This is a genomic window from Solimonas aquatica (genome assembly GCF_900111015.1).
Lineage (GTDB): Bacteria > Pseudomonadota > Gammaproteobacteria > Nevskiales > Nevskiaceae > Solimonas > Solimonas aquatica.
This window is the reverse complement of the sequence record NZ_FOFS01000003.1, coordinates 168,808-223,770: the sequence shown is the minus strand read 5'-3', so window position 1 is coordinate 223,770 and position 54,963 is coordinate 168,808. Positions and strand designations below refer to the sequence as shown.

57 protein-coding genes (2 of these 57 cut by a window edge) are annotated in these 54,963 nt (G+C 67.4%); 19 read left to right on the top strand and 38 right to left on the bottom strand.

Going from position 1 to position 54,963, the window contains the following annotated elements; all coding sequences use genetic code 11:
• The 11 genes from BMY12_RS05185 to BMY12_RS20790 all read right to left on the bottom strand — a co-directional run.
• Nucleotides 1-637, bottom strand: partial view of an alpha/beta fold hydrolase gene (locus BMY12_RS05185; RefSeq protein WP_093282962.1) — the 5' portion only. The gene continues 116 nt to the left of window position 1, outside the view; the window shows 637 of its 753 coding nt (coding positions 1-637); the start codon lies at nt 635-637; its stop codon lies beyond the left edge, outside the window.
• The gene (locus BMY12_RS05180; RefSeq protein WP_093282959.1) at nt 631-1,812 is read right to left on the bottom strand and encodes a glycosyltransferase; all 1,182 of its coding nucleotides are present in this window, start codon (nt 1,810-1,812) and stop codon (nt 631-633) included. The genes BMY12_RS05185 and BMY12_RS05180 overlap by 7 nt, the downstream gene beginning before the upstream one ends.
• Nucleotides 1,813-1,831: 19 nt before the next feature.
• Nucleotides 1,832-2,107, bottom strand: a complete 276-nt coding sequence (locus BMY12_RS05175) for an acyl carrier protein (RefSeq protein ID WP_143068848.1) — start codon at nt 2,105-2,107, stop codon at nt 1,832-1,834.
• A 17-nt stretch (nt 2,108-2,124) separates the two neighbouring features.
• Complete coding sequence (locus BMY12_RS05170; RefSeq protein ID WP_093282954.1) at nt 2,125-6,474, bottom strand: type I polyketide synthase; 4,350 nt, start codon at nt 6,472-6,474, stop codon at nt 2,125-2,127.
• A 6-nt stretch (nt 6,475-6,480) separates the two neighbouring features.
• Nucleotides 6,481-13,860: a type I polyketide synthase gene (locus BMY12_RS05165; protein ID WP_218140089.1), complete on the bottom strand. Its 7,380-nt coding sequence runs from the start codon at nt 13,858-13,860 to the stop codon at nt 6,481-6,483.
• A gap of 69 nt (nt 13,861-13,929) precedes the next feature.
• Nucleotides 13,930-14,943, bottom strand: a complete 1,014-nt coding sequence (locus BMY12_RS05160; RefSeq protein WP_093282952.1) for an ABC transporter permease — start codon at nt 14,941-14,943, stop codon at nt 13,930-13,932.
• A complete protein-coding gene (locus BMY12_RS05155; RefSeq protein ID WP_093282950.1) occupies nt 14,940-15,818 on the bottom strand; it encodes an ABC transporter ATP-binding protein in 879 nt (292 codons plus the stop codon). Before BMY12_RS05155 ends, BMY12_RS05160 begins: the two co-directional genes overlap by 4 nt.
• Nucleotides 15,815-16,099 carry a hypothetical protein gene (locus tag BMY12_RS05150; RefSeq protein ID WP_143068847.1) on the bottom strand — a complete coding sequence of 95 codons (285 nt, stop codon included), beginning with the start codon at nt 16,097-16,099 and terminating at the stop codon, nt 15,815-15,817. Before BMY12_RS05150 ends, BMY12_RS05155 begins: the two co-directional genes overlap by 4 nt.
• A 454-nt stretch (nt 16,100-16,553) precedes the next feature.
• Nucleotides 16,554-17,426 (bottom strand): succinate--CoA ligase subunit alpha, encoded by an 873-nt coding sequence (gene sucD, locus BMY12_RS05145; protein ID WP_093282946.1) that lies wholly within the window; start codon nt 17,424-17,426, stop codon nt 16,554-16,556.
• A gap of 16 nt (nt 17,427-17,442) precedes the next feature.
• On the bottom strand, nt 17,443-18,609 hold the full coding sequence (sucC, locus tag BMY12_RS05140) for an ADP-forming succinate--CoA ligase subunit beta (RefSeq protein ID WP_093282943.1): 1,167 nt from the start codon (nt 18,607-18,609) through the stop codon (nt 17,443-17,445).
• Between the two features lie 32 nt (nt 18,610-18,641).
• Complete coding sequence (locus BMY12_RS20790) at nt 18,642-18,770, bottom strand: hypothetical protein (protein ID WP_281242402.1); 129 nt, start codon at nt 18,768-18,770, stop codon at nt 18,642-18,644.
• Between BMY12_RS20790 and BMY12_RS20225 the strand changes: the two genes are divergently transcribed.
• The 9 genes from BMY12_RS20225 to BMY12_RS05100 all read left to right on the top strand — a co-directional run bounded on the left by BMY12_RS20225 (nt 18,769) and on the right by BMY12_RS05100 (nt 25,149).
• Nucleotides 18,769-18,975, top strand: a complete 207-nt coding sequence (locus tag BMY12_RS20225; RefSeq protein ID WP_177188849.1) for a hypothetical protein — start codon at nt 18,769-18,771, stop codon at nt 18,973-18,975. The genes BMY12_RS20790 and BMY12_RS20225 overlap by 2 nt on opposite strands.
• Nucleotides 18,976-19,118: 143 nt before the next feature.
• Complete coding sequence (locus BMY12_RS20220; RefSeq protein ID WP_177188848.1) at nt 19,119-19,727, top strand: GAF domain-containing protein; 609 nt, start codon at nt 19,119-19,121, stop codon at nt 19,725-19,727.
• Nucleotides 19,727-20,557, top strand: coding sequence for a sensor histidine kinase (locus tag BMY12_RS05130; RefSeq protein WP_093282939.1), 831 nt, complete (start codon nt 19,727-19,729; stop codon nt 20,555-20,557). The genes BMY12_RS20220 and BMY12_RS05130 overlap by 1 nt, the downstream gene beginning before the upstream one ends.
• The gene (locus BMY12_RS05125) at nt 20,554-21,198 is read left to right on the top strand and encodes a response regulator (protein ID WP_093282937.1); all 645 of its coding nucleotides are present in this window, start codon (nt 20,554-20,556) and stop codon (nt 21,196-21,198) included. The genes BMY12_RS05130 and BMY12_RS05125 overlap by 4 nt, the downstream gene beginning before the upstream one ends.
• Before the next feature lie 194 nt (nt 21,199-21,392).
• Complete coding sequence (gene petA, locus BMY12_RS05120) at nt 21,393-21,989, top strand: ubiquinol-cytochrome c reductase iron-sulfur subunit (protein WP_093282934.1); 597 nt, start codon at nt 21,393-21,395, stop codon at nt 21,987-21,989.
• Nucleotides 21,989-23,251 (top strand): cytochrome b, encoded by a 1,263-nt coding sequence (locus BMY12_RS05115; RefSeq protein ID WP_093282932.1) that lies wholly within the window; start codon nt 21,989-21,991, stop codon nt 23,249-23,251. The genes petA and BMY12_RS05115 overlap by 1 nt, the downstream gene beginning before the upstream one ends.
• Nucleotides 23,238-23,996 (top strand): cytochrome c1, encoded by a 759-nt coding sequence (locus BMY12_RS05110; protein WP_245732354.1) that lies wholly within the window; start codon nt 23,238-23,240, stop codon nt 23,994-23,996. The genes BMY12_RS05115 and BMY12_RS05110 overlap by 14 nt, the downstream gene beginning before the upstream one ends.
• A gap of 87 nt (nt 23,997-24,083) precedes the next feature.
• Nucleotides 24,084-24,719: a glutathione S-transferase N-terminal domain-containing protein gene (locus BMY12_RS05105; RefSeq protein WP_093282929.1), complete on the top strand. Its 636-nt coding sequence runs from the start codon at nt 24,084-24,086 to the stop codon at nt 24,717-24,719.
• A gap of 19 nt (nt 24,720-24,738) precedes the next feature.
• A complete protein-coding gene (locus BMY12_RS05100; RefSeq protein ID WP_093282927.1) occupies nt 24,739-25,149 on the top strand; it encodes a ClpXP protease specificity-enhancing factor in 411 nt (136 codons plus the stop codon).
• Between the two features lie 53 nt (nt 25,150-25,202).
• On the opposite strand, the gene BMY12_RS05095 is transcribed toward BMY12_RS05100, so the two are convergent.
• The 5 genes from BMY12_RS05095 to BMY12_RS05075 form a co-directional block, all read right to left on the bottom strand.
• Nucleotides 25,203-25,682 carry a hypothetical protein gene (locus BMY12_RS05095; protein ID WP_093282924.1) on the bottom strand — a complete coding sequence of 160 codons (480 nt, stop codon included), beginning with the start codon at nt 25,680-25,682 and terminating at the stop codon, nt 25,203-25,205.
• A 107-nt stretch (nt 25,683-25,789) separates the two neighbouring features.
• Nucleotides 25,790-27,172: an FAD-binding oxidoreductase gene (locus tag BMY12_RS05090; RefSeq protein WP_093282921.1), complete on the bottom strand. Its 1,383-nt coding sequence runs from the start codon at nt 27,170-27,172 to the stop codon at nt 25,790-25,792.
• The gene (locus tag BMY12_RS05085) at nt 27,169-27,750 is read right to left on the bottom strand and encodes a phosphoheptose isomerase (RefSeq protein ID WP_177188860.1); all 582 of its coding nucleotides are present in this window, start codon (nt 27,748-27,750) and stop codon (nt 27,169-27,171) included. Before BMY12_RS05085 ends, BMY12_RS05090 begins: the two co-directional genes overlap by 4 nt.
• Nucleotides 27,751-27,816: 66 nt before the next feature.
• Nucleotides 27,817-28,155, bottom strand: coding sequence for a YraN family protein (locus BMY12_RS05080; RefSeq protein WP_093282916.1), 339 nt, complete (start codon nt 28,153-28,155; stop codon nt 27,817-27,819).
• A 6-nt stretch (nt 28,156-28,161) separates the two neighbouring features.
• On the bottom strand, nt 28,162-29,430 hold the full coding sequence (locus BMY12_RS05075; RefSeq protein ID WP_177188847.1) for a penicillin-binding protein activator: 1,269 nt from the start codon (nt 29,428-29,430) through the stop codon (nt 28,162-28,164).
• Between the two features lie 15 nt (nt 29,431-29,445).
• On the opposite strand from BMY12_RS05075, the gene rsmI reads away from it, so the two are divergent.
• Nucleotides 29,446-30,327, top strand: coding sequence for a 16S rRNA (cytidine(1402)-2'-O)-methyltransferase (gene rsmI / locus BMY12_RS05070; protein WP_093282911.1), 882 nt, complete (start codon nt 29,446-29,448; stop codon nt 30,325-30,327).
• 45 nt (nt 30,328-30,372) lie between these two features.
• Nucleotides 30,373-31,353: a hypothetical protein gene (locus BMY12_RS05065; RefSeq protein ID WP_093282908.1), complete on the top strand. Its 981-nt coding sequence runs from the start codon at nt 30,373-30,375 to the stop codon at nt 31,351-31,353.
• 1 nt (nt 31,354) lies between these two features.
• Here the strand turns inward: BMY12_RS05065 and BMY12_RS05060 are convergent, their stop codons facing one another.
• The 8 genes from BMY12_RS05060 to def form a co-directional block, all read right to left on the bottom strand.
• Complete coding sequence (locus BMY12_RS05060; RefSeq protein ID WP_093282905.1) at nt 31,355-32,614, bottom strand: DUF2157 domain-containing protein; 1,260 nt, start codon at nt 32,612-32,614, stop codon at nt 31,355-31,357.
• A 23-nt stretch (nt 32,615-32,637) separates the two neighbouring features.
• Entirely contained in the window at nt 32,638-33,882 is a 1,245-nt protein-coding gene (locus BMY12_RS05055) for an MFS transporter (protein WP_093282903.1), read from the bottom strand.
• 8 nt (nt 33,883-33,890) lie between these two features.
• Entirely contained in the window at nt 33,891-34,361 is a 471-nt protein-coding gene (gene rlmH / locus BMY12_RS05050; protein WP_093282900.1) for a 23S rRNA (pseudouridine(1915)-N(3))-methyltransferase RlmH, read from the bottom strand.
• 15 nt (nt 34,362-34,376) lie between these two features.
• Nucleotides 34,377-34,883, bottom strand: coding sequence for a ribosome silencing factor (gene rsfS, locus BMY12_RS20645; protein ID WP_093282897.1), 507 nt, complete (start codon nt 34,881-34,883; stop codon nt 34,377-34,379).
• Nucleotides 34,867-35,532: a nicotinate-nucleotide adenylyltransferase gene (gene nadD, locus BMY12_RS05040; protein WP_093282895.1), complete on the bottom strand. Its 666-nt coding sequence runs from the start codon at nt 35,530-35,532 to the stop codon at nt 34,867-34,869. Before nadD ends, rsfS begins: the two co-directional genes overlap by 17 nt.
• A gap of 102 nt (nt 35,533-35,634) precedes the next feature.
• Nucleotides 35,635-36,927 (bottom strand): glutamate-5-semialdehyde dehydrogenase, encoded by a 1,293-nt coding sequence (locus BMY12_RS05035; protein WP_093282892.1) that lies wholly within the window; start codon nt 36,925-36,927, stop codon nt 35,635-35,637.
• Between the two features lie 7 nt (nt 36,928-36,934).
• Complete coding sequence (holA, locus tag BMY12_RS05030; protein WP_093282890.1) at nt 36,935-37,975, bottom strand: DNA polymerase III subunit delta; 1,041 nt, start codon at nt 37,973-37,975, stop codon at nt 36,935-36,937.
• Between the two features lie 10 nt (nt 37,976-37,985).
• Complete coding sequence (def, locus tag BMY12_RS05025; RefSeq protein ID WP_093282887.1) at nt 37,986-38,525, bottom strand: peptide deformylase; 540 nt, start codon at nt 38,523-38,525, stop codon at nt 37,986-37,988.
• A 43-nt stretch (nt 38,526-38,568) separates the two neighbouring features.
• Between def and coq7 the strand changes: the two genes are divergently transcribed.
• Nucleotides 38,569-39,207, top strand: coding sequence for a 2-polyprenyl-3-methyl-6-methoxy-1,4-benzoquinone monooxygenase (gene coq7, locus BMY12_RS05020; RefSeq protein ID WP_093282885.1), 639 nt, complete (start codon nt 38,569-38,571; stop codon nt 39,205-39,207).
• 204 nt (nt 39,208-39,411) lie between these two features.
• On the opposite strand, the gene speD is transcribed toward coq7, so the two are convergent.
• Nucleotides 39,412-40,227: an adenosylmethionine decarboxylase gene (gene speD, locus BMY12_RS05015; protein WP_093282883.1), complete on the bottom strand. Its 816-nt coding sequence runs from the start codon at nt 40,225-40,227 to the stop codon at nt 39,412-39,414.
• 128 nt (nt 40,228-40,355) lie between these two features.
• Nucleotides 40,356-40,778, bottom strand: coding sequence for an OsmC family protein (locus tag BMY12_RS05010; RefSeq protein WP_093283226.1), 423 nt, complete (start codon nt 40,776-40,778; stop codon nt 40,356-40,358).
• Nucleotides 40,779-40,869: 91 nt separating this feature from the next.
• Here BMY12_RS05010 and BMY12_RS05005 point away from each other — a divergent pair, with 91 nt between their 5' ends.
• Complete coding sequence (locus BMY12_RS05005) at nt 40,870-41,499, top strand: cyclic nucleotide-binding domain-containing protein (RefSeq protein ID WP_093282881.1); 630 nt, start codon at nt 40,870-40,872, stop codon at nt 41,497-41,499.
• A gap of 7 nt (nt 41,500-41,506) precedes the next feature.
• Here BMY12_RS05005 and trpC read toward each other — a convergent pair whose 3' ends face one another.
• From trpC to BMY12_RS04990, 3 genes are read right to left on the bottom strand one after another with little or no spacing between them, the layout of a single operon-like run.
• Nucleotides 41,507-42,310, bottom strand: a complete 804-nt coding sequence (gene trpC / locus BMY12_RS05000; protein ID WP_093282878.1) for an indole-3-glycerol phosphate synthase TrpC — start codon at nt 42,308-42,310, stop codon at nt 41,507-41,509.
• Nucleotides 42,307-43,344, bottom strand: coding sequence for an anthranilate phosphoribosyltransferase (gene trpD / locus BMY12_RS04995; protein WP_093282876.1), 1,038 nt, complete (start codon nt 43,342-43,344; stop codon nt 42,307-42,309). The genes trpC and trpD overlap by 4 nt, the downstream gene beginning before the upstream one ends.
• Nucleotides 43,344-43,925 (bottom strand): anthranilate synthase component II, encoded by a 582-nt coding sequence (locus BMY12_RS04990; protein ID WP_093282873.1) that lies wholly within the window; start codon nt 43,923-43,925, stop codon nt 43,344-43,346. Before BMY12_RS04990 ends, trpD begins: the two co-directional genes overlap by 1 nt.
• Before the next feature lie 343 nt (nt 43,926-44,268).
• Here BMY12_RS04990 and BMY12_RS04985 point away from each other — a divergent pair, with 343 nt between their 5' ends.
• A complete protein-coding gene (locus BMY12_RS04985) occupies nt 44,269-44,415 on the top strand; it encodes a DUF3149 domain-containing protein (RefSeq protein ID WP_093282871.1) in 147 nt (48 codons plus the stop codon).
• Here BMY12_RS04985 and BMY12_RS04980 read toward each other — a convergent pair whose 3' ends face one another.
• The 3 genes from BMY12_RS04980 to rpe all read right to left on the bottom strand — a co-directional run bounded on the left by BMY12_RS04980 (nt 44,416) and on the right by rpe (nt 47,693).
• Nucleotides 44,416-45,429 (bottom strand): CobW family GTP-binding protein, encoded by a 1,014-nt coding sequence (locus BMY12_RS04980; RefSeq protein WP_093282868.1) that lies wholly within the window; start codon nt 45,427-45,429, stop codon nt 44,416-44,418.
• Nucleotides 45,430-45,440: 11 nt separating this feature from the next.
• Nucleotides 45,441-46,883, bottom strand: coding sequence for an anthranilate synthase component I (trpE, locus tag BMY12_RS04975; RefSeq protein WP_093282866.1), 1,443 nt, complete (start codon nt 46,881-46,883; stop codon nt 45,441-45,443).
• 108 nt (nt 46,884-46,991) lie between these two features.
• Nucleotides 46,992-47,693: a ribulose-phosphate 3-epimerase gene (rpe, locus tag BMY12_RS04970; protein WP_093282863.1), complete on the bottom strand. Its 702-nt coding sequence runs from the start codon at nt 47,691-47,693 to the stop codon at nt 46,992-46,994.
• 123 nt (nt 47,694-47,816) lie between these two features.
• On the opposite strand from rpe, the gene BMY12_RS04965 reads away from it, so the two are divergent.
• The 4 genes from BMY12_RS04965 (at nt 47,817) to BMY12_RS04950 (ending at nt 50,146) form a co-directional block, all read left to right on the top strand.
• Nucleotides 47,817-48,701 carry a phosphoribosylaminoimidazolesuccinocarboxamide synthase gene (locus BMY12_RS04965; protein WP_093282861.1) on the top strand — a complete coding sequence of 295 codons (885 nt, stop codon included), beginning with the start codon at nt 47,817-47,819 and terminating at the stop codon, nt 48,699-48,701.
• 12 nt (nt 48,702-48,713) lie between these two features.
• Nucleotides 48,714-49,316 carry a MarC family protein gene (locus BMY12_RS04960; RefSeq protein WP_093282858.1) on the top strand — a complete coding sequence of 201 codons (603 nt, stop codon included), beginning with the start codon at nt 48,714-48,716 and terminating at the stop codon, nt 49,314-49,316.
• A 74-nt stretch (nt 49,317-49,390) separates the two neighbouring features.
• Nucleotides 49,391-49,786 carry an MAPEG family protein gene (locus BMY12_RS04955; RefSeq protein ID WP_245732349.1) on the top strand — a complete coding sequence of 132 codons (396 nt, stop codon included), beginning with the start codon at nt 49,391-49,393 and terminating at the stop codon, nt 49,784-49,786.
• An 18-nt stretch (nt 49,787-49,804) separates the two neighbouring features.
• Nucleotides 49,805-50,146: a hypothetical protein gene (locus BMY12_RS04950; RefSeq protein WP_093282853.1), complete on the top strand. Its 342-nt coding sequence runs from the start codon at nt 49,805-49,807 to the stop codon at nt 50,144-50,146.
• Between the two features lie 7 nt (nt 50,147-50,153).
• Here the strand turns inward: BMY12_RS04950 and BMY12_RS04945 are convergent, their stop codons facing one another.
• Both BMY12_RS04945 and BMY12_RS04940 read right to left on the bottom strand, forming a co-directional pair.
• Nucleotides 50,154-50,396, bottom strand: coding sequence for a hypothetical protein (locus tag BMY12_RS04945; protein WP_143068846.1), 243 nt, complete (start codon nt 50,394-50,396; stop codon nt 50,154-50,156).
• A 112-nt stretch (nt 50,397-50,508) separates the two neighbouring features.
• The gene (locus BMY12_RS04940; protein WP_093282849.1) at nt 50,509-50,982 is read right to left on the bottom strand and encodes a hypothetical protein; all 474 of its coding nucleotides are present in this window, start codon (nt 50,980-50,982) and stop codon (nt 50,509-50,511) included.
• A gap of 185 nt (nt 50,983-51,167) precedes the next feature.
• Here BMY12_RS04940 and BMY12_RS04935 point away from each other — a divergent pair, with 185 nt between their 5' ends.
• On the top strand, nt 51,168-52,475 hold the full coding sequence (locus BMY12_RS04935; protein WP_093282847.1) for a YihY/virulence factor BrkB family protein: 1,308 nt from the start codon (nt 51,168-51,170) through the stop codon (nt 52,473-52,475).
• A 54-nt stretch (nt 52,476-52,529) separates the two neighbouring features.
• Here the strand turns inward: BMY12_RS04935 and BMY12_RS04930 are convergent, their stop codons facing one another.
• The 4 genes from BMY12_RS04930 to minC form a co-directional block, all read right to left on the bottom strand.
• Entirely contained in the window at nt 52,530-53,306 is a 777-nt protein-coding gene (locus BMY12_RS04930; protein WP_093282845.1) for a ferredoxin--NADP reductase, read from the bottom strand.
• 216 nt (nt 53,307-53,522) lie between these two features.
• Nucleotides 53,523-53,786, bottom strand: a complete 264-nt coding sequence (gene minE, locus BMY12_RS04925; protein ID WP_436278856.1) for a cell division topological specificity factor MinE — start codon at nt 53,784-53,786, stop codon at nt 53,523-53,525.
• Nucleotides 53,783-54,592 (bottom strand): septum site-determining protein MinD, encoded by an 810-nt coding sequence (minD, locus tag BMY12_RS04920; protein ID WP_093283223.1) that lies wholly within the window; start codon nt 54,590-54,592, stop codon nt 53,783-53,785. The genes minE and minD overlap by 4 nt, the downstream gene beginning before the upstream one ends.
• A 27-nt stretch (nt 54,593-54,619) precedes the next feature.
• Nucleotides 54,620-54,963, bottom strand: the 3' end of a protein-coding gene (gene minC / locus BMY12_RS04915) for a septum site-determining protein MinC (RefSeq protein WP_093282840.1). It continues 382 nt past the right edge of the window; the window shows 344 of its 726 coding nt (coding positions 383-726); its start codon lies off the right edge, out of view; its stop codon occupies nt 54,620-54,622.

The following is a 54,963-nucleotide window of genomic DNA, read 5'->3' as shown; positions in this document are numbered from 1 at the left end:
GATGCTCGCCGGCCGACAGGCAGGGCGAGTGGCGGCCGTAGACCAGCAGCACCGGAATCTTCAGCTGCGCCAGCTGCGCATCGTCTTCCGGCCCCATCTGCTGCACGTCCTGCACCAGGCTGGAACCGAGCAGCGCTTCCAGGCGCTGGCGCTGGCGTTCGCGACGCCGGCCGCTCAGGCCCAGCAGCTGACTGTCGAGATAGGCCTTGAGCGCCTCGGGCGAGGCATTGCCCAGGCTGGGCGCGACGTGCTGGCTGGCCGGCATCGGCGCATCCACCAGCACCAGACGGCGCACGCGCGCCGGATGGCGCAGCGCGTAACGCAGTGCAATCAGCGCGCCCATGCTGTGTCCGACCAGATCCGGCACGCGCGGCAGCTGCAGGCCCTCGATCACCGCCTGCAGATCGTCCGCCTGACTGTCGAGATCGTAGCCGCGCGCCGCCGGCGTGCTGCTGCCGTGTCCGCGCTGATCGTAGAGCACCACGTAATGTTCATCGGCCAGCGGCGAGGCGATGCTGGAGAACCAGCTGGCCATATTGCCCAGCACCAGACCGTGCAGCATCACCAGCGGTGGATTGCGGGTGTGGCCCAGGGTCATGGTCGCCAGCTGCGCGCCAGGCACCGAAGTCATCAGCATGGCAGTTGCTCCGTCTCGGCACAGGCCAGGGCCAGCAGCGCCGCCGCCGCGCCGGCCTCGCCCGGGGCCTGGCGCAGCTGCGCGCCCAGCGCGCCCGCGCGCTCGGCCAGCTGCGGTGAATCCAGCAGGGTCTGGATGGTTTTCAGCGCGGTCTCGGGCGTGACCTTGCCGTGACGCATGAACAGCGCCGCGCCGGCGTCGATCACCTGCCGCGCAATCACCGGCTGATCATCGCGGATCGGTGCCACGATCAGCGGCAGGTTCTGGCTCAGGGCCTCGCAGACGGTGTTGTGTCCGGCATGACAGATCACGCCGCTGACCCGCGACAGCAGCTCCACCTGCGGCACGTAATCGCGCACCAGCACATTGTCCGGTGCCTGCGCGGCGAGACTGGCCGGCGCCACCATCACCGCCTGCAGCTGCGGCAGCTGCGCCAGGGCCTGCAGCATCACCTCGAAGAAACGCGTGTCGCGGTCGCGGCTCACCGTGCCCAGGGAAACCAGCAGGCAGCGCCGCGAGGCGTCCAGCCAGCTCCAGGGGAATTCGATGCCGCGCCGGTTCTGCGTCTGCGGCGGGCCCACGAACAGATACGGCGCCGGCACGCGCGCATGGGCATTGCCCAGCAGCGCCTCGATGGACCACACGATCACGCACTGCGGTGAAAAATCCGGACGCTCGACGCGCTTTTCCGCCGGCAGATAGTCCTGCTGCAGGCTGCGGTACTGCTCGGCCACCCAGGCATCGAGCACCGGTGACATCTTCAGGATCGAAGCACTGGTGGTGACCTGCGTGGCCCAGGGCAGATCGAGCTTGCGCGCCACCAGCGCGCCGGCCGGCATCTGGTGATCCACCAGCATCACGTCCGGCGCAAAGTCGCGCGCCGCCGCTTCCAGCGGCGCCAGCACCTGGCGCGCCATGGGCATGGTGTAGTCCTCGAAGAACACCCGCACGCTCTCGATGCCCCGCACCTTGGGCGAGGCACTGCCCAGATCCTCGCTCTGGATCTCGTCGTCCAGCGCATACACGCGCGCGCCGGCCGGCAGCTTGTCGCCGATGCGCTGCGCATGCACCGCCCAGGCCAGCTCATGGCCTTCGGCGGCCAGCTGGCGGGCAAGCGCCAGCGCCGGATTCAGATGTCCGGTCAGCGGCGGCACCGTGATCAGCACTCGCGCCATCTTGATGTCCCTGCGTTCCTCAGCGCCCGGCGGTGATGATGTGCTCGGCCAGCTGGCCGACACTCAGACCGATCAGCTCGTGGATGTCCTTGCCGGACAACCAGCCGATGATGTCGATCTCGCCATAATGGCGTTGCAGGGCTTCGGCGATCTTCACGAACTCGATGCTCTCCAGTTCCAGATCGTCGTTGAAACGGGTGTCCGCATCGATGTCGAAGTGCTGGATCCAGTCTTCGTTGATCGTGCTGCGGATGGTGGCAATCACCGTGTTCAATACCTCGTGCTGCGCGTTCACGCTCTTCAATCTCCCAATCAATGTCTGGTGCCGGCGACGGACAGCAGCGCAGGCTGGCCGCCGATGCGCGGGCCCAGGCTCCAGCCGATCACGTACTCGCGCAGCGGATGCGTCACCACCCAGTGGCCGTTGACGCAGAGACAGCTGCCGTCGCGCGCCTCGATCACGAAATCGCGCAAACGCCCGCCCAGGCCGGTGCCGGCGAGCTTGGCCGCCACTTCCTTGGCCACCCAGCCGCGCGTCTGCGCCAGCGCCGGGTCCTCGCCGTTCTCCAGCAGCGCGCGCTCGGGCGCGGAAAACACGAAGTCCAGGAAGTGCTCGTCGCGGGCTTCCACGCGTTCCAGGTCGATGCCCACGGCCTGCACGCCGACAATCGCCGCCGCCAGGCCATCTTTATGCGTCAGCGACAGCTGCAGGTCGTCCGGCACGCTGTCCGTCACGTTCGGCACGATGCGCGGTGCGCCATTGGCATCGTTCTCGATGCGCATCTCCTGCGGGAACACGCCGGCCTGCCCGCGCTGCTCGCGCAGATAGGCACGCACCGCGTCCTTGGCGGCGACACGCCCGGCCAGCCACTGCCGGCGGCGCTTGGGCGAGAGCGCGTCGTAGACCTCGCGCTCGGCGGCGGTGAGATAACGGCGGCTGATGTAGTCGCGCAGGATCGCAGTGTCGTAGCGATCCTCGAACAGCATCACGTCCGGCGGCACGCGCTGGCCGGCTTCCAGTTCATTGAGCAGGCGGCTGGCCACCCAGAAGGCCTTGTCCATCTGGTAGCGGCGCGTGCGCCAGCCGTCGATGGCGATGCGCAGGCGGCCCTGTGCGTCGTACAGACGGTGATCGCTGACGCAGTTGAGCGCGTCGAGCTGGGCGATGCGCACCTGCGCGCGCAGGGTCTCGCCCGGCGCCGGGTCTTCGGCGAAGAAACGGATGCGGTCCACGCCGATGGGCATGGCCAGACAGTCGCTGGGCTGTTCCATCACCCAGTAGCCGGCGAGCTGGCCCATGTTGTCGAGCAGCGCGCCCTTGCCTTCCGGCACGCGCAGCACACCATCGATGCCGTTGTCGCCGATGGCCTCGAAAGCCTGCACGCCCTGATACGCCGGACCGTGAAACATCCAGCGCTCGCGGTAGAGATTCTCCGCCGCCACCGCCGTGGCGCGCGGCTGCGTGAGCGCCGGCGCCGCCGGCAGCTGCGCAGGCGGATAGTCGGCGGCGACATGCACGCGCGCCTTGAAGTAGCCGAGGATCTCGGTTTCGACGCAATCCTCGCTGAGCGATTCCAGGCTGATCTGCACCGTCAGCGGCTGCGCCACCGCCAGCCAGTTGTAGGCCTGGATGTGACTGAGCTCGGTCACCTTGAGCCCCGGCAGCGCTTCCTCCACGGCCTCGCGCACCAGCATCGCTTCCATGGTCATCGGCACCACCGGATGGCGGTCGGCGACGATGGGCCAGTGTTCACGCTGCGGATACAGCTCGTGATCGCGCACATAGGGAATGCTGCGATCCAGATCCAGCAGGCGCTGCACGCGCTGGCTCAGGCGTCGCGGTGTCGCAGCGCGCACGGGCGTGTTCTGCGGCGCACGCCCGCTGCGATGCGCCTGCCAGGCGGCCAGCACCTCGCGGCCCGCGGCTTCGATGTCGGCCAGGGTCTGCTGCACCAGCTGCCCGAGCGGATCATTGGCGGCCGGCGTCGGCGCGCTGGCGGCGGCAGGCACAGACGCCGGCAGCTTCAGCGGTTCATTCACGCGCAGCAGACCGACGCCCAGCTGCAGACGCCGCGTGCTGGGCGTGAGCGGCAGCTCGGTTTCTTCAAGCGCTTCGCCGGCGCCGCTTTCGAGCAGGCGCAGATCCAGCTGCGCGCCTTCCACCCACAGCGCCGCGCACAGCTGCTGCAGCTGCGCCAGGCCCGAGCGCGATTCATGATTGGCGCCGATGGCCAGATGCGGGCGGCCGCTCAGGCTGTCGTCGATGAAGCCCGGCAGCGAGCCGGTGCCCAGCTGCACGAACACGCGCACGCCATCGGCGTAGAGATTTTCGACCAGCTCGCGGAACCGCACCGGCTCCAGCAGATGCGCCAGCGCCAGTGCGCGCTTGGCGTCCTGCTCGGCCGGGAACGGCGCGGCGATGGTCGCCGACCACACCGGCACCGCCGGCTCCAGCAGCTCGGCGCGGCCGAAGAACTCGCGATACCAGTCCATGTGCCCGGCAAACAGCGGCGAATGGAAACCCGAGACGATGGGCAGGGTCTGCGTCATCACCGCCTGCTCGCGCAGACGCGCCGCAGCAATCTCCACCGAAGCCTGCACGCCGCAGGCGATCACCTGATGCGGGCAGTTGTCGTGCGAGACGGCGATCTGCGGCAGGCCGTCGATGGCCGCCTGCAGGCGCGGCAGATCGCAGGCCGCAGCCAGGAAGCGCACATCGGGGAAATGCATGGCGTCGAGATCCAGGCCCGCATTGGTGCGGTCGGACAGCGCCTGATCCATCATGCCGCTGCACAGCATCGCGCTCCATTCGCCGATGCTGTGGCCGGCAAACGCCTGCGGCTGGATGCCCAGCTCACGCAGGCAGTCGAACAGATAGCGGTTGAAGCCGAGCAGGCCCAGCACCACCTTCATCAGCGACTGCGCAGGGTCCAGGGTTTCGCAATGCGCGGGCAGCGGACGGCCGAAGTATTCGGCCAGGCCATCACCGCGCGGCGCGAAGCTGGAGTCCACACCGGGAAACACGAAGGCCAGCTTGCCGCCCTCGCGCAGCAGGCCGCGCGGCGTGAACCAGATCTGCTGCCGGCCCGGCCAGGGCTTGCCGGCGACGATGGCCTTGCGCGCCATCGCCAGTTTTTTCTCATTGGGCTCGATCACCAGCAGGCGGCAGGGCGCGCTGCCGGCGCGCAGATCGCGCTCGCCGCGATCGAAGCGCGCGAGCAGCTGCTCGGGCGTGTCGGCGCTGAGCATCAGCACCGGCGGCAGCGCCGGCGCGGCGCGCCGCTTCTCCGGCAGGCCGCGCAAGACCAGATGCGCATTGATGCCGCCGAAGCCGAACGCATTCACCGCTGCGATGCGCTGCTCGCGCGGCTGCGCCCAGTCTTCCGTCCTGCCGATCACGCGAAAGCGCGTCTGCGCCAGCTGCGGATGCGGGTTTTCGCAATGCAGGGTCGGCGGCAGCCGGCCGTGGTAGATGGACAGCGCGGCCTTGATCAGGCTGGCCATGCCGGAGGCCGGCATCGCATGACCGATCATGGACTTCACCGAACCGATCACCGGCCTTTCGCCCTCGCCCTCATGCGGGCCGAAGAACTCGGCCACGGTCTTGAGCTCCACGCCATCACCGGTGGGCGTGCCGGTGCCATGCGCTTCCAGCAGGCCGATCTCGTTGCGACGGAAGGGCAGCCGCGACCAGGCTTTCTCCAGGGCGATGCGCTGACCCTCGGCCGAAGGCGCCACCAGACTCGCGCCGCGACCGTCGCTGGACGAGGCCGCGCCGTCGATCACCGCGTAGACGCGATCCCCGTCGGCCAGCGCATCGTCCAGACGCTTGAGCACCGCCATGCCCACGCCTTCGCCGGCGAGAATGCCATCGGCATCGGCGGACAGCGGCGCGATGCGGCCGCGTCGCGACAGCGCACCGAGCTGGCAGAAGGTGGCCCAGAACGTCAGGTCATGCGACAGATGCGCGCCGCCGACCAGCATCAGATCGGTTTCGCGGCGCATCAGCGCCGCGCAGCCCTGCTCCACCGCGATCAGCGAGCTGGCGCAGGCGGCGTCCAGGGTGTAGGCCGGGCCGTGCAGATCCAGACGGTTGGCCAGGCGCGAGGCGAGCAGATTGGGAATCAGCCCGGCCGCGACATCGGGGCCGTAATAGGACAGCTGTTGTTGAAGACGCTCGCGCACGCTGTCGAGTTCGCGCTCGCCGAGTTCCGGAAACAGATCGCGCAGGGTCTGCATCAGCTGCGGCAGCAGGCGCACATGCTGCTCCAGGCGCAGCACGCCGGCGCTCACATAATTGCCGCGGCCGATGATCACGCCGGTGCGCCCGCGCGGAAACGGCCGCTCGGCATAGCCGGCGTCCTGCAGGGCCTGCTGGCCGATCTTCAGCATCAGCAGCTGATCGGGCTCGGCGGCCTCGGTGGCCTTGGGCATGATGCCGAAGGCCAGGGGATCGAACAGCGCATCGCGATCCACGAAGCCGCCGCGCTTGCAGTAGAAGCGGTCGATGGCGCTGGAGGCGGGATCGAAATAGCTGGGATCGATGCGCTCGGCCGGCACCTCGCCGATGGCGTCCACGCCTTCGACGATGTTCTGCCAGAAGCGCCGCAGATTCGCGGCGCCCGGGAACAGACAAGCCAGACCGATGATGGCGATGCGCATGGACGTTTACGCGGCGATGGGCAGTGCGCCGAAGCTGGCCGGCTTGCCGCACATGAACACCACCTGCGAATCGCCGCTGGCCTGCGCCAGCTCGCGCAGCAGCGCCTGCACGCCCTGCTGCTGCGGAATCAGGCCGATGCCCTTGCGCAGGTATTCGTTCTTCAGCGATTCGGAAACCATGCCGGTGTCGGCCCAGGGGCCCCAGTTCACCGACAGCACACGGCCCTTGATGCGCTGCTGCCAGGCATGCGCGAGCTTGTCGAGCACATCGTTGGCCGAGGCGTAGTCCACCTGACCGCGATTGCCGAAGGCCGAGGCGACGCTGGAGAAGAACACCACGAACTTCACGTCGTCGTGGATGCGCCGGCTCAGCACCATGGCGCCGCGCACCTTGGTGTCGAACACGCGCACGAAGCTGTCCACGGTCTTGTCGCGCACCAGCTTGTCCTCGACCACGCCGGCGCCGTGAATCACGCCGTCGATGCGGCCGCGACGCGCGTAGACCTCGTCGATGAACTGCGCGAACGGCCGCGCCTCGCGCACGTCCAGCTGCGTGTAATGCAGGCTGCTGCCGGCGGCCTTCACGCGCGAGAGCGTGGCGCGCACCTCGCGGTCGGCGACGATGCGCCGCGCCAGCTTCTCGATCTCCGCCGGCTTGCGGCGCGGATCGGCGGCGAGCAGGGCCTGGCGCAGCTTGCGCGGGTCCTCGATGCCGCGCGTGGCCGCGTCCTCCTCGCCTTCCGGCAAGGCCGAGCGACCCACCAGCTCGACATGGCAGCGATACCGCCGCGCCAGCTCCACCGCCACCAGCGCGGTGATGCCGCGCGCGCCGCCGGTGAGCAGCACCACGCTGTCCGGCGTCAGCGGCAGACCGTCGAGCGAACCGCTGGGCAGTTCCGCCGACACCGCTTCACGCGCATAGCGCCGGCCGGCCTGATAGGCGACTTCGGCAATCGCATCGCGCGAGAGCAGCTCCTGTTCGATGTAATGCGCCAGCACCTCGGCCGGCTCGCGCGGATCGACATCCACCCAGTGCGCGCGCAGCTCGCCGAATTCCTTGGCCACGGACTTGATCAGGCCTGCCAGACCCGCGCCGCGTTCGTAGGACGACACCGCCCCGCCCTCGCCGAAGTCGCCGCCCAGGCCCGAGGCCACCAGCAGATGCCGCGCCTTGTTGACCAGCGATTCGCGCACCACCGCGAAGAAGCGCTTGACCTCGCGCACGCGGCTGGCGGGATTCAGGCTCCAGAGATGAATCAGGCCATCGACCTGATCCAGATCCGCCGGCAGCGCGCTGGCGCTGGGGAAGTCGACGATGCTGGCGCGCGCGCCGCGCGCCGCCAGCAGCGCCGCCACGCGCGGCGCGACGCCGAGCCGGTCATCGCTGATCAGGAAGCTCTTGCCCGCGAGGCTGATCTCGCTGGGCTGCGCCGGCGGCACCTGCTGACGGCGCAGCACATAGCGCTCCAGCGGAATCACCGGCTCGCTGCTCACCGTCACCACCGGCGCGGCGACGCCGGGCGCCGGCGCGCTGCCAGCCCCCAGCGCTTCGAGCAGCGCGCGCAGGGTCTTGAGCGAGGCGAGCTTGTCGAGCAGCGCATCCTTGTTGCCGCCACCGTCCAGATTCAGACGCGTGGCGAGCTGATTGACCACTTCCAGACGCTTGATCGAATCGATGGAGAGATCGGCTTCCAGGTCCAGGTCCAGATCCAGGGCTTCCGGCGGATAGCCGGTGCTCTGACTGATGATCTCCAGCAGGATCTCGCGCAGCGGCGGCGTGCTGGCCGCGGCGGCGGGGCTGGCGCTGCGCGCGGCCGGCGCTGCCGCCGGCAGGCGCTCGGCCAGCCAGCCGAGCATCGCGCGCAAGGTCTTCTGCGCGCTGAGCTGTTCGAGCAGCACATCGGCCTGCGTGCCCAGCTGGCCGCGCAGCGACAGCCGCTGCGCCAGCTCGCCGATCACTTCCACGCGCTTGATCGAATCGATGGACAGATCGGCTTCCAGATCCAGGTCCAGATCCAGGGCTTCGATGGGATAGCCGGTGCTGTGGCTGACGATCTCCAGCAGCGCGGCCTGATGATCGACCGCGCCGGGCGCCGCCGGCGCTGCCGCCTTGCTGGCCGGCACTGCGCTGGCCGGCACGCGCTCATCCAGCCAGGCGAGCATCGCGCGCAGCGTCTTCTTGGCGCTGAGCTGTTCGAGCAGGGCGTCGGCCTGCGCCCCGATGGCGCTGCGCAGCGACAGGGCCTGCGCCAGCTCGCCGATCACTTCCATGCGCTTGATCGAATCGATGGACAGATCGGCTTCCAGATCCAGATCCGGATCGAGCATTTCCACCGGATAACCGGTGCGCTCGCTGACGATCCTGAGCAGCACCTCGCGATGCGAGGCGGCGCTGGGCGCGGCCGCCGGCGCGGCGACCGGCGCCGGCAGGGCCGCAGCCGCGACCGCAGGCGGCGCGTAGCTGGGCGTCACCGCCGTGGCACGCGGCGCGGGCGCACCGAAGTAGCCGAGCAGCACATCGCGCTGCGCATGCACCAGCTCGCGCATATTGGACAGGTAATGCACCAGGGCCTGATCGCCCTGCGCGGCCTGCGCCGGCAGCAGGGTCGGCGCGGTCGCCGGCGCGCCGGGCGCAATCACCGGCTGCAGCACCACGGCCGCGGCATTGGCCGGCAGCTTGCCCTTGAGCGGCCAGGCGCGACCGCCGTTGACCATCCAGGTGGTGGCGGCGAGCTTGCGCGGCTGGCTCAGATCCAGCGTGGCGGCACGGCCTTCGAACAAGGCATCGGCATTGAATTCCGGCAGCAGCGTGGCCAGCTGCGCCAACAGCTCGAAGCTGCCGGCCAGACCGCGTTCCTCGCCGTCCAGGGCCAGGGCGCTGTGCGGCTGGTCCTTGAGGATGCGCGCCACCAGACCGGTGAGCACGCGACGCGGACCCAGCTCCACGAACACGCGTGCGCCATCGGCGTACATGCGTTCGATCTCGGCGACGAAGCGCACCGGGCTGACGATGTGCCGCGCCAGGCTCTCGCGCAGCGCCGGCGCGTCATCGGCGGCATGCGGCGCGGCGCTGATGTTGGAGTACACCGGATACTGCAGCGGCGCGAATGGCTGCGCGCGCAGGGTTTCGGCATAGCGCTGCTCGGCCGCCGCCATGAGCGGCGAGTGGAAGGCGCAGTCGGTGTCGATGCGCTTGTAGCCCACGGCATGCTGACCGAGGAAGGCGCAGGCGGCTTCGACATCGGCGGTGGGACCGGAGATCACGGTCTGCACCGGGCTGTTCTGATTGGCCATCACCACATTGGGGAAGCCGGCGAGCAGCGGCCCCAGGCTGGCGGCGTCCAGGCGCACGGCGGCCATCGCGCCGTTGTCGCCACCACCCAGCGCACCGAGAATCGCCTCGGCGCGGGCGCGCGACAGCGCGCTGAGCGTGGCGGCATCGAACGCACCGGCCGTGGCCAGCGCCACCAGCTCGCCGTAGCTGTGACCGGCGGCCATGTCGGGACGGATGCCCAGGCCGGTCAGCCACTGATAGGCGGCATAACCGACGATGCCCAGGGCCGGCTGCGTGTTGCGGGTGTCGGTGAGCCGCTGCTGCTGGGCGGCGCGCGTGGCCTCGTCGTAGGCGGTGGCCGGCCAGATGATCGGCGCGTATTCCTGTGCACCGGCCAGGGCCGCCTGCAGCGCCGGGAAATACACGAACAGGTCCTGCAGCATGCCGGGGTACTGGCTGCCCTGGCCCGGATACAGGAAGGCGAGCTTGCCGGCCGGCGCCTTGGCGTCGCGCCAGTGCAGGGCGCTGCCCGGGCCGTTGGCCGGCTTGTCCTGCAGTGCCTCGGCGAGACGCTGCTGCAGCTGCTCGCGGCTGGCCGCCACGAAGGCCAGCTGCACGGCGCCGCTGCCGCCGCGCCAGAGCGTGGCGGCGAGATCGCGCAGCGCCAGTGCGGCATCGCTGCTGGCCAGATAGTCGCGCAGCACACTGAGCTGCTGCAGGGCTTCGCCACGGCTGGCGCCGCGCACCGCGAACAACTCCACCGGCAGCTGCACGGCGCCCAGCGCGCTGCGCTGTGGTTCATAGGCCGAGAGCACGGCGTGGAAATTGGTGCCGCCGAAACCGAAGGCGCTGACCGCGCCGCGCGTCTGCGCGCTGCTCCAGGGCAGCGGCTTGCGGTTGAGCTGGAAGGGACTGCTGTCGCGCTCGTAACCGGGATTGGGCTTGCTCACATGATGCGTGGGCGGCAGCACGCGGTGATGCAGGGCCTTGGCCACCTTGATGAAGCCGGCGACACCGGCCGCGCACTTGGTGTGGCCGATCTGGCTCTTCACCGAGCCCAGGCCGGTCTGGCCCGGCACCGCGCCGTAGGCATTGAACACTTCGGTCAGGGTCTTGAGCTCGGTGCGGTCGCCCACCACCGTGCCGGTGCCGTGCGCTTCCACCAGACCGATCTCGGCCGGCAGCGCGCCGGCCTGCCAGTAAGTGCGCTCCAGGGCGCGCTTCTGGCCTTCCTTGCGCGGCGCGGTCAGGCCCAGGCCCTTGCCGTCGCTGGAGCCGGCGATGCCGTCGAGCAGCGCGTAGATGCGATCACCATCGCGCTCGGCATCGGCCAGACGCTTGAGCACCACCACGCCCACGCCCTCGCCCAGGCAGATGCCGTCGGCCTCGTGATCGAAGGAGCGGCAGCGGCCGCGCGCGGACAGCGCGCCCACCGAGGAGAACATCAGAAAATCGCTGATGCCGTTGTGGAAGTCGGCACCGCCGGCCAGCACCATATCGCTGCTGCCGCCGCGCAGTTCCTTGGCGGCGAGTTCGATGGCGGTGAGCGAGCTGGCGCAGGCCGAGGTCACGGTGTAGTTCACACCGCCCAGGCCGAGCCGATTGGCGATGCGGCCGGCGATGACATTGACCAGCATGCCGGGGAAGGAATCCTCGGTGAGACTGGGCAGGGCCTGCGCCAGCGCCGGCGGCAGCTCGCCGCAGTACTGGCCGTAGAGATTGCGGAAGTTGTACTGGTTGCCCAGGTCCATGCCGGCCTCGGCACCGAAGATCACCGAGGTCTTCTCGCGGTCGAACCAGCGGCCTTCGTAGCCGGCGTCTTTCAGCGCCTGCCGGGTGATTTCCAGGGACAGCAGCTGCACCGGTTCGATGGCCGCCAGCGAGGCCGGGGGAATGCCGTACTGCAGCGGATCAAAGGGCGTGTCATCGATGAAGCCGCCCCATTTGCTGACGCTCTTGTCGGCCGGCGCATCGGCGCCGCCGTAGTACTGCGCCAGGTTCCAGCGTTCCGCCGGCACCTCGCGCACCAGATCGCGGCCTTCGAGAATATTGGCCCAGAAGCTTTCCAGATCCGGCGAGCCCGGATACAGGCAGGCCATGCCCACCACCGCAATCGGCTCGGCTTGCGGCGCGGGCGGCGCGGGCAGATCCAGGGCATCCAGATAGGCGCTGGCACCGGCCGACAGCCGCCGGTGCAGCTCGGCCACCGCGATCACCTCGCGCTTGAGCGCGATGATCTGGCCGATCATGTACATGCCTTCGGCCTCCTGAACCGCCTCGGCCACCGGCGCGAGGCGGCCATCGACATAGTCCACGCCCTTGGTGGCGATGCGCAGACGGCCGACGGTGAGCGCTTCGAGCAGCTTGGCGGCTTCACGCGGATCGACTCCCGCGTCCTTGAGCCGCGCTTTCTCGCGCGCGAACAGATCCATGAAACCGGAATGCAGGCAGCGGATCGCATGACCCGGCGCGGTTTCGACGATGTCGGTATGCGCGCCGGCCAGCGCCTTGCGCTGGAAACCTTCCAGCACCGCGCCGCAGCGCACCGCTTCTTCGGTGGTGATGTAGGCGGTGCCGGCCAGTACGCCGATCCTGGCGCCGCGCGCCGCCAGCGGCGCGGCCAGGGCCGCGACCATCGCCGCCGAACGCTCGTCGTGGATGCCGCCGGCAAACAGCACATGCAGCTGCTGCGGCGCGCTGTGCTGCATCAGCTGCGCCAGCGCCTGCTCCCAGAGCACGAAGCTGTAGCGCGGACCGACGTGACCGCCGCATTCACGGCCTTCGAACACGAAGTGCGTGGCGCCGTCCTTCAAGAAGATATCGAGCAGGCCCGGCGAGGGCACGTGCAGATAAGTGGGAATGCCGGCCTCGATGAAGGGCCGCGCCTGCGAGGGCCGGCCACCGGCGAGCAGCAGCACGCTGGGCTTGAGTTCCTTCACCAGGGCCAGCTGCGGATCGAGAATCTCCGGCGCCGCAAAGCCCAGCACGCCCACGCCCCAGGGCCGTTCGCCGACCCGCGCACGCGTGTCTTCCATCAGCTTGCGGCAGGCATCGGCCTTCATCAGCGACAGCGCCAGGAAGGGCAGACCGCCGCCCACCGCCACCGCTTCGGCAAATTCGGCGGTGTCGGTGACACGCGTCATCGGCCCCTGCGCGACCGCGCACTGCGTGCCATGCGAGCGCGCCCAGGCATTGCCGGCGTCGAGCACGCGCAGGCTCTGCGCCTGACGCAGCTGGCCGGGAATGCGCAGGCGCAGGGTGTTGATCAGGGCTTCGAGATTGGCGCATTCGGCCAGCACCAGACGCGCCAGCGCGGCGTCCTGGCCGATGGCCCAGAGTTCACCGCGCGCCTGCGCAGCGCGCAGCTGATCGGCGTCCAGGGCTTCGAGCTGCGCGGCCTCGCGCTGGCCGCGTGCATAAACCTGCAGACCGGCAATCACCCGTGCCTCGCTGCCGTCCATGCTCAGCAGCTGGGTCTTGATCTCCGCCGGCAGCGTCGCTTCCGGCAGCGCCGCCAGCGCTGCGTCCAGCACCACGCCGGTGGCACCACCGGCCATGGCCGCCACCGCGCTGTTGAGCGCGATGCCGCCCTGGCACCACACCGGCAGCTGCTTGCCGAAACGTTCCAGCAGACGCTGCAGCAGCACGAAGCTGCTCTCTGCGCCCTGGCGTCCACCGCTTTCCTGCCCCTTGCCGACCAGACCGGCGACGCCCTGCGCCACCGCGCGCTCGGCTTCTTCCAGCGAGCAGACCTGGGCGATCAGCGGCAGCGCACGCCAGGCGGCGGGCAGCGTGTCCGGCGCCTCGGCGATCAGCAGAAACGCCACACCGGCCGGCGGCGTGAGCGCGGCCAGCGACACGCCTTCGGGGATGCGCAGGCCGAAAGCGGCGGCGCCGCGTTCGCGCGCCAGCGCGCCGAGCAGCGCGCTCTGCGCTTCCGGCACGCGACCCAGATCGATGACCACCGGCAGGCGATGCCGGCGCAGCGCACGCGCCAAAGGCAGGTCGGGATGCTCGAAAGGCGTGAGCGCGAGCAGGCCGGGATCCAGTCCGCCAAACAGCCGCGTCGCCGCGAGCGTGGGGGAGACTTGCTCGGAGTTCGATATGCCCATGGGATCACCCAAGCCTTGTCATTAGCAATTCATGTGTCTGCGCTGCGGCGCCACGCGCCGTCGCCGCGCTCATTCCTGCGACCATCGGAACAGTCCCGCACCCACCGCCAGAAACAGCGCGGTCATCGCCAGCATCACGGCCAGCGGCTGCAGCAGGTCGGTGAATCCCGCGCCGTCGATGATCACGGCGCGGGCGGCGCTGAGCATGTGCGTGAGCGGGAACAGCTGGCCCAGTGCGCGCACGCTTTCCGGCGCGGCATCGAGCGAGAAGAACACGCCGGAGAGCAGCAGCATCGGCCAGGCCAGCAGATTGAGAATGCCGGCGGCCACTTCCTCGCTGGCGATGCGCGCCGCCACCGGCAGGCTCATGGCAATCATCGCCGCCGCGCCCACCACCACCACCAGCAGCAGGTTCAGATAGCTGCCGGCCATGCTCAGGTGCAGCGCCACCTTGCACAGCGCGTAGATGCCGGCGCTGATCAGCACCGTGAGAATCAGACAGGCCGCCAGCTGCGCGCCGACGAATTCCACCGCGCGCAGCGGCGTGCCGTTGAGGCGCTTGAGATAACCGGTCTTGCGATAGCGCACGATCACATAGCCGATGCCCAGCAGACTGCTGAACATGATGTTGACGCCGACCATGCCCGGCACCAGCCAGTCGGCATAGCGGATCGGCTCGCCCGCCACTTCCTGACGCTGCGCGCCGGGATCGGCCTGCACCAGCAGCGACTGCAGGATGCGGCCCTTGGTGGAGTCGGTGTTGATCCAGTAACGCGCCGGCGAGCTGCGCGGGTCCAGCAGCAGATCGGTACTCTGCCGGCGCAGCTTGTTGAGGCCGGCGGTCTGATCCTGCTCGTGATAGAAGCGCGTGGCCTCGGCGCCGAGAAAGGGATGCGTGGCCTTGGTGAGCGGCGCATCGCCGAGCACGCCGACGGTGAACAGCGGCTGCGGCGCGCCCGACATGACGATGGCCACACCGGCGATCAGCGCCGGCACGAACAGCATCTGCCAGAACATCGCGGTGCGGTCGCGCGCCACTTCCAGCAGGCGCGCCTTGGTCATGGCCCAGAAGCGTTTGATCATGCGCGCAGCTCCCGGCCGGTGAGACTGATGAACAGATCTTCCAGCGTGCGTGGACGGATCTTGAGCTGCGCCAGCGACACGCCGGCGGCCAGCAGCTTCTGCACGGTCTTGTTGACGTCGGCGCTGAGAATCTCCGCCGCGTCACCGCGCGTCACCGCACTGAGTTCCTGCTCGCGGCCCTTGATCTCGGCGGCCGGCAGTTCCAGCACGCTGTCGCTGAAGTGTTCGCTGAGCAGCTGCTGCGGCGAGCCGCGCGCGACGATGCGGCCGCGATCCATGATCGCGATGTCGTCGGACAGCTCGTAAGCCTCATCCATATAGTGCGTGGTCAGCAGCACGGTCTTGCCGCGCCGGCGCACGTCCTGCACCAGCTCCCAGAAGTTGCGCCGCGCCTGCGGATCCAGACCGGTGGTGGGCTCGTCGAGAAACACCAGATCCGGATCATTGATGAGGGCGATCGCCAGCAACATGCGCTGTCGCTGGCCACCGGACAGCCGCCGATGATCGCGATCCAGATATTCCTCCAGATGACAGCCGGCGATCAGCTCATCGAGACTGCGGCGACGCTTGTACAGCGCCGCGAAGAACTGCAGGTTCTCGCGCACGGTGAGAAAGTCCTGCAGCGCGGTGTTCTGGAACTGGATGCCGACGCGTTCGCGGTAATGCTGATCCAGCGGCCGGCCGCGGAAGCGGATTTCACCGGAGCTGGGCTGCAGCAGCCCTTCGAGCATTTCGATGGTGGTGCTCTTGCCGGCGCCATTGGGCCCGAGCAGTCCCAGGCAGCTGCCTTCCTCGATGTCGAGATTCAGGCCATCCACCGCGGTGACGCCGCGATAGCGCTTGCGCAGTTCGCGCGCCGTGAGGATGGCGCTCATGTTCGCACCCCGCCCATCGCCGCGCGCAGCGGCAACGATATTCTCTTTATTTTTCCATCAGACAAGCGCAACCCAAACAACGACCCGTGCGTCTGCGTCATGCAGAGAAAACCCCCGGCGATCGTGACCGTGGCGATCTGTGTGTCGCCTGCAGCCACCCGACTCTCCGCGACGCTTTTTTCTCTCCACGCAAGCATCGTCGCTATGCCGGCAAGTTTGTCGGCACCGAGCCCTTGGGGTCTATGGAAGCTCGGACGACGTCCTGTCAGGGTATTGCTCATCGTATCCATTGGGATTGCTGACGCACTTGGCGCGGGAACTGGCCGCGCACCCACGCCGCAGGCACCGACCGTGGCGCATGCGCCCGCATCCTTGGCTGCTTCGCAAAGACAGTGCCGTATTGATTCGTGAAAAAAGCGGAATGCCCGGCAAGCGGCGTAAGATTTTCGCTTAACGGAAACGCAAAGCAGTGAGCTGATTCGAGATTGTGGCGACAGGCGTTTTACCGTCGTGTCGCGACAGTTTTTTGACACCTGGCTTACAGCCTCATGCCATCACGGTCTTTCAATAGCGTGAATTTTTCAGGCGTGTGGCGCGTAAAAGAACCGTGATGACGATCGCCATCAAAAGGCGCACAAAAGAAAAACCCCGACGGCATCAGCCGTCGGGGTTTTCCTGATCTTGCAGCCGCATCGCCCGCGGCGTGGCGCCGTCGGGCAATGCGCTGCGATGTGCTTACAGCAGCGAGAGCATTGCCGCGCCCAGATCGGCGGGAGAACGCACGGTCTTGACGCCCGCCGCTTCCAGCGCCGCGAACTTCTCGTCGGCGGTGCCCTTGCCACCGGAGATGATGGCGCCGGCATGACCCATGCGCTTGCCCGGCGGCGCGGTGACGCCCGCGATGTAGGCGACCACCGGCTTCTTCACGTTCTGCTTGATGTAGGCCGCCGCTTCTTCTTCGGAAGAGCCGCCGATCTCGCCGACCATGATGATGCCTTCGGTGGCCGGATCCTTCTCGAACAGCTCGATCACTTCGATGAAGCCCAGGCCGCGCACCGGATCGCCGCCGATGCCCACGCAGGTGGACTGGCCCAGACCGTTCTGCGTGGTCTGATGCACGGTTTCATAGGTGAGCGTGCCCGAGCGGCTGACCACGCCGATCTTGCCCGGCTTGTGGATGTGGCCCGGCATGATGCCGATCTTGCATTCGCCCGGCGTGATCACGCCCGGGCAGTTGGGGCCGATCAGCACCGCGCCCGGATACTGCGAGCGCAGCGTGGCCTTGACCTTGACCATGTCGTTGACCGGGATGCCTTCGGTGATGCAGATGATCACCTTCACGCCGGCGTCGGCGGCTTCCAGGATCGCATCGGCGGCGCCCGGCGCCGGCACGTAGATCATGGTCGCTTCGGCGCCGGTGGCGGCGACGGCGTCATGCGCGGTGTTGAACACCGGCAGATTGAGATGCTTGCCACCGCCCTTGCCCGGCGAGACGCCGCCGACCATCTTGGTGCCGTAGGCAATCGCCTGCTCGGAGTGGAAGGTGCCCTGCTTGCCGGTGAAGCCCTGGCAGATGACGCGGGTGTTCTTGTTGATCAGGATGCTCATGGAGTTCTCGTGATAATCAGGCGGACTTGGCAAGCGCGACCACGGTCTGCGCCGCTTCGGTGAGGTCTTCCACCGGCGTGATCTTCAGGCCCGAGGCCTTCAGCATCTCGCGTCCCTTCTCCATGTTGGTGCCCTGCAGACGTGCCACCACCGGAATCTTCAGGCCGATCTGCTTGACGGCGGTGATGATGCCCTCGGCGATCAGGTCGCAGCGCACGATGCCGCCGAAGATGTTGATGAAGATCGCCTTGACGTCCGGGCTCTTGGTGATGAGCTTGAAGGCTTCCGTGACCTTCTCGGCCGTGGTGCCGCCGCCGACGTCGAGGAAGTTGGCGGGCTTGCCGCCGTGCAGCTTGACGATGTCCATGGTGGCCATGGCCAGACCCGCGCCGTTGACCATACAGCCGATGTCGCCTTCCAGGGTCACGTAGTTGAGGTCGTACTTGGAGGCTTCGCGCTCACGCTCGTCTTCCTGCGAGTAGTCGCGCTGCTCGGCGATCGCCTTCTGGCGATACAGAGCGTTGGAGTCGAAGTTGAGCTTGGCGTCCAGGGCCACCACATTGCCCTCGCCGGTGATGATCAGCGGGTTGATTTCCACCAGCGCCGCGTCCAGCTCGGTGAAGATGCGGTACAGGCCGCTGAGCACCTTGGTGAACTGATCCACCTGCTCCTTGCTCATCTCCATGAAGAAGCCCAGCTCGCGCGCCTGATAAGGCTGCAGACCGGCGGCCGGATGCACGGCGATGGTCTTGAGCTTCTCCGGGGTGTGCTCGGCCACTTCCTCGATGTCCATGCCGCCGGCGGCGGAGGCCATGAACACGATGCGCTCCTTGGAGCGGTCCACCACGGCGGAGACGTAGAGCTCGCGGGCGATGGCGGAGGGCTTCTCCACGTACACCGAGTTCACCGGCAGGCCTTCGGCGCCGGTCTGCTTGGTGACCAGCTGGGTGCCGAGCATCTTCTTGGCGGTTTCCTCAACCGCGTCGAAACCCTCGACCAGCTTGACGCCGCCGGCCTTGCCGCGACCGCCGGCATGCACCTGCGCCTTGACGACGAATTTTTCGCCGCCCAGCTGCTTGGCAGCGGCACGTGCCTGCTCCGGGCTGGAGGCCAGCTGACCCTGCGGTACGGGGATGCCGTAACGGGCGAAAATTTCCTTTGCCTGATATTCGTGGAGATTCATGCTTTAGAGACCGTGTTTTTGGGGGGCTAAATTTAGCGCGCGACATTTTCGCCCAGCGCCGGCACGTAAAGCAAAATTGAGGCCGTCGATAAAGGAAAATTGAAGCCGCCGCCCTGGCCGATATGGCGGGCCGCCGCCGGCGCGGCGTAGCATGTGCGCATGAACGTGCTTCGACTCCTGCTCCTGGCCCTGGCCGGGTATTTCATCTGGCGCCTGTACCTGCATGGCCGCAAACCGCTGGCCGGGAAAGCGCCGCCCGAATCCCCCGAGCAGTTCGAGGCGATGCAGCGCTGCAGCCGCTGCGGCACCTATCTGCCGGCCAGCTCCCTGTCGAAGAGCGGCCGCTGCGGCCGCTGCAGCGAGTAGGCGCCGGCAGCCTTCTGCTACACTGCATTTCCGAAAAACCCGGCAGAAACGTTGCCAGCTGGCACCAGGTAAACGTCTCTGCACCCGGGGCCTGCAGGCCGGGGCCGCACGGGACGAAGGGGCCTGATATTCGGGAGCGCCACTTGTCCAAGCACCAACAACTGCTTCGCCCGCAGCGCGTGGTCGGCTCGCCGCAGTCGGTCGTGCACCGTCTGCGCTCGGTGCAGCCCACCCTGGGCGTGCCGCCGCTGGACCTGGCTGCCGTGTCCAGCGATGAAACCGTGCAGGAGATCCTGCGCAACACCCTGCGTTCGGCCTATGGCGTGATCGGCGCGCAGGGCGGCTTCGTGCTGCTGCTTACCGACGACAGCGTGCTGGAGATCGCCACCCTGCACCGCGTCAGTAATAACGACGTGCTCGACTCCCTGTTCGGCTGGTCCGCCGCCGGCCTGCACCGCGCCCTGCTCGACGGCGCCCGCGGCCTGGCCGGCGCCGAAGGCCAGCTGCTGGACGAGCAGCAGAGCGAGGAGCCGGCGGTGTTCCTGGCCCTGCCCCTGGACATCGACGAGACGCGGCGCGGCGCGCTGTGCCTGCTGCGCAAGCCCGACGCGCGTCCGCTCAAGGCCCTGGACCTGGAAATCCTCGACGCCCTCGCCGGTCAGGCCGCGCTGGCCCTGGCCGCCGGCTGCCAGCGTTATGCGCTGAGCCAGTTGCAGGCGCAGCTGCAGGCCTACGACCTCGCGGAATTCTGATGACCGGGGCGCGCGAGCCGGCGGCGGGCGCGTCCGGCGGCGAGGCTGAAGACTTCCGCAAGACGGTGCTGCGTCAGATCCGGGATCTGACTGCCGACAACCAGCGCCTGCTGCAGTCCGTGGTACGCAGCGAAAAACGCTTCCGCACCCTGGCCAAATCGGTCTGGCACGTACAGGAGGAAGAGCGCCGCCGCCTGGCCCGCGATCTGCACGATGGCCTGGGCCAGACCCTCACCGCCCTGGCCAATCAGCTGCAGCGGCTGCATGACGACGCGCGCGACGCGAGCAATCTCGGCCTGCAGCATCGCCTCAACGACGCCCTGGAACTGACGCGTGGCGCGCTGCGCGACACCCGCGAACTCTCGCGTCTGCTGCGCCCCACCCTGCTCGACGATCTGGGCCTGGACGCGGCCCTGGAATGGCTGGCGCGCAATCTCTCCGAACGCACCGGCCTGCACATCAGCCTGCAGTCCGGCCTGGAGGAACAGCGCCTGCATCCGGACGTGGAGACCCTGCTGTTCCGCGTCACCCAGGAGGCACTGACCAATGTCATCCGCCACAGTGGCGCCAGCCATGCGCGCATCGTCATCCGCCATGCGCCGATGCTGCTGATCCTGCGCATCGAGGACGACGGCCAGGGTTTCGAGATCGCGCAGATGACGCAGGCCGAACGCAGCGCCGGCAGCAGCGGCCTGCGCGGCATGCGCGACCGCGCCGAGCTGTTCGGCGGTCGCGTTGAAATCCTTTCCGCCCCCGGGCAAGGTACCGTGGTGCAACTCACGCTCACGCTCGATGCGCCCGACGCCGAGCCGGACCAGAACCCATCATGAATCCCATCCGTTTGCTGCTCGCCGACGATCACACCATCGTCCGTCAAGGTCTGGTGTCGATGCTGGAGGAAACCGGCGAGTGCCAGGTGGTGGCCCAGGCGGCCGACGGTTTCGAGGCGCTGTCGCTGGCCCTGAAGACCACGCCGGAGGTGGTGGTCACCGATATCTCCATGCCGCGCATGTCGGGCCTGGAGCTGGTCAAGCGCCTGCGCGCCGAGCTGCCCGGCACCCGCACCCTGGTGCTGACCGTGCACGAGGAAGACGAATACATCCTGCCGATCCTGCGCGCCGGCGCCAACGGCTTTCTCAACAAGGACACCTCGGTGTCCGATCTGATGACCGCGATCAAGGCCATCCACGCCGGCCGTTCCTACTTCGGCCCGCGCGCGACCAAGGCCCTGGCCGAGCGCCAGCATCGCTCGCGGGATCATGGTGACGATCCCTACGCCAGCCTCACCGCGCGCGAGCGCGAGGCCTTTCATCTGGTGATCCAGGGCAAGACCACCAAGGAGATCGCGCAGATCCTCGACATCGGCGTGAAGACCGCGGAAAACCACCGCGCGCGGATGATGGAAAAGCTGGGTCTGCGCAACACCGCCGAGGTGGTGCGCTTCGCGGCGCTGCGCGGGCTCTTGACTTGAGTCATGGCAGGACACGCCCCGGCGTGCCCACCCCCGCAGGCCGTTGCAATTGCGCAACAAGCGCTTCAGCAAGCACTTAACTTGCGCGTCAGGCCACCGTTATACTTGCCCGGTTTCGCGGCCACACATACCTAAAGGCCGGTACGGCAATCGGGTCGCGGAGTGGTCCAACTTCTGCAAAGGGGCATTCTGGAATGAGCAATCAAGGCGTGGATCCCGGCCGGCGCCGGTTCCTGACGCTGACCACCTCCGTGGTGGGCGGTGCGGGTGTGGTGGCAGCCGCTTGGCCGTTTCTCGCATCGCTGAAACCCAGCGAACGTGCAAAGGCTTTGGGCGCGCCGGTGGCGATCGATATCAGCACGGCGGAAGCGGGTCAGAAGATCACCGTGGCCTGGCGCGGCAAGCCGGTGTGGGTGATCAAGCGCACCCCCGAGATGCTGGCCAGCCTGGACAAGGTCACGCCCAGCCTGCTCGATCCCGACAGTGAAGCCAGGCAGCAGCCGGACTACATCAAGGGCGCGGCCCGCGCGATCAAGCCGGAAGTGGCGGTGATGATCGGCTCCTGCACGCATCTGGGCTGCTCGCCCACCTTCCGCCCGGATCACCCGGCGCCGGATATCGACCCCAACTGGCAGGGTGGCTTCTACTGCCCCTGCCACGGTTCCAAGTTCGACCTCTCCGGCCGCGTCTTCAAGGGCGTGCCGGCACCGCTGAACCTGGTGATTCCGCCGTACCATTTCGCCAGCGACACCCTGGTCATCGTCGGTGAAGATCCCAAGGGAGCCGCGTAATGGCCATCGTTCCGAATCCGCACAAGACCACCGGTTTTCTCGGCTGGATCGATGACCGCTTCCCGCTGACCAAGCTGTGGAAGGATCATCTCTCCGAATACTACGCGCCGAAGAACTTCAACTTCTGGTACTACTTCGGCTCGCTGGCGCTGCTAGTGCTGGTCAACCAGCTGCTCACCGGCATCTGGCTGGTGATGCATTACAAGCCCGACGCCGCACAGGCCTGGGACAGCGTCGAGTACATCATGCGCGACGTGCCCTGGGGCAATGTGCTGCGCTATCTGCACTCCACCGGCGCATCGGCGTTCTTCATCGTCGTCTATCTGCACATGTTCCGCGGCCTGATCTACGGCTCGCACCGCAAGCCGCGCGAACTGATCTGGATCTTCGGCTGCCTGATCTTCCTGGCACTGATGGCGGAAGCCTTCTGCGGCTACGTGCTGCCCTGGGGCAACATGAGCTTCTGGGGCGCGCAGGTGATCATCAACCTGTTCGGCACCATCCCCTTCATCGGCCCCGACCTGGTGATCTGGATCCAGGGTGACTTCATCCCGGCCGACGCCACGCTCAACCGCCTGTTCTCCTTCCACGTGATCGCCCTGCCCTTCGTGCTGGTCGGCCTGGTCGTCGCGCATCTGATCGCGCTGCACGAAGTGGGCTCGAACAATCCGGAAGGCATCGACATCAAGAAGCACAAGGATCCGGTCACCCACATCCCGCTCGACGGCATCCCCTTCCACCCGTACTACACGGTGAAGGACGTGGTCGGCGTCGGCGTGTTCCTGATGATCTTCCTGGGCATCGTGTTCTTCGCGCCCGATGGCGGCGGCTACTTCCTGGAGAAGCCGAACTTCACGCCGGCCAACCCGCTGGCCACGCCCGAGCACATCACCCCGGCCTGGTACTTCGGTGCCTTCTACGCCATGTTGCGCGCCACGCCGTCCTTCGCCGGCACGCAGATCTGGGGCGTGATCGTGATGGGCGCGGCGGTGGTGATCCTGTTCTTCCTGCCCTGGCTGGACCGCTCGCCGGTGAAGTCGATCCGCTACAAGGGTCCGATCTTCAAGCTCTGGGTCGGCGCCTTCGTGATCAGCTTCGTGCTGCTCAACTATTACGGCATGCAGCCGCCGAGCCCCACCGGCACGCTGATTTCGCAGCTGTGCACGGTGGTGTACTTCCTGTTCTTCCTGCTGATGCCGATCTACACCAAGCGCGAAAAAACCAAGCCGGTTCCGGAGCGGGTGCCCCATGATGCCCACTAAGTCGATTCTCAAGAACAGCCTCAAGGCGCTGCTGGCGACCGCCGCCCTGGTCGCGGGCCCGGCCCTGGCCAGCACCCACGCCCTGCCCTACAGCTTCACGCCGGACACCGGCAACCTGGCGTCGGTGCAGCGTGGCGCGCGCAACTACATGAGCTACTGCTCGGGCTGCCATTCGATGCGCCATCTGCGCTACAGCCGCATGGCGCAGGACCTGCAGATTCCGGAAGACCTGCTCAAGGCCAACCTGATGTTCACCTCCGACAAGGTCGGTGATCACATCCTCTCGGCCATGCCTTCGGACGCGGCCAAGAACTGGTTTGGCCAGCCGCCGCCGGATCTGACGCTGGAAGCCCGCTATCGCGGCGCCGACTGGGTCTACAGCTACCTGCTGAGCTTCTACGTCGACAGCTCGCGTCCGCTGGGCACCAACAACCTGGTGCTGCCGAACGCCTCGATGCCGAACGTGCTCTGGGAGCTGCAGGGTCTGCAGGTCGAAAAGACTGCGGCGCATGAGGGTGAGGCTGCGCACCACGAGGGCTCGCCGTTCGAGGCCGTGACGCAGGGCAAGCTCAGCGCCGAGGAGTACCAGAAGTGGGTCGCCGACACGGCCAACTTCATGGCCTATGCCGCCGAGCCGGGCCGCGCGCAGCGTGTCTCCACCGGCTTCAAGGTGCTGCTGTTCCTGTTCGTGTTCACCATCCTCGCGTACCTGATGAAACGCGAATGGTGGCGCGACGTGCATTAAGTTTTAAGCCGCGATGAACCCGGCGCCGTTCATGAGCCTTAGGCACATGAACGGCGCCGTTTTGTTTAGGGCCGGGCGAAACTGAGCATGGCCCTGCCCGGCAAGAGCCGTTACGTGATGGAGGGCAAGCCCGCCCCGCGTGCCGGTCTCACGCTGTTCTGCGCACGCGATGAACTGCCCTCGCTATGGGCGCGCATCGTGCTCGCCGAGAAGGAAGTGGATGGCGCGCGCGTGCAGCTGCTCGGCGCGCAGCAGACACATCCGGATCTGCTGCTGCTCAATCCGACCGGCCAGCTGCCGACGCTCGCCGATCGCGACACGGTGCTGTACCCGGCGCGCGTGGTGGTCGAATACCTGGACGAGCGCTATCCGCATCCCAAGCTGATGCCGGTGGACCCGGCGGCGCGTGCGCGCCTGCGCATGCTGCTGGGCCATATCGAACAGGAGTTGTTCAGCGCCGTCGCGCAGATCCGCAGCGCCCCCAAATCACCGGAAGCCAAGCAGGCGCGCAAGGCGCTGCAGGACGCCCTGCTGGCGAGCCGGCGCCTGTTCGGCGCGCGCGGCTGGTGCATGGGCCTGGACTTCAATCTCGCCGACTGCGCGTTCGCCGCGATCTTCGCCAGTCTCAGCGCCCTGGGCGTCAAACCACCGGCCGATGCCGGTTTGCTGGCCTATGCCCAGCGCGTGCTGGCGCGCGCCGCCGTACAATCCGCGCTCAGCTGAAAACCCTCGTCACGCCGCCATGGCCAAATCCCGCCGCCCCTATCTCATCCGCGCCATCTACGACTGGAGCTGCGACAACGGCTACACGCCGCACCTGCTGGTGGCCGCCGACCAGCCCGGCGTGATCGTGCCGCGCGAATACGTGCAGGACGGTCGCATCACGCTCAACGTCAGCCCGATGGCCGTGCAGAGCCTGGATCTGCATTCCGAGCCGATCTGGTTCTCCGCGCGCTTTGCCGGCCGCTCCTTCGACGTGCAGATTCCCAGCGGCGCCGTGCTGGCGATCTTCGCGCGCGAAAACGGCGAAGGCGCGATGTTCGGCGAACCGGAGACCGCCACGGCCGAAGCCGCCACACCCGCCGGCAAGCCGGAACCCGAACCGCCGCAGCCGCCCAAGCCGGGCCGCGCCAACCTGCGCGTGGTGAAATAAAAACGGCGCGACCGTTACCGGTCGCGCCGCTTCAAGACGCTTCAAACGCCGTCTTAGCGACGGTAATCGTGGCCGCGGTCGTAGTCGCGATCATCGTGGTCACGATGATTGTGATGGTGACCCCGATCATCGCCGTAAGGCGCAGGCCCGCGGTTGTCGAAGCGCTGCATCGGCATCGGGATGATCGGCGCCGGCATGCGGCGCGGCACGTACTCGCGGCGATACCAGTCATCACGCACGAAATACACCGGCCGGCCGCAGGCATTGTAGCGGCCGCAGTAGCTGCGCCAGGAACGGATCTGCACCACCGGCACATGCAGATAGATCGGCTCGACTTCCACGTAGCGCGCCGGACGCTGGATGATCATCGGCTGCTCGTAGACCACTTCCGGACGACGGTTGTAACCGCCGATGTTGATCTGGCCGAAGACGCCGGGCTGGTCGACGTTGATCGAAACGCTGGCACCGGCCTGCGCCGTACCCCAGCAGGCCGCCAGCAGCAGGGCGGCTGCCCCGAGAATCCGCTTGTTCATGGTGTCGCTCCCTATTGGATATGGCGGGCAACCGTGTCTGGGCTGACCGGAACCATAGCCTAGAGTTTGCGTCCGACTCGGACCTGAATGCAGATCAAGATCTGCACTCAGGGCAAAGTCTTGCCCGGATTGAGGATGCCGTGAGGATCAAGACTGCGCTTCAGGTCGTGCATGACGCGCAGGGTATCGGCGGCGATCTCCCAGCCGACGAAGTCGCGCTTGTCGATGCCCACGCCATGCTCGCCCGACAGGCTGCCGTCCAGGTCCAGCACCAGGCGGAACACCTCGCGCAGACAGGCCTGCACCGCCTGCATCTGCGCCGGGTCCTCGGGATCGACCAGCAGATTGGTGTGCAGATTGCCGTTGCCGGCGTGACCGAAGTTGACGATGCGGATGGCGTGCTTGCGCGCCAGCTGCGCCAGACCCTCCACCAGTTCCGGAATGCGCGTCACCGGCACCACGACGTCTTCGTTGACCTTCTTCGGCGCGATCTTGCGCAGCGAGGGCGACAGCGCCTTGCGGCAGGCCCACAGCGCCTCGGCCTCGGCAGCGCTGCCCGCCGCCTTGAGTTCGATCAGACCCTCGCCCTGCGCGGCCTGCTGCACGGCAACCTGCGCAAAGCCGATGGTCTGCTCGTGGCCGTCGACTTCGATCAGCAGCAGCGCGCCGGTGCCGGATGGCACGCCGGTGCGCTGATAGGCTTCCGCCAGACGCACCGCCTCGCCGTCCATGAACTCCAGGGCGCTGGGCGTCTCCGGCTGATTCATGATCCGCGACACCGCGCGCGCCGCCGCGCCGATGTCGGCGTAGCAGGCGCGCAGCATGCGCTGCGCGCGCGGCCTGGGCAGCAGCTTGAGCGTGGCTTCGGTGACGATGGCCAGCGTGCCCTCGCTGCCGATCAGCAGGCGCGTGAGGTCGTAGCCGACCACGCCCTTGGTGGTCATGCAGCCGGTTTTCAGCGAGACACCCGCACCACTGACGGCGCGCAGGCCCAGCACGTTCTCGCGCGTGGTGCCGTACTTCACCGCGCGCGGCCCGCCGGCGCCGCAGCCGATGTTGCCGCCCACGGTGGAGAACGCGGCGCTGGTGGGATCGGGCGCCCAGAACAGGCCGTGCGCGGCGGCGGCGGCCTGCACCTCGCCGTTGAGCACGCCGGCCTCGCAGCGCAGCAGGCGATCACCCGGCGAGATTTCCAGAATGCGGTTCATGCGTTCCAGCGAAAGCACCACGCCGCCGGCCAGCGGCACGGTGGCGCCGGTGGTATTGGTGCCGCGCCCGCGCACCGTCAGCGGCACGCGCAGCTCATAACAGTGCCGCACCACCGCCTGCACCTGCTCATGCGAGGACGCGAACACCACCGCCTGCGGCAGCGCCACGCGTTTGGAATTGTCGTAACTGTAGGCCAGGCAATCCGCCGGATCACTCAAGACCTGCGCCGCGCCGAGTGCCTCGCGCAGTGCCGGCAGCAAGGCCTCGGGCAGCGGTGTCATTGCGGGAACAGACTCTGGTCGATGGCATCGCAGAGACAGTGCAGCAGCAGGATGTGCACTTCCTGGATGCGCGCGGTGACCCTGCTGGGCACGCGCAGCTCGACATCGCTCTCGCGCAGCTGGCGCGCAATCTGGCCGCCGTCGCGGCCGGTGAAGGCCAGCACCGGCATCTGTTGCGCCTGCGCGACTTCGATGGCCTTGAGCACGTTGGGTGAATTGCCCGAGGTGGAGATCGCCAGCAGCACATCGCCGCGCCGGCCCAGGGCCTGCACCTGCCGCGCGAACAGCTGCTCGAAGCTGTAGTCATTGCCGATGGCGGTGAGCGTCGAGGTATCGACGGTCAGCGCCAGCGCCGGCAGACCGGGACGCTCGCGCTCGAAGCGGCAGCTCAGTTCGGCGGCGAAATGCTGCGCATCGGCCGCCGAACCACCGTTGCCGCAGACCAGCAGCTTGTGGTCCGCGCGCAGGGCTTCGATCAACAGCTGCGCGCCGCGTCCCAGGGCGGGCAGCATCTGCGCCAGCGCCGCCTGCTTGGCGGCGATGCTCGCCTCGAACTGCTGACGGAAACGTTGCTGCATGGGTTCCTTGCTCATGGGTTCTGTACGGTTCGGATCGTCCTGACGTCGAGTGTAGTGCCTGGCGATTCAGCCGGCGTCGAAGGCATTCTGCAGCCACTGCGGCTTGCCATCGTCGATGGCGAACACGTCAAAGCGCAGCGGCCAGCTGGCATAGTGCGGATGTTCGACGATGAACAGCTGCGCGGCGCGCAGGATGCGCGCCTGCTTGCGGGAATCCACCGACTCCAGGGCACTGGCAAAACCCAAGCTGCGCCGCGAACGCACTTCCACGATCACCAGCACCTGGTTGTGGCTCATCACCAGATCCAGCTCGCCCAGCGGGTAGCGCGCATTGCGCGCGATCAGCTTGAGGCCCTGCGCCTGCAGATAGCGCAGCGCGGCGCTTTCGGCCTCCGCGCCCTTCATGCCGGCTCAGGGATTCAGCGGCCGCAGGCCGTCGGCGGCCATCTGCACGCAATCGAGCTGGCGGCCGATGACGCTGCGGTCCTGCCATTCCAGACGGCCGCTGGCACCGTCCAGGCCATCGCCCACGCGCAGGCTGCCGTGCAGCAGGCCGGTGGACAAGGCATAGGCATCGCGGCCCAGGGCAAACAGCCGCGGCGAGGCCTTGGCGCTGGGCAGGCTGGCCACGGCATTGCGCTGCGCGGCGCGCGCCTCGCCGGTTTCGATCATCCAGGGTTGGTCGCAGAAGCGCAGGCCGGCGAGATCGGCATTGCTCTGGCCGTCGTAGACCAGGGCCGTGGTGTAGATCGGCAGATCGCCGGCGCGGTTGAAGCGCAGCTGCGGCACCAGCAGGCGCGCGTCCTGCGCGCGCGCGCCGAGAAACACCAGATCGACGTCGGCGCGGCGCTGCGATTCGAACTCGCTCTTGGCACCCAGCACCAGCGTCATCGCACGATGACGCTCCTCGCTGTCGGCCACTCCCATCAGCTCGGCAATCAGCTTGGACTGATCATTCACGCCCTGCGCGTAACGCTGCACGCGCAGCACCTGCCCGCCGCCGGCGCGCAGCGCCGCGTCGAAGGCCGCCAGCGTGCGTGTGCCCCATTCGCTGTCCGGCACCAGCGCCAGCGCGCGGCGCTGGTTCTGCGCCAAGGCCAGTCGCGCGGCGGCGCGCGCCTCGTCTTCCGGCGCCAGTCCGAACTGGTAGAAGCGGCCGCTGAGCGCGGTGTTCGCATCCAGGTAATTCAGGCCCAGCACCGGCACCGTGCTGTTGAGCCCGGCCAGACTCGCCACGCCTTCCCTGGTCAGCGGCCCGACCACCACGCCGGCGCCTTCGGCCAGGGCCCGTGCATAGGCCGCGCGCGCGCCGTCGGCAGTGGTCCCGACGTCGTAGAGCTTGAGCGGCGGATGCGCGCCATCGGCGAAGTACTGGCTCATGAAACCGTCGCGCACCGCCTCGGCAGTGGCCGAGAACTGTCCGCTCAGCGGCAGCAGCAGGGCGATGCCGCTGCCCATGGCGGTGGCCGGCGCAGCAGGCTGTGCCGTGACGGGCGCGGCCGGCGTGGCGCTGGCGCGCGGCGGCATCGCGGCCGCTGCCGGCGGCGGCGTGTTCACCGTCACGCGCGGCGTTGCCGCAGGCGGTGGCGCGCTGGGTTCCTGGGGAAAGGCGACGCAGGCGCAGGCCAGCAAGGGCAGCAGCGCCAGCGCAAGTTGGGCGGTGTGAGCTTTGCGCAGCATAATGCGCAGTATGACATGCCCACTTCGGCGGCTGCCGTGAGCCGCGCCGTCCAGCCCGGCCATCTCTACGTGGTGGCCACGCCCATCGGCAATCTCCAGGACTTCCCACCGCGCGCGCAGCAGGTGCTCGGCGAGGTGGACGCGATCTGCGCCGAGGACACCCGCAACAGCGCCGGCCTGCTCGCGCACTTCGGCATCCAGCGCCCCCTGCTCGCCTTGCACGAGCACAACGAGACCGCGATCTGTGCACAGCTGATCGCGCGCCTGCGCGCCGGCGAATCCCTGGCGCTGATCTCCGATGCCGGCACGCCGCTGATTTCCGATCCGGGTTTTGCCCTGGTGCGCGCGGCGCGCGAGGCGCAGCTGCCGGTGATCGCCATTCCCGGTCCCTGCGCGGCGATTGCCGCGCTGTCGATTGCGGGCCTGCCTTCGGACCGCTTCGTGTTCGAAGGCTTTCTGCCGGCCAAGCCGAACGCGCGTCGCGAGCGTCTGCAGCAGCTGGCCGCGGAGACGCGCACCCTGATCGTCTACGAATCCAGCCACCGCATCGGCGACTGTGTGGACGACATCGTCAGCGTGCTCGGCACCGAACGCCTGGTGTGCCTGGCGCGCGAGCTGAGCAAGCTCTACGAGCAGAGCCATCGCGCCAGCGCCGCCGAGCTGAAAGCCTGGCTGGCACAGGATGCCAATCGCAGCCGTGGTGAATTCGTGCTGGTGATTGCCGGCGCCGCCGATGCCGGTGTGGATACGCAGCAGGCCGAGGGCGAGCGCGTGCTGCGCCTGCTGCTGGCGGATGGCCTGTCCGCCTCCACCGCCGCACGCCTGGCCGCACAGATCAGTGGTGCGCGCAAGAAAGCCATGTACGAGCTGGCGCTGCGCCTGCAGCCGGAAACGTAACCCGCGAGCAAGCGCCGCGTAAGCCTGCGCAGGCAGCCTAGCGGCATGAAACACCTCCACCTGCGCCTCTGTCTGAGCCTGATGCTGCCCCTCGCTGCCTGCGGTGGTGGTGGCGGTGACACGAGCAGCAGCAGCGGCGACAGCCAGGCCCTGAGCCTGGGCAGCGACAGCGACGCCGCACGCGAGCTGGCGATGGTGATGCAGCTGGCTGCGCAGCGCCTGGGCGAACTGCCCGGCCACGGCAGCAGCGCGAGCAGCAGCACGGCGGGCAGCGTCGGCGGCGCCAAGGCGGCGCAGCAGTCCAGCTGCAGCGGCGGCGGCACGGTGAGCAGCCAGGCAGCGCCCGGCACGCACGACTTCAGCTACTTCGGCGCGCAGACCCTCAGCGTCAGCGGCGAGCAGAAGCAGTACGCGCAGTGTGTGCAGCCCCTGGGCAGCGCCAGCAGTGAAAGCGAAACCTTGAACGGCAGCATCGAAAGCGCTTCGACGGCGGCCGCCGGCGACGGCTCGCGCCTGTATTACCAGCTGCTGGGCAGCGGCAGCAGCAGCTACAGCAGCATGGTATCGGTCAGCAGCGGCGGCAGCAGTGCTTCCTTCAGTGCCAGCTATCTCGGCGAGGTGGAGACGCAGCTGCAAAGCAATGGCGACGAGGACATCCGCGCCGTGCTGCAGACCCGCGTCAGCGACAGCCAGAACGACAGCCGCGTCTACACGTTCGGGCCCAATGGCGCGCCTTTCATCGTCGCCCTGAACAACGGCGTGGCGCTGAGCCTGAGCGGCAGCTACCAATACCAGACGCCCGGCTGCAGCGGCGGACGCGCCAGCGTCGCCACGCCCAGCGCGCTGCAGTTCGACAGCAGCAGCGGCGTGCCGGTGGCCGGTGAGCTGGAGCTGAACTCAGGCAGTCATCAGCTGCATCTGGTTTTCCAGACCGATGGCAGCGCCGTCGTGCAGCTGGATGGCGCCACGCTGGCACCGCTGAGTGCCACGCAGGTGCACAGCGCGCTGTGGCGCAATCCCTGCTGACTCAGGCCAGATGCCGGCGCAGCCAGGCATGCGCGGCGAGAAAGCCCAGGCCGACGCCGATGAAGGCCAGGCCGCGCAGCAGCAAGGGCCAGTCGCTGCCGAAGAAGCGCAGCAGCACCAGGGCCGCCAGCAGCGTCAGTCCGGCACTGATCTCGCTCAGCTGGCGCGTGCGCAGGCCTTGCATGATGGCGCCCACGCCGATGGCCAGCGCATAGGCATTGGCCAGCAGCACCAGCGCGCCGACCGGCAGCCAACCGGGCCGTCCCTGCAGGAGCGCGAGCAGCAGCGGCGCCAGCGCCAGCGCGGCTTGCAGCCAGCGCCCGCGGCGCAGCGCGAGCAGGCCCAGCAGCGCGATCAGCGGCAGCGCCAGCTGCAGCACGATATTGGCCTGCGCCAGCGCAGCGCCCGGCTGCGCCGTCCAGAAGCCGGCATAGCCTGCGGCCAGCACCGGCACCGCCCAGAACAATTCGCCGCCCGCGCGCAGCGGTCGCCAGGGCAGCGCCGACAGCGAAGCGCTGAGTGCATCGGCCAGCAGCCAGAGCGTGCCCAGCTGCGCGCACCAGAGCCAGCCATAGGCCTGCAGCGGACGCATGCTCAGACTCAGCGCCGCAGCCAGCAGCAGGGCGCACAGCGAGAACAGCAGGCTCAGCTCGGCAGCCGCCTTGATCCGGTGCAGCCAGATCAGTTGCGGCGCGAGGCTGGCGTAGAGGAGCAGCGCCTGCCAGGGCTGTCGCAGGCTCTCGGGCAGCTCCGCCAGCAGCCACAGCATCAGGCCCGCGAGCAGCGCCGCAAGCAGGCTGGCGCGCATCAGATAAAGCAGCGGCAGGCTCGCCAGCCACACCGTCAGCAGCTGCAGATGCGCAGCGTCCTGCCGCTGCAGGATGTGCTCGGCCAGTGCCACAAACGCCGCCAGCGCCAGACCGGCGCAGCTGGCGCTGGCCTCGCGCCACCAGCGCGACTGCGGCCTGTGCCGCAGCGCATAGGCGCAGGCCGCCAGCGCCGCCAGCAGCGGCACGGCCGCCGCGCCCAGACGCAGCGGCGCCGACCAATGCTGCCAGTCCTGCGCCACCAGCAGAATCACGCCCGCGCCCACCAGCAGCACGCCGAGCAGCGCGGTGAGCGGAATCGCCACGCGCCGCTCGTCCCGCCCCTGGGCCAGGTAATGCGCGCGCAGACGCGCGGCGGTGTCGGCGTCGATGATCTGCTGCTCCTGCAGACGCGGCAGTTCGGCCAGCAGCCAGGCGAGCGGAGATGAGGCCATGCATGAGACTCCCGAAACAGAACTCAAGCCTGCCGGCCGCGCAGGGTAAACGCTAGCAGACTCAGGACCAGGGCCAGCAGCGCCAGCGCGCTGCCGGCCAGCGATTGATGCACCCCGATGGCCGCGCCCAGCAGACCGATGCTGACACCGGAGAAACTGCGCATGCCCATCGCCGCCATCGCATAAAGGCCCAGCACGCGGCCGCGGATCGCCTCGGGCGCCGCCAGCTGCACCAGGGCCTGCGCCATCGAGTTGAAGGACAGCTCCAGAAAGCCGACCACGAACAGCGTGATCAGCGCCAGCGGATAGCTCGGCATCAGCGCGAAGACAATCAGCCCGCAGCACCAGAGCGTGGCCAGCAGCAGCGCGGTGCGGGCGCGCGGCGGCAGCAGGCCGCGCAGTTCCAGCAACAGCCCTGCGCACAGCGCGCCGAAGGCATCGGCGCCCAGCAGCGCGCTGTAAGCCAGACCCGCGTGACCATGGCCCAGGTCTTCGGCAAAGCCGGGCATCTGCGCCTGATAGGCGTTGCCGATCAGAAACGCCGCGCCACCGGCGAGCAGGGTCATGGCCAGAATCACCGGATGCGCGACGATCTCGCGCGCGGTGCTCAGGATGTCAGCCAGGCCGCGCACCGCGCGCCGGGCCACGGCGCCGCTGCGGAATTTCGGACCATAAGGCGCATGCCACAGCCAGAGCAGCGCCGGCAGGTAAATCAGCGCATTGACGAAGATGCCCTTGGCCGGCCCCAGCAGCAAGAGCAGACCGCTGCCCAGGGCCGGACCGCAGAGCATGCCCAGATAACGGCCGGTGGCATTCAGACGCACGGCGCTGGGCAGCTGCGCGGGCTGGACGACGTCGTGCAGCAGCACCTGGCTGGGCGTGGTCCAGAACACGCCCGCGATGCCATGCAGGATCAGCAAGACCACCGCATGCCAGATCTGCAGCACGTCGAAGGCGAACAGCAGGCCCCAGCTCAGCGACACCGCGATGAAGATCAGCATGCCGATCTGGATCAGACGGCGTGGATCGAAACGGTCCGCCAGCGCGCCCGACCACACCGAGAACAGCAGGTAAGGCACCCAGTGCGCGATCACCGCAAAACCACCGAGCGCGGGCGAGTGGAATTTCTGGAACAGCACCCAGTAGCTGATCACATGCTCGACATTGTCGGCGGCCATCGCCAGCGAATTGATCGCCAGAAAGCGGCGAAAGCCGGGATGCCGCAGGGCTTCGAAGGCGCGGGGCGGGTGCGAATGCCGAGCGGACACGGGTCCGCTCAGGCGCGGTGATACGGATGGTTCACGCGCAGGCTCCAGGCGCGGAACAGCTGCTCGGCAATCAGCACGCGCACCAGGGCGTGCGGCAGCGTGAGCTTGGACAGACTCCAGCGTGCATCGGCGCGCGCCAGCACCTCGGGCGCGTGGCCGTCGGCGCCGCCGATCAGCAGGCAGGTATCGCGCCCGGACTGCATCCACACGCCCAGTTCGCGCGCCCAGTCGGTGCTGGCGAGTTCGCGGCCGTGTTCGTCGAGCACGATCACCAGCGCGTCACGCGGCAAGGCCTTGAGCAGGCGCTCACCTTCCTGCTGCTTGGCGCGCGCCAGATCGCTGTTCTTGCCGCGTTGCGCGGGTTCGATCTCGGTCAGCTCCAGCCGGCACTCGTGCGGCAGGCGCTGCGCGTAATCCCTGTAGCCTTTCTCGATCCAGTCCGGCATGCGCGTGCCGACCGCGAGCAGCCGGATGCGCATCCGGTGAACCTCGCGCTAGCTGCGCTTCTTGGCCGGCGCCTTGCGCGGCGCGGACTTGGTCTTGCCGGCGGTCTTCTTGGCAGCCTTCTTCACGGCCTTCTTGGCCGGTGCCTTGCGCGGCTTGGCGGCCTTCACCGGCTTGGCGACGGGCTCGTCCACCGGCTCCGGCGGCGTCCAGAGTTTTTCCAGCTGATAGAAGGCGCGCGCCTGGGCCTGCATCACGTGCACGACCACGCCGCCCAGATCCACCAGCACCCACTCGCCCTGATCCTGGCCTTCGATGCCCAGGGGCTGATGACCGCTGTGCTTGGCCTTCTCCGCCACGCTCTGCGCCAGCGACTTCACATGGCGGTTGGAGGTGCCGGTGCAGATGATCATGGTGTCGGTGACCGTGGTCAGCGGCTGCACGTCCAGCACCAGAATGTCCTGGCCCTTGACGTCTTCCAGCGCTTCCAGCGCCAGCTGCGCCAGAGGTTCCAGCTTGGCGCTGGTCTTGGCCGTTTTCTTAGTGCTTGGTCGCATCGTTGTCCTGGGTCAGGGCTGCGAGGTCCGCAGCGGTCATCATGTTCAGTATCGCATCCGGCACCAGACCGCGTACCGAACGGTGCAGCTTGAGCAGGCGGCGGATGCGCGTGGAGGAGATGTCCAGGGCCGGCATCTCCAGGGGCAGCCACCAGCCGGCCGGCTGTTCATGCAGCACGGCGGCGCTCTCGGCGCGACGCGTGGCCAGCAGCTCGGCGGCCTCGACGCTGGGCTCGGGCTCGGCGCCGGGCCGGCTGATCACCGCCACATGCGCCAGCTCCAGAATCCGCCGCCAGTTGCGCCATTCATGGAAATGCTCGAAGGCATCGGCGCCCATCAGCAGCACCAGCGCGGCCTTGGGAAACTCGCTTTTCAGTTCTTCCAGGGTATCGACCGTCCAAGACACACCGTCACGGCGCAGCTCGCGATCGTCCACCACCAGGCCCTTCTCGCGACGGGTGGCGGCGCGCAGCCATTCCAGACGCCGCTGCGGCGAGACCCGCGAATCCGGCCGGTGCGGGGCGCGCGCCGTGGGAATCAGCCGCACCTGCGTGAGGTCCAGGCGCTCCCGCGCCTCGATGGCAACACGCAGATGGGCATTGTGCAAGGGCGCGAAGGCACCGCCGAAGACGCCGATTGCTTTCAGCATCGTGAGGCGTGAACGCCAGCTGGTGCAGCAGGGGGACGCATGCCGGCGACAGACGGGCCAGAAGCGCGCGCGCCGACCACCTGGCGTTGCGCCTCAGGCGCCTCAGCGCACACTGCCGTCACCCAGCACCACCCACTTGAGCGAGGTCAGGCCTTCCAGGCCCACGGGGCCGCGGGCGTGGAATTTGTCGGTGCTGATGCCGATCTCGGCGCCCAGGCCGTATTCGTAGCCGTCGGCGAAGCGCGTCGAGGCATTGACCATCACCGAGGAGGAATCCACCTCACGCAGGAAGCGGCGGATCTTCGTGTAGTTCTCGCTGACGATGGCGTCGGTGTGATGCGAGCCGTAAGTCTCGATGTGATCGATGGCCTGATCCAGGCCGCTGACCACGCGGATCGAGAGAATCGGCGCCAGGTATTCGGTGTGCCAGTCTTCCTCGCTGGCCGGCTTGGCTTCCAGCAGGATCTTGCGCGTGGCCTCGCAGCCGCGCAGCTCGACACCGGCTTCGGTGTAGATCTCGGCCAGGGTCGGCAGCACGCGCGCGGCGATGGCCTGATCCACCAGCAGGGTTTCCATGGTGTTGCAGGTGCCGTAGCGCTGGGTCTTGGCGTTCACCGCCACCGCCACCGCTTTTTCCAGATCGGCCTCGGCGTCGATGTAGACATGGCAGATGCCGTCCAGATGCTTGATCACCGGCACGCGCGCGGCCTGCGAAACCGCCGCCACCAGGCCCTTGCCACCGCGCGGGATGATCACGTCCACGTACTGCGGCATGGCCACCATCTCGCTGACCGCGCGACGGTCGGTGTTGTCCAGCACCTGCACCACGTCGCGGCTCAGGCCGGCGTCGGTGAGCGCGCGTTCCAGGCAGCGCGCAATGGCCAGATTGGAACGCAGCGCCTCGGAGCCGCCGCGCAGGATCGCGGCATTGCCCGACTTCAGGCACAGCGCCGCGGCGTCGGCGGTCACGTTCGGCCGCGATTCGTAAATGATGCCCACCACGCCCAGGGGCACGCGCATGCGTCCGACCTGGATGCCGGAAGGCCGCAGCTTCATGTCGGTGATCTCGCCCACCGGGTCGGGCAGATTGGCGACTTCGCGCACGCCCTCGGCCATGGCCTCGATGCGCTTGTCGTTCAGCTCCAGACGATCCAGCAGGGACTCGTCGAGCTTGTTGGCGCGGCCTTCACGCAGGTCCTGGGCATTGGCCTCCAGCAGCGCCTTGCGCTCATCGACGATGGCCTGCGCCAGGGCGAACAGCGCGGCGTTCTTGGTGCCGGTGTCGGCGCGGGCGATGCCACGCGCAGCCGCGCGCGCACGCGCGCCGCGATCCTGCATGTAGGCAACGATATTGTCCGCTTTGACGCGGGTGGTCTTGCTGGCAGCCGAACTCATGCTCGTTCTAGGCGTGATTGGGGGACCGGGCCGGGCTGCGGCGCGGCGCCGCCCCGCTGGCGGCGAGCACCAATGTTAGCAATTCTTCCCAGGCGGCCGCCTCCTGGCCGGTTTTGACCATCTGGTCGATCTGCGCGGCCCGCGCCATCCAGGCCAGACCCTCGGCCGGCCGTACGCGCGGCAGGGCCTTGAGGTACTGCGCCTGCTGGAAGCGCCGTACCCCGGCGGCATCGAGCGCGGCAGAGGGCTCGCGCAGGCGCGGCAGCTGGATTGCGGCGCGCGCCAGCGAGCGCAGACACCAGACCAGGGCGCCTAGAATCTCCAGGGGCGCATAGCCTTCCTCGCGCAGGCGCTGCAGGCTGCGCACCGCGCCCTGCGCATCGCCGGCGAGCACGCGCTCGTTGAGATCAAAGGCCTCGAAGCGCGCACTGTCGGCCACCGCGCCGGAGAGATCCTCCACGCTGACGCGCTGGTCCGGAAACAGCAGCTTGAGCTTGGCCACGTCCTGCGCCGCCGCCAGCAGATTGCCCTCGGTGCGCTCGGCGAGCAGGCGCACGGCCTCGGCATCGGCCTGCACGCCGGCGCTGTGCAGACGCTCCTGCAGCCAGGGCAGGAATTCGCTGGTCTTCACCGGCCAGACGTAGAGACTGGCGCCGGCATTGTCCAGGGCCTTGTACCAGCTGGCCTCGCGGGCACGGGTGTCGAGCGCGCCGCAGATCACCAGCAGCAGCACGTCCTGCGGCGGTTTCTGCGCGATCTCCAGCAGCATCTTGCGGCCGCCATCGTCGGGGCCGGTGGCCATGCGCACCTCGATCAGGCGGCGGCTGGCGAACAAGGACAGGCTGGCGCAGGCATCGGCCAGCTTCTGCCAGTCGAAGCCGCGCTCGGGGTTGAGCACCTCGCGCTCCTCATAGCCCTGCCGGCGCGCGGCGGCGCGGATCGCATCCAGGGCCTCCTCGATGAGCAGCGGTTCCTCGCCGGCGATCAGGTAGATCGGCGCCAGGGTCTTGGCCAGATGCGCGGACAGCTGTGGGGCACGAAGTTGCATGCTTGGGGATTCACTCGTCGCGGCTGGCATCGAGGCCCGGGAACAGCACCTCGGTGTAGCCGAACTGGGAAAAGTCGCGGATGCGCGAAGGATACAGGCGCCCGAGCAGATGGTCGCATTCATGCTGCACGACGCGGGCGTGAAAGCCCTCGGCGATGCGCTCGATGGCGCCGCCCTGCGGGTCCAGGCCGCGATAGCGGATGCGCATATGACGCGGCACCTTGCCGCGCAGGCCCGGCACCGAGAGGCAGCCTTCCCAGTCCTCCTGCATCTCGCTATCCAGGGGCTCGATCACGGGATTGAGCAGCACCGTCTGCGGCACGGCGGGGGCGTCCGGGTAGCGCGCGCTGCGCTCGAAGCCGAAGATCACCAGCTGCAGGTTCTCGCCGATCTGCGGCGCCGCCAGGCCCACGCCGCCGGCCGCCTGCATGGTCTCGAACATGTCCGCCAGCAGGCCTTGCAGCTCGGGGCTGCCGATCAGCGCCGCCGGCACTGGCGGCGCAACCCGCAGCAGGCGGGCATCGCCCATCTTCAGAATCTCGCGGATCACTCGGGCCTCCTGCGCCTGCCGGGCTTCGTCGTAGAATCGGGATATGAAACGCGAGTATCGCCCCGTCGATCCCCTGCTGTCGCTGCTGGGCCGTGGCCTGGCCACCCTGGCCGGCGCGCAGAGCAGCGCACGCGGCAATCCCGGCGGCGCGCAGCCGGAAACCGAGCTGGACGAAAGCCAGCGCCGGCATATCGCCGGGCTGATGCGCGTGAACCACGCCGGCGAAGTCGCCGCACAGGCCCTGTACCAGGGCCAGGCGCTTACCGCGCGCAATCCCGCCACCCGCCAGCAGCTGCTCGCCGCCGCGCGCGAGGAGCAGGATCATCTGCGCTGGTGCGAGGAACGTCTGCGCGAGCTGGGCGACGGCCCCAGCAAGCTCCAGCCGCTGTGGTACGCCGGCTCCTTTGCCATCGGCGCGCTGGCCGGCGCCGCCGGTGACCGCGTCAGCCTGGGTTTCGTCGACGAAACCGAGAAGCAGGTTTCCGAACACCTGAGCGAGCATCTGGCGCAGCTGCCGCAGGATGATCAGCGCGACCGCGCGATTCTCGAAACCATGCGCGCCGACGAAGAACGCCACGGCGCGCAGGCCCGCGAAGCCGGCGGCGCCCCCCTGCCCGCCCCCGTGCGCGGCCTGATGCGGCAGGTGGCCAGGGTGATGAAGTTCGGCGCGTACCGGATCTAGAAAAGCGTTCAAGAATCACGCAAAGGACGCAGAGGCGCAGCTGAAGATTCGGGCCTGCTGCTGATCCGGAGCCGTGCCGTCCGCGTGGCCAGCGCCCCGTGAAGCCTTTTTGCGCCTTTGCACGCTTCTTGAAAAGCCTGCACACCGCGCAAGAAAAAGGGCCGCACTCGGCGGCCCCTGACAACCCTCACCCGCGTGTGGCGCTCAGCGCGAAATGTTCATGCCATAGAAGATTTCGCTGATCTCGTGGTTCACGTTCTCGCGGATTTTCTTGGCTTCGCGCGGCGGCAGCTCGGTGACGCCTTCGCCGAACAGATAGGTGTCCAGATCCAGTTCCTTCAGGCGCATCTTGGTGTGGAAGATGAACTCCTGATAGACGTTGACGTCGATCATCTGATAGCGGTCCTTGATGTCCGCGCTCAGGAAGTCCTGGATCGACTCCACCGAGTGGTCGATGAAGTGCTTGGCGCCGCGCACATTGCGGGTGAAGCCGCGCACGCGGTAGTCCATCACCACGATGTCCGACTCGAAGGACTTGATCAGATAGTTCAAGGCCTTCAGCGGCGAAATCTTGCCGCAGGTGGAGACGTCGATATCGGCGCGGAAGGTGGAGATGCCGTTGTCGGGATGCGTCTCCGGATAGGTGTGCACGGTGATGTGCGACTTGTCCAGGTGCGCGACCACGGAGTCCTTGTCGCCCTTCTTCTTGCCCGGCGTCGGCAGGCCGTCGTGATGGCCTTCCGAAATCAGCATGGTCACCGAGGCGCCCTGCGGATCGTAGTCCTGGCGCGCGATGTTGAGGATGTTGGCACCGATGATGCGCGCCACCTCGGTGAGGATGGCGGTCAGGCGCTCGGCGTTATAAGCCTCGTCGATGTACTCGATGTACTCCTGCTGATGCTGTTTGCTGCGCGCATAGCAGATGTCGTAGATGTTGAACGACAGCGACTTGGTCAGATTGTTGAAGCCCAAGAGCTTGAGCTTCGGATTGTCCGTGCGTTTCGGCTTGGCCTTGGCCAATGCAGTACTCCCATCCTTGTCAGCGAATGCCACAGGGCCGGCACCAGGCCGGCCCGTTTTGAAGCGGCGGATTATGCGGTAAAACGACGGCAAATGCGTGACATCGCCGCCGGGCGGTTCCGGGCGGCTTATTCCGCTTCGCGAATCTCGTAGGAGTGGCTGATGGCCACGCCGCCACGGCTCAGCATGATCGAGGCCGAGCAGTATTTTTCCGCCGACAGCTCCACCGCGCGGCGTACGTGGTTTTCCGACAGCCCCCGCCCGGTGACCACGAAGTGCATGCGGATGGCGGTGAACACCTTGGGCTCGGTTTCGGCGCGTTCGGCCTCCAGCTCCACCCAGCAGTCCGTCACCTTCTGCCGCGCCTTTTTCAGAATCAGGTGCACGTCCACCGAGGAGCAGGCGCCGACGCCCATCAGCACCAGCTCCATGGGACGCGGGCCCAGATTGCGGCCGCCGATTTCCGGCGGACCGTCGATCACCACGGCATGACCGCTGCCGCTCTCGGCAATGAAACTGGCATTTTCCGACCACTTGACGCGGGCTTTCACGAAAGCGCTCCACAAATCTTCAGGTAACTGGTGTGATATTTTCCACGAATAAGACGAAGGCGGGTAAATCGCCGTCAGGGAGCTTTCCCCAATGCTGACCAAACCGGCCGTGCAGGCTTTTGCCCAGCAGGCTCACAAACGCAGCTTTTCGCCGCGGCACACGGTGATTCACGCCGGCGATCCGCCGCAGTCGCTGTACCTGATTCTCGAAGGTTCGGTCAGCGTGCTGCTGGAGGATCAGCATGGCCGCGAGATCGTGCTGGCCTATCTGGGGCCGGGCGAATTCTTCGGCGAGCTCTGCCTGTTCCCGGAGCAGGAGTCGCGCACCGCCATCGTGCGCACCCGCGCGCCGACGCTGGCGGCGGAGATGGGCTATCAGGCCTTTCTGGATTTCACCAAGCGCTATCCGGACATCATGTTCGATCTCGCCGGACAGCTGGCCAACCGCCTGCGCGACACCACCGGCCGCCTGGTCGATCTGACCTTCCTGGACGTCACCGGACGCATGGCGCGCACCCTGCTGAACCTGTCGAAAAAACGCGACGCGCAGCCGCATGAGAAAGGCACCCTGATCAAGACCAGCCGTCAGGAGCTGGCGCGGCTGGTGGGCTGTTCGCGGGAAATGGCCGGCCGCGTGCTCAAGCGCCTGGAAGAGCAAGGCACGGTGAGCAGCAAGGGCCGCAGCATCCTGATCCTGGGCGTCCGCAAGCCGGGCGCCTGAGCCGCCCTCAGGCGATCAGCGCACGCAGCGCGGCGCCCGGCCGCTCCTGACGCATCAGGGATTCGCCGACCAGAAACATCTGCACGCCGTGCGCGCGCATGTGCGCGACATCGGCGGCGCTGCCGATGCCGCTTTCGGTGACCACCGGCAGCTGGGCCGGCAGTCTCGGCAGCAGATCCAGCGTGGCGTCCAGGCTGGTGGCAAACGTGCGCAGATTGCGGTTGTTGATGCCCAGCAACCAGCCCTCGCCCAGACCCGCCGACAGCACCTGCTCCAGCTCCTCGCCGTCGTGGATTTCCACCAGCACATCCAGCTGCCAGTGCCGCGCGCAGTCGTAGAGCGCCTTGAGCCTTGCGGGCTCCAGCGCCGCCGCAATCAGCAGCACCGCATCGGCACCGATGGCACGCGCTTCGATGATCTGCGTCTCGTCGATCAGAAAATCCTTGCGGATCGCCGGCAGGCTGCAGGCGGCGCGCGCCTGCACCAGAAAGGCGTTGTGGCCCTGAAAGAATTTTTCATCGGTCAGCACCGACAGGCAGGCCGCACCGCCGGATTCGTACTGGCGCGCCAGCCAGGCCGGATCGAAGTCCTCGCGGATCAGGCCCTTGCTGGGCGAGGCCCGCTTGATCTCGGCAATCACGCCGGCGCCGCCGGCTGCGAGCCGGGCCTGCAGCGCGCGGATGAAGCCGCGCGGCGCCGGCGCCGCGCGCGCCAGGGTTTCCAGCTCGCCGCGCGTATAGCGCCGGGCCAGCAGATCGATCTCGACGCGCTTGCGTTCGAGAATGGTGTCGAGGATATCGGCCTTGCTCATGAGCCTGCCTTGATGAGCTGAGTGGTGGCGACGAAGGCATCGAGCCGCTGGCGCGCCGCGCCGGAGGCGATGGCCTCGCGCGCCAGCGCCATGCCCTGCGCAATCGAGTCGGCGCGCCGCGCCGCGTAAATCGCCGCGCCGGCGTTGAGCACCACGATCTCGCGCGCCACGCCGTCCTGATTGTTCAGGGCTTCGAGCAGACGCGCCTTCGACTCCGCCGCATCGGCCACGCGCAGCTGCTGGCTGCCGGCCATGCGCAGGCCCAGCTCCTCGGGATGGATTTCGTATTCGCGCAGCTCGCCTTCGCGCAGCTCGCCCACCAGGGTCGCGGCGCCCAGGGTGATCTCGTCCATGCCGTCCTTGCCCCAGACCACCAGGGCATTGCGCGCGCCCAGGCGCTGCAGCACACGGATCTGGATGCCGACCAGATCGGGATGGAACACGCCCATGAGAATGTTCGGCGCGCCGGCCGGATTGGTCAGCGGCCCCAGGATGTTGAACATGGTGCGCACGCCCATCTCCTTGCGCACCGGCGCCACCGCCTTCATCGCCGGATGATGATTGGGCGCGAACATGAAACCGATGCCGCAGGCCTCGATGCAGGCCGCGACCTGCTCGGGCTGCAGATCGATGACCGCGCCCAGGGCTTCGAGCACATCGGCGCTGCCGGACTTGCTGGAGACGCTGCGATTGCCATGCTTGGCGATGCGGCAGCCTGCGGCGGCCGCCACGAACATCGAAGCCGTGGAGATGTTGAAGCTGTGCGCGCCATCACCGCCGGTGCCGACGATATCGATGAAATGCGGATGCGGCGCCACCGCCACCGGCCGCATCAGCTCGCGCATCACCTGCGCAGCGGCGGCCAGCTCACCCACGGTTTCCTTCTTCACGCGCAGGCCGGTGAGAATCGCGGCAATCATCACCGGCGAGACCTCGCCGGTCATGATCTGCCGCATCAGGCCGATCATCTCGTCATGAAAGATCTCGCGATGCTCGATGACCCGCTGCAGCGCGGCCTGTGGCGTGAGGCTCATCAGTAACGCTCCAGGAAATTCTTCAGCAGCTGATGGCCGTGCTCGGTGAGGATGGACTCGGGGTGAAACTGCACGCCCTCGATGGCCAGGGTCCTGTGCTTGAGGCCCATGATCTCGTCCATGCTGCCGTCGGCATGCTGGGTCCAGGCGGTGATCTCGAAGCAGTCCGGCAGGCTTTCCTTCTCCACCACCAGCGAGTGATAGCGCGTGGCGCGATACGGTGAAGGCAGGCCCTGGAACACACCGCCATCGCGGTGATGGATATCGCTGGTCTTGCCGTGCATCACCTCGCGCGCCCGCTTGACCACGCCGCCGAAGGCCTGGCCGATGGACTGATGGCCCAGGCACACGCCGAGTATGGGAAAGCGGCCCTTGAGCTGCGCGATCAGCGGCAGACAGATGCCGGCCTCGTTGGGCGTGCAGGGTCCCGGCGAGAGCACGATGTGGCGGGGATTCTTCGCGGCCACCGCCTCGACCGTGATCTGGTCATTGCGGTGTACCTGAACCTCCACGCCCAGCTCGCCGAAATACTGCACGAGGTTGTAGGTGAAGGAATCGTAGTTGTCGATCATCAGCAGCATGGGTCACTTCCAAAAAAGGGATTGAAACGGGATTGCAGACCAGATGCCCCCATGGGCCGGGCGCGCCGCAGGGCGCGTCGGGGGCTTGCCGTTTCTAGTGACGCCAACGATCCATGAAAAACTCAGCTGTCGAAAACAATACCGGAGGCCGTGATTCTACCGAGGTCGGCAGCGCAAGACGAATGCCATGCCGGCCGCGCAGGATCTGGGGCGCAAGGCGTTTGCGGCGTGGCGGCTAGCATGAAGCGGCGAGAGGCTCATTGATGATCATCAGCGCCAGCAAGCGATCGCGGTGCTGGACTAACCCGGTTGCCTTTCGCAACGCCGCTAGCGGGAGAATGCGATGAAACTGTTCGTCGATTTCTTCACCACCGATGTCGGCCTGATGAGCGCCGGCGTGATCTTCTTCATCATCGGCATGGCGTTCTATCTGATCAGCTACGCACGCCGGCACATGCGCGAGGAACTGGCGCAGCAGACGCGCCACTGATCAGGCGCCGGCTTCGGCGTCTGGCGCCAGACAGGCGTCCAGCCTGGCCTTCAGCGCCTCGGCGTCGAAGCCGCTGCGCGGGCCGATCAGCACCAGTTCGGTCAGCGGCGGCATCCCGCCCCAGGGCGGACCGTCGCTGAAGGCGCGATAGCTGCCGACCATCTGGAACAAGGTGGCCAGCGGGTAGTGCTGGATGTGCAGCAGGCCCTTGGCGCGGATCACCTGCCCGCGCAGCTGCGCAAGCAATTCCTCGAAGGCCTTGCGCCGCAGCGGCCGCTGGCTGCGGTAAGCGAGACTCGCGAAGGGATGCGCGCTGGTATCCAGCTCCGGCATCGGCCGCAGGCCGGCGTTCTGGCGATGCTCGTCGCCGAGAATCAGCTCCAGCGGCACGCTGCCGTCGGCGGATTCCAGAATGTGCGCGCCGGGCATCAGCTGCTCGATCAAGGTTCGCGCGTGCGCCCGCTGCTCGGCGCTGGCCAGTGCGGTCTTGTTGAGCAGCACCAGATAGGCCGCCTGCACCTGGCGCTCGAACAGCGGCCAGTACTCGCTGTCGCGCGCGTCCACGGCGTGCTGCGCGTCCACCACCGTCACCACGTTTTCCAGGTAGGCGCGGTCGCGCAGCTTCGAGGTGACGAAGCTGAACACGATGTTGAGCGGATCGGAGACGCCGCTGGTCTCGATCAGGATCTGCTCGGGCGGCTGCGGGTCGTCGAGCATCTGCTGCACGCCGGCGATGAGATCGTCGCGGATCGTGCAGCACACGCAGCCATTGGCCAGCTCCACGCGCTGCGCCTCGGCCTTCACGATCAGCTTGGCATCGATGTTCAGCTCGCCGAAGTCATTGACCAGCACCGCGAAGCGCCGTCCCTGCGCCTGCGCGAGCAGGCTGTTGAGCAGCGTGGTCTTGCCGGCGCCGAGAAAGCCGCCGATCAGGGTGATGGGCGTGAGCTTGAGGCCCGAGGCTTCGCGAAATGCCGCGAAGCGGCGCACCGGATCCAGCAGTCCGCCGCTCATTGCGTGGCGCCTCAGGTGCTGACGCTGGCGGCGGCGCGCAGCATCGCGGCGGCCTTGTTCATGGTCTCTTCCCACTCGGATTGCGGCACCGAGTCGGCGACCACGCCGCAGCCGGCCTGCACGTGCACCTGGCCGTCCTTGATCACCGCGGTGCGGATCGCAATGGCGGTGTCCATGTTGCCATCCCAGCCCAGATAACCGACCGCGCCGCCGTAGATGCCGCGCTTGACCGGTTCCAGTTCGTCGATGATTTCCATCGCCCGCACCTTGGGCGCGCCCGAGAGCGTGCCGGCGGGGAAGATCGCGGCCAGGGCGTCGAGCGCATCGAGTCCGGCTTTGAGCTGGCCGGTGACGTTGGAGACGATGTGCATGACGTGGCTGTAGCGCTCGATGACCATCTTCTCGGTCAGCCGCACGCTGCCGATCTGCGCCACGCGGCCCACGTCATTGCGGCCGAGGTCGATGAGCATCAGATGCTCGGCGATTTCCTTGGGGTCCGCCAGGAGCTCGGCGGCCAGCGCGGCGTCGGCCTCGGGGGTGGCGCCGCGCTTGCGCGTACCGGCGATGGGCCGCACCGTGACCAGGCCGTTCTCCACGCGCGCCAGCACTTCCGGCGAGGCGCCCACCACGTGGTGATCGCCCAGGTTCATGCAGTACAGATAGGGCGAGGGATTGAGGCTGCGGATGGCGCGGTACAGCTGCAGGGGATCGGCCGTGAACGGCGCCGACAGCCGCTGCGAGGGCACCACCTGCATGCAGTCGCCGGCGGCGATGTAGTCCTGGATCCGGCGCACCGCCGCCTTGAACGGCTCCTGGCCGAAGCTGGAGACGAAGGGCAGTTCCTGACCCGTGCTGCGGTTCAGCGGCGCGGCGGGCACCGGCTGCGCCAGCTGCGCGGCGATCTCGTCCAGCCGCCGCTGCGCGCGCGCCTGATCGGCGGCATCACCGATGGCGGCATGCGTGATGATGCGCAGGCTGGCGCGCTGGTTGTCGAACACCACCAGCTCGTCGGCACGCATCAGCAGGATGTCGGGCACGTCCAGCGGATCGGGCTTCACCGTCGCGGCGAGCTTGGGCTCGAAATAGCGCACGCAGTCGTAGCCGAAATAGCCGACCAGGCCGCCGGAGAAACGCGGCAGGCTGGCATCGGGCTGCACGCGGTAGCGCGCCGCGTATTCGCGCACGAAGGCCATGGGATCCGCCAGCGTCGCGCGCTCCACGATCTGGCCGTCGCGCAGCACGCTGAGCTGCTGGCCGCTGATGCGCAGCACCTCGCGCGAAGGCAGGCCGATGAAGGAGTAACGCCCCCACTGCTCGCCGCCGACCATGGATTCGAGCAGGAAGGAATAGGCGGCACTGGCGCCGCTGCCGGCGAGTTTCAGGTAGGCACCGACGGGGGTATCGAGGTCGCCGGGCAGTTCGCGCGTCAGCGCGACATGGGTGTAAGCAGTCATGGGAAGGTAAAGCGTCCTTGGGCAAGGTTCAAAAACACGGGCAAACGCAGCGTCAGACAGTGGTGCCTCGCCACCATCGCCAGGACTGCTGGACCGTGTTCTTGCGCTTCACGATTGTTTGTTCCCCAGCGCGATCTGTTCGCGCATGGCGGCGATTGTAGCCGCATAGTCCTTGTTACCAAAGATGGCACTGCCGGCCACGAAGGTGTCGGCGCCGGCGGCGGCGATCTCGGCGATGTTGTCGGTCTTCACGCCGCCATCGATCTCCAGGCGGATTTCGCGGCCCGGATTGGCCTTGACGTAGGCATCGATCAGCGCGCGCGCCTGGCGCAGCTTGGGCAGCGCAGCCGGAATGAAGCTCTGGCCGCCAAAGCCGGGGTTCACCGACATCAGCAGCACCATGTCCACCTTGTCCATCACGTACTGCAGGCAGTCCAGGGGCGTGGCCGGGTTGAACACCAGGCCGGCCTTGCAGCCGGCGGCGCGGATCGCCTGCAGGCTGCGGTCGATGTGGCGCGTGGCCTCGGGATGGAAGGTGATGTAGCTGGCACCGGCCTTGGCGAAAGCCGCCGCCAGCTCGTCCACCGGCTCGATCATCAGATGCACGTCCAGCGGCGCGCTGATGCCGTACTTGCGCAGCGCCTCGCAGATCGCCGGGCCGAAGGTGAGATTCGGCACGTAGTGATTGTCCATGACATCGAAGTGCACGATGTCGGCACCGGCGGCCAGCACCTTGGCGACGTCATCGCCCAGGCGCGCCAGGTCGGCGGAAAGGATGCTGGGTGCGATCTGCGGCGCGAGCTTGGCCATGACAGTGGCGATCCGGTGGAAAAAAGCCGGCCGGCATTATTCCAGATTCATCGCGGCTTTACCCCGCCCTCGCGCTTGGCCAAAATGTCCCACTTCTCCGGTCACCTTGTCACTCTCCCCGTTATGGAAGCGCTTTACGAAAGCAAGCTCAGCAGCGTGCCGCTGCTGCACAAAGGCAAGGTGCGTGACATCTACGCCCTGGGCGATACGCACATGCTGATCGTCACCAGTGACCGGCTGTCCGCCTTCGACGTGATCCTGCCGCAGCCGATTCCCGGCAAGGGCGCCGTGCTCACCGCGGTGAGCAATTTCTGGATGGCGCGCTTCACGCATCTGCTGCCCAATCATCTGGCCCCGGAGCTGGACCTGTCGCGCTTTCTCACGCCCGCCGAACGCGCGCAGGTGGAAGGCCGTTTCGTGGTGGTGCGCAAGCTCAAGGCCCTGCCCATCGAAGCGGTGGTGCGCGGTTATCTGATCGGCAGCGGCTGGAAGGATTACCAGAACAGCGGTGCGGTCTGCGGCATCGCCCTGCCGCAAGGCCTGCAGCTGGCGGATCGTCTGCCGGAGGCGATCTTCACCCCCGCCGACAAGGCGCCGGTGGGTCAGCATGACGAAAACATCTCCTACGCGGAGGTCGAGGCGCGCATCGGCGCCAAGCTCGCTGCGCAGCTGCGCGAGACCACGCTGGCCATCTATCGCGAAGCCTCGGCCTACGCCGCGCAGCGCGGCATCATCATCGCCGACACCAAGTTCGAATTCGGCGTGGACGAAGCCGGCCGCCTGCATCTGATCGACGAGGTGCTCACGCCCGACTCCTCGCGCTTCTGGCCAGCCGCCACCTACCGTCCCGGCATCAGCCCGCCGAGCTTCGACAAGCAGTTCGTGCGCGACTACCTGGAAACCCTGGACTGGAACAAGAAGGCGCCGGGCCCGCAGCTGCCCGAGGAAATCATCGCCAGAACCGCGGCCAAGTACCGCGAGGCACAGCGTCTGCTCACGGATCAGTAAGAGCGCCGCGACGTGTCCCTGACCTCGGCGGCGGTGATGCTGTTTCTGGTCATGGACCCGCTTGGCAATCTGCCGCTGTTTCTGGTGGCGCTGAAGAACGTGCCGCGCGAGCGGCACCGCCGCATCATCCTGCGCGAGCTGTGCATTGCCCTGGGCTTTCTGCTGCTGTTCCTGTTCGCCGGCGGCCCGCTGCTGCGACTCCTGGGACTGTCCGAGCCCGCCCTGGGCATTGCCGGCGGCATCATCCTGATGCTGATCGCGCTGCGCATGGTGTTCCCTTCAGCGGAAGCCAGCCTGCATGAAACCTCCAGCGGCGAGCCCTTCATCGTGCCGCTGGCGATTCCTTACGTGGCCGGGCCTTCGGCGCTGGCCACGGTGCTGCTGATGATGAGCCGCGACCCCGAACGCTGGCCGGTGTGGACGCTGGCGGTGTGCTGCGCCTGGGCCGCCTGCGTGCCCTTCTTCCTGCTCTCCTCGCGCCTGCGCGATCTGCTCGGCGAACGTGGTCTCACCGCCGTGGAGCGGCTGATGGGTCTGATTCTGATCACCCTGGCGGTGGAGATGCTCATGAACGGCATCCGCCAGTTTCTGGCGCAGGCCCATCTGGCCACATAAACCGTCCTGCCCGTCCAGCCTGCCTACAGCCGCGCCCGGACGGGCTGTTATGCTGCGATGATGATCAGGGCCCAATGGGGGGACATCGGGTGACGATTGCCTTGTGGTGTGTGCTGGCGGCCGGTTTGCTGCCCTATCCCTTCGCCATGGCGGCGAAATGGAGTTCGCGCTTCGACAACGCGCGGCCGCGCGAGTACTTCGCGCAGACCAGCGGCTGGCGCCAGCGCGCGCACTGGGTGCAGCTCAACAGCTACGAATCCTTCCCGCTGTTCGCCAGCGCCGTGATCGTCGCCCATCTGCTGGCCGGCGCGCAGGCCAGCGCCGACGCCCTGGCCCTGGCCTTCGTGGCGCTGCGCCTGATCTTCGGCCTGTGCTATCTGGTAAACCTCGCGACCCTGCGCTCGCTGGCCTGGCTGGCTGGCCAGGCCTGCAGCATTGCGCTGTTTGTGCTCGCCGCACGCGCCGCCTAACTTCGGAAAAGTACCGCCATGCAGATCAAGATTGAAATCGACGTGCGTCCCGACGAGCTGCGCCGTTTCCTCGGCCTGCCCGATGTCGCCGGCCTGCAGGAAGACATCGTGGCGTTTCTGCGCGACAAGGTCGGCGCCGCCAGCGACTTCGACGCCTCGCAGTTCGTGAAGAGCAATCTGGAAACCCTGCGCCGCAGTCCGGCCTGGCAGAAGATCGCCGCCCGCATCCGCCTGGGCGAGGACGAGCCGCAGCCGGAAGCCAGGCCGGCGCCGACACCGCGCAAGCGCCGGCGCGCACCGCGCAAGGCCAAGCCCAGTGCCGAGGCCAGCAGCACCGAGAGCGCCAAGGCCAAGGACTGAGCAGCCTTCAGCGCCCGAACAGATCCCGGCGCAGCCCCGTCCACAACTCGCGGCGAATCTGCCGCTCCTCGGCCCGGCGCTGACGCAGCTGCCGGCGCAAGCTGCCGCGCCAGCGGCGCCAGGCCTGCGCGTTCTGCACACGGCGCAGCTCCCGCAAGGCCTCCCGCCACAAATCATGCTGGCGGCCCAGCACCTCCAGCTCGTGAATGAGCAGGAGCAGCGTGCCGCCGATCACTTGGTCCTTGTCCATGGTCCACATCCAGACACCGCCTGCCGGTGCCATGAAAAAAGACCGGGCAGCTTGCGCTCCCCGGTCTTTTTGTTGAGCTGGGCGCCTGACTCAGACGCGCCGCACGCCCGACTTATTCCGCGACCGCCTTGGCAACCTTGCGGGTCTTGGCGGAGGCCTTCTTGGCCGTCTTGCGCACCGTCTTCTTGGCCTTGGCCACCAGCTTCTCGCCCTGGATCCGCGCCGCGATGTTCTCGACGCCGCTCTTGAGGGTCTTGGCCAGCTCGTCGCCGGTCTTGCTCACGACCTTCACGGATTCGCTGTAAGCATTGATCACGGTGCTCTTGCCTTCCGGCAGATAAGCCACCGGGTTGCCGGCCACGGCCTTGAGGCCATCGGTCTTGGCCTTGTCCAGGCTGGCCTGCACCAGCGAGGCCAGTTCCTTGCCGGCCGCAACATTGGTTTCCACCAGGGCCTGCACGCCCTCGACGACGATGGTGTTGGCGGCCTTGAGGGTCTCCACACCGATTTCCACCGCTTCCTGACCGCGGCTCACCACCACGTCCGCGCGGCTCTTCACGTCGTTCACGATCGTTTCAATGCTCATACTGCACTCCAAAGCTTCAGAGGATGATTGGACTGGAAACCCGACTTGCTGCAATGCAACAAATGTTGCGGCACAGCATAGCGGGGCAGCGTCTTATGTCAATGGCGTGTCAGGATTCACCCGACTAACGGTCGGGTCCACAGCCTCGGCATGAGCCCTCCCAGGCTCTTGTGTATGCTCGCCGGATGGACCGCTACCTGCAGTTGCTCCGCGCCTATCTCTGGAATTTCGATCATGCCGGCCGGCGCGCGCATCTGAGCCGCACCGGGCGCTACCTCTTCGTGCTGATCCGCGACCTGCTCGAAGGCCAGCTGACCATGCGCGCGATGAGCCTGGTCTACACCACCCTGCTGTCCATCGTGCCGCTGCTGGCCCTGGCCTTTTCGGTGCTCAAGGCCCTGGGTGCACACAATGCCCTGCAGCCCTTCCTGCTCGAATTCCTCTCGCCGCTGGGCGAGCAGGCGCCGGCACTGACCGAAAACGTGATCGGCTTCATCGAGAAGATTCAGGTCGGCGTGCTGGGCACCCTGGGCATTGCCCTGCTGTTCTGGTCGGCGCTGTCGTTGATCCGCAAGGTCGAAAACAGCTTCAACTACGTCTGGCGCGTGGAGCGGCCCCGGCCGCTGTCGCAGCGCGTCGGCGAATATTTCGCGGTGCTCACCGTCGGCCCGGTGCTGGTGTTCTCGGCCATGGGCCTGACCGCCAGCGCGCTGAGCTCCGGCCTGATCGCCCAAATGGCGCAGATCCAGCCCTTCGGCTGGCTGATCGTGCTGATCGGCAAGCTGCTGCCGTACGCGCTGATCATCGCGCTGTTCAGCTTCGCCTACCGTTTCGTGCCCAACACCCGCGTGCGTCTGGTGCCGGCGCTGATCGGCGGCTGCGCGGCGGGCGTGCTGTGGCAGAGCAGCAGCCTGGCCTTCGGCTCCTTCGTGGCCGGAGCCACCAATTACAACGCGATCTACTCCAGCTTCGCGATTCTGATCTTCCTGCTGATCTGGCTGCACCTGGGCTGGCTGATTCTGCTGATCGGCTGCCAGCTGGCCTTTTATGTGCAGCACCCCGAACACCTCAAGCCCAATCGCGCGCCGCCGCTGCTGAGCAGCCGCGAGACCGAGTATCTGGCGCTGATGATCATGAGCCTGTGCGGCGAACGCTTCCTGCGCGGCGAGTCCGGCTACACGCAGGAGCAGCTGGCAATGGCGCTGCAGGCCGAGCCCGAACACGTCGGCCGCGTGGTCGATCAGCTGATCTTCCACAAGCTGCTGGTCGAGTCCGGCGCCGCGCGCACCGAGCTGATTCCGGCGCGCGATCTGGACAACATCGCCCTGGCCGAGTTGTGGCGCCTGGCCCGTCAGGGCCCGGCGCCGTTCGCCGTCCTGCGCAGCGAGCGCTCGCAGCAGGTGCGCGAGATGCTGGATGCCGCGGAGACCGATTTCGCCGGCCGCCACCAGAACCAGAGCCTGCGGCAGTGGCTCACACGCAAATCCGCCTGAACAAACGAAGACGCCGGCGCGAAAGCCGGCGTCCTCAGTCGCCACTTGCGCCGCTTACTTCTCGACGAAAGCACGCTCGATCACGTAGTCGCCCGGCTCGCCGATGTGCGGCGAGATCTGGAACTTCATCTGATCGAGAATCCGGCACAGATCGGTGAGCAGAGAGGGGCTGCCGCAGATCATCACGCGGTCGGTTTCGGGATTGAACGGCGGCAGGCCGATGTCCTGGCAGAGCTTGCCGTTCTCCAGCAGATCGGTGACGCGACCCTGGTAGCGGAAGGGCTCGCGGGTCACGGTGGGGTAATAGATCAGCTTCTCGCGCACCAGATCGCCGAGGAACTCGTGGTGCGGCAGCTCTTCGGTGAGGTATTCGTAGTAAGCCAGATCGTTGACCCGGCGCACGCCGTGCACCAGCACGATCTTCTCGAAACGCTCGTAGACCTCGGGATCGCGCACCAGGCTCATGAACGGAGCGAGGCCCGTGCCGGTGCCGATCATGAACAGGTGTTTGCCCGGCTTGAGGTCGTCGACCACCAGCGTGCCGGTGGGCTTGCGGCTGACCAGCACCTGATCGCCGACCTTCAGATGCTGCAGGCGCGAAGTCAGCGGGCCGTTCTCGACCTTGATGCTGAAGAATTCGAGATTGTCGTCGTAATTGGGGCTGGCAATGCTGTAGGCGCGCATCAGCGGCTTGCCATTGACCTCCAGGCCGATCATCACGAACTGGCCGTTGCGAAAGCGCAGCGCGGTATCGCGGGTGGTGGTGAAGCTGAACAGCGTGTCATTCCAGTGACGCACGCTCAGCACGGTTTCGGGAGCAAAAGCAGCCATACGACGAGGGTCCTAACGCACGGGTGAACCAAACAAAGGCCGCGCAGTGTAAGAAAATTCGTGGGCCCTCGCACTCACGCGTACGGACGAGTTCGAACTCGCCCTAAGTGTCTGCCCACCGGGTGATTTCCACGCTGCGCCACGCCGACACCAGGGCCGGCCGGTCACAAACGTTCTAAGCTTATGCCGCCATGGGCATGAGCGCCCTGCGCCAGATCAATGAGCGTCGGGCAGGGTGATGTTCATTTCCAGCACTTCCAGACCCGCCTCGCGCTGCACATTGATCTGCACCGCGCTGTCCGGCACCTGCACGTAGCGGCGCACCACGTCGAGCAGTTCCTCGCGCAGCTTGGGCAGGTAGACCGGCCCATTGGCGCGGCCTTCGCGCTGATGCGCCACCACCACCTTCAGCCGCTCCTTGGCAACGGAAGCGGTGCTCTTGGGTTCGCCGCGGAAAAACTTGAGCCAATCCATGATCAGCCTCCGAACAGGCGGCCGAGCAGACCCTTCTTCTCGGCGGAGATGAAGCGGTGCTCGCGCGGCTCGCCCAGAAAGCGTGCAACCAGATCATCGTAGGCGCGGCCGGCGTCGGCTTCCTTGTTCACGATCACCGGCGAGCCGGCATTGGAGCTGGTCAGCACGGCCGGCGATTCCGGAATCACGCCCAGCAGCGGAATCGCCAGGATCTCCCGCACATCGTCCACCGACAGCATCTCGCCCTTCTGCACGCGCACCGGGTTGTAGCGGGTGAGCACCAGATGTTCCTTGACCCGGCCCTCGCCCTTCTCCACCCGGCGGGTCTTGCTGGACAACAGGCCCAGCACGCGATCGGAGTCGCGCACGCTGGAGACTTCCGGATTGGTCACCACCAGGGCCTCGTCGGCGAAGTACATCGCCAGATGCGCGCCGCGCTCGATGCCGGCCGGCGAGTCGCAGACGATGTAGTCGAAATCGCGCGCCAGTTCTTCGAGCACGCGGCCGACGCCCTCTTCGGTGAGCGCGTCCTTGTCGCGGGTCTGGCTGGCGGCCAGCACGAACAGGTTTTCGAAGTTCTTGTCCTTGATCAGGGCCTGCCGCAGATTGGCCTCGCCGTGAATCACGTTGACGAAGTCGAACACCACGCGGCGCTCGCAGCCCATGATCAGATCGAGATTGCGCAGGCCCACGTCGAAGTCGATCACCACCGTCTTGAGCCCGCGCTGCGCCAGGCCCGTGGAGAAGGACGCACTGGTGGTGGTCTTGCCCACGCCACCCTTGCCCGAAGTCACGACGACGATTTTTGCCACGTTCAATCCTCTTGCCAGGCCCGGACTTCAGGCGTCCAGACGTTCGATATTCAGTTTGCCGTCGGTGCCCAGATACACCTGTACCGGCTTGCCACGCAGCTCGCCCTGCATCTGCTCGGCGACGGCGTAGACGCCGGCCACCGCCACCAGCTCGGCCTCCAGGCGGCGGCAGAAGATGCGCGCCGTCTTGTCGCCCCGCGCACCGGCGATGGCACGGCCGCGCAGCGGACCGTAGATGTGGATGCAGCCATCGGCCACCACCTCGGCGCCGGCGCTGACCACCGCGCTCACCACCAGATCACCACCGGCGGCGTAAATCTGCTGCCCCGAGCGTACCGGCTCGCTGATCATGCGGCTGGGCTCGCGTGCCG

What these genes read in the sequence shown, in the direction of transcription:
- BMY12_RS05180 (WP_093282959.1), bottom strand. Translation starts at nt 1,812, where the DNA reads ATGGCGCGAGTGCTGATCACGGTGCCGCCGCTGACCGGACATCTGAAT.
- BMY12_RS05170 (WP_093282954.1), bottom strand. Translation starts at nt 6,474, where the DNA reads ATGCGCATCGCCATCATCGGTCTGGCTTGTCTGTTCCCGGGCGCCGCG.
- BMY12_RS05165 (WP_218140089.1), bottom strand. Translation starts at nt 13,860, where the DNA reads ATGGGCATATCGAACTCCGAGCAAGTCTCCCCCACGCTCGCGGCGACG.
- BMY12_RS05160 (WP_093282952.1), bottom strand. Translation starts at nt 14,943, where the DNA reads ATGATCAAACGCTTCTGGGCCATGACCAAGGCGCGCCTGCTGGAAGTG.
- BMY12_RS05155 (WP_093282950.1), bottom strand. Translation starts at nt 15,818, where the DNA reads ATGAGCGCCATCCTCACGGCGCGCGAACTGCGCAAGCGCTATCGCGGC.
- BMY12_RS05150 (WP_143068847.1), bottom strand. Translation starts at nt 16,099, where the DNA reads ATGAGCAATACCCTGACAGGACGTCGTCCGAGCTTCCATAGACCCCAA.
- sucD (WP_093282946.1), bottom strand. Translation starts at nt 17,426, where the DNA reads ATGAGCATCCTGATCAACAAGAACACCCGCGTCATCTGCCAGGGCTTC.
- sucC (WP_093282943.1), bottom strand. Translation starts at nt 18,609, where the DNA reads ATGAATCTCCACGAATATCAGGCAAAGGAAATTTTCGCCCGTTACGGC.
- BMY12_RS20225 (WP_177188849.1), top strand. Translation starts at nt 18,769, where the DNA reads ATGAACGTGCTTCGACTCCTGCTCCTGGCCCTGGCCGGGTATTTCATC.
- BMY12_RS20790 (WP_281242402.1), bottom strand. Translation starts at nt 18,770, where the DNA reads ATGCGCACATGCTACGCCGCGCCGGCGGCGGCCCGCCATATCGGCCAG.
- BMY12_RS05130 (WP_093282939.1), top strand. Translation starts at nt 19,727, where the DNA reads ATGACCGGGGCGCGCGAGCCGGCGGCGGGCGCGTCCGGCGGCGAGGCT.
- BMY12_RS05125 (WP_093282937.1), top strand. Translation starts at nt 20,554, where the DNA reads ATGAATCCCATCCGTTTGCTGCTCGCCGACGATCACACCATCGTCCGT.
- petA (WP_093282934.1), top strand. Translation starts at nt 21,393, where the DNA reads ATGAGCAATCAAGGCGTGGATCCCGGCCGGCGCCGGTTCCTGACGCTG.
- BMY12_RS05115 (WP_093282932.1), top strand. Translation starts at nt 21,989, where the DNA reads ATGGCCATCGTTCCGAATCCGCACAAGACCACCGGTTTTCTCGGCTGG.
- BMY12_RS05110 (WP_245732354.1), top strand. Translation starts at nt 23,238, where the DNA reads ATGATGCCCACTAAGTCGATTCTCAAGAACAGCCTCAAGGCGCTGCTG.
- BMY12_RS05105 (WP_093282929.1), top strand. Translation starts at nt 24,084, where the DNA reads ATGGCCCTGCCCGGCAAGAGCCGTTACGTGATGGAGGGCAAGCCCGCC.
- BMY12_RS05100 (WP_093282927.1), top strand. Translation starts at nt 24,739, where the DNA reads ATGGCCAAATCCCGCCGCCCCTATCTCATCCGCGCCATCTACGACTGG.
- BMY12_RS05095 (WP_093282924.1), bottom strand. Translation starts at nt 25,682, where the DNA reads ATGAACAAGCGGATTCTCGGGGCAGCCGCCCTGCTGCTGGCGGCCTGC.
- BMY12_RS05090 (WP_093282921.1), bottom strand. Translation starts at nt 27,172, where the DNA reads ATGACACCGCTGCCCGAGGCCTTGCTGCCGGCACTGCGCGAGGCACTC.
- BMY12_RS05085 (WP_177188860.1), bottom strand. Translation starts at nt 27,750, where the DNA reads ATGCAGCAACGTTTCCGTCAGCAGTTCGAGGCGAGCATCGCCGCCAAG.
- BMY12_RS05080 (WP_093282916.1), bottom strand. Translation starts at nt 28,155, where the DNA reads ATGAAGGGCGCGGAGGCCGAAAGCGCCGCGCTGCGCTATCTGCAGGCG.
- BMY12_RS05075 (WP_177188847.1), bottom strand. Translation starts at nt 29,430, where the DNA reads ATGCTGCGCAAAGCTCACACCGCCCAACTTGCGCTGGCGCTGCTGCCC.
- rsmI (WP_093282911.1), top strand. Translation starts at nt 29,446, where the DNA reads ATGCCCACTTCGGCGGCTGCCGTGAGCCGCGCCGTCCAGCCCGGCCAT.
- BMY12_RS05065 (WP_093282908.1), top strand. Translation starts at nt 30,373, where the DNA reads ATGAAACACCTCCACCTGCGCCTCTGTCTGAGCCTGATGCTGCCCCTC.
- BMY12_RS05060 (WP_093282905.1), bottom strand. Translation starts at nt 32,614, where the DNA reads ATGGCCTCATCTCCGCTCGCCTGGCTGCTGGCCGAACTGCCGCGTCTG.
- rlmH (WP_093282900.1), bottom strand. Translation starts at nt 34,361, where the DNA reads ATGCGCATCCGGCTGCTCGCGGTCGGCACGCGCATGCCGGACTGGATC.
- rsfS (WP_093282897.1), bottom strand. Translation starts at nt 34,883, where the DNA reads ATGCGACCAAGCACTAAGAAAACGGCCAAGACCAGCGCCAAGCTGGAA.
- nadD (WP_093282895.1), bottom strand. Translation starts at nt 35,532, where the DNA reads ATGCTGAAAGCAATCGGCGTCTTCGGCGGTGCCTTCGCGCCCTTGCAC.
- BMY12_RS05035 (WP_093282892.1), bottom strand. Translation starts at nt 36,927, where the DNA reads ATGAGTTCGGCTGCCAGCAAGACCACCCGCGTCAAAGCGGACAATATC.
- holA (WP_093282890.1), bottom strand. Translation starts at nt 37,975, where the DNA reads ATGCAACTTCGTGCCCCACAGCTGTCCGCGCATCTGGCCAAGACCCTG.
- coq7 (WP_093282885.1), top strand. Translation starts at nt 38,569, where the DNA reads ATGAAACGCGAGTATCGCCCCGTCGATCCCCTGCTGTCGCTGCTGGGC.
- BMY12_RS05005 (WP_093282881.1), top strand. Translation starts at nt 40,870, where the DNA reads ATGCTGACCAAACCGGCCGTGCAGGCTTTTGCCCAGCAGGCTCACAAA.
- trpC (WP_093282878.1), bottom strand. Translation starts at nt 42,310, where the DNA reads ATGAGCAAGGCCGATATCCTCGACACCATTCTCGAACGCAAGCGCGTC.
- trpD (WP_093282876.1), bottom strand. Translation starts at nt 43,344, where the DNA reads ATGAGCCTCACGCCACAGGCCGCGCTGCAGCGGGTCATCGAGCATCGC.
- BMY12_RS04990 (WP_093282873.1), bottom strand. Translation starts at nt 43,925, where the DNA reads ATGCTGCTGATGATCGACAACTACGATTCCTTCACCTACAACCTCGTG.
- BMY12_RS04985 (WP_093282871.1), top strand. Translation starts at nt 44,269, where the DNA reads ATGAAACTGTTCGTCGATTTCTTCACCACCGATGTCGGCCTGATGAGC.
- BMY12_RS04980 (WP_093282868.1), bottom strand. Translation starts at nt 45,429, where the DNA reads ATGAGCGGCGGACTGCTGGATCCGGTGCGCCGCTTCGCGGCATTTCGC.
- trpE (WP_093282866.1), bottom strand. Translation starts at nt 46,883, where the DNA reads ATGACTGCTTACACCCATGTCGCGCTGACGCGCGAACTGCCCGGCGAC.
- rpe (WP_093282863.1), bottom strand. Translation starts at nt 47,693, where the DNA reads ATGGCCAAGCTCGCGCCGCAGATCGCACCCAGCATCCTTTCCGCCGAC.
- BMY12_RS04965 (WP_093282861.1), top strand. Translation starts at nt 47,817, where the DNA reads ATGGAAGCGCTTTACGAAAGCAAGCTCAGCAGCGTGCCGCTGCTGCAC.
- BMY12_RS04955 (WP_245732349.1), top strand. Translation starts at nt 49,391, where the DNA reads ATGGGGGGACATCGGGTGACGATTGCCTTGTGGTGTGTGCTGGCGGCC.
- BMY12_RS04950 (WP_093282853.1), top strand. Translation starts at nt 49,805, where the DNA reads ATGCAGATCAAGATTGAAATCGACGTGCGTCCCGACGAGCTGCGCCGT.
- BMY12_RS04945 (WP_143068846.1), bottom strand. Translation starts at nt 50,396, where the DNA reads ATGGACAAGGACCAAGTGATCGGCGGCACGCTGCTCCTGCTCATTCAC.
- BMY12_RS04940 (WP_093282849.1), bottom strand. Translation starts at nt 50,982, where the DNA reads ATGAGCATTGAAACGATCGTGAACGACGTGAAGAGCCGCGCGGACGTG.
- BMY12_RS04935 (WP_093282847.1), top strand. Translation starts at nt 51,168, where the DNA reads ATGGACCGCTACCTGCAGTTGCTCCGCGCCTATCTCTGGAATTTCGAT.
- BMY12_RS04930 (WP_093282845.1), bottom strand. Translation starts at nt 53,306, where the DNA reads ATGGCTGCTTTTGCTCCCGAAACCGTGCTGAGCGTGCGTCACTGGAAT.